50 protein-coding genes and 2 pseudogenes (1 of these 52 only partly in view) are annotated in these 57381 nt (G+C 65.3%); 30 read left to right on the forward strand and 22 right to left on the reverse strand.

Features of this window, described 5'->3' with window-relative positions; all coding sequences use genetic code 11:
* The 4 genes from AC1DDG_RS09325 to AC1DDG_RS09340 form a co-directional block, all read right to left on the reverse strand.
* The coding region (locus tag AC1DDG_RS09325; RefSeq protein ID WP_476875853.1) for a lyase family protein at nucleotides 1-401 on the reverse strand (401 nt) is incomplete at its 3' end.
* 301 nt (nucleotides 402-702) lie between these two features.
* Nucleotides 703-1413 (reverse strand): FadR/GntR family transcriptional regulator, encoded by a 711-nt coding sequence (locus AC1DDG_RS09330; protein ID WP_476875854.1) that lies wholly within the window; start codon nucleotides 1411-1413, stop codon nucleotides 703-705.
* 66 nt (nucleotides 1414-1479) lie between these two features.
* Nucleotides 1480-1926, reverse strand: coding sequence for an SRPBCC family protein (locus AC1DDG_RS09335; protein WP_476875855.1), 447 nt, complete (start codon nucleotides 1924-1926; stop codon nucleotides 1480-1482).
* Nucleotides 1927-1997: 71 nt separating this feature from the next.
* On the reverse strand, nucleotides 1998-3794 hold the full coding sequence (locus AC1DDG_RS09340) for a RecQ family ATP-dependent DNA helicase (protein ID WP_476875856.1): 1797 nt from the start codon (nucleotides 3792-3794) through the stop codon (nucleotides 1998-2000).
* 248 nt (nucleotides 3795-4042) lie between these two features.
* Between AC1DDG_RS09340 and AC1DDG_RS09345 the strand changes: the two genes are divergently transcribed.
* From AC1DDG_RS09345 to AC1DDG_RS09365, 5 genes are all read left to right on the forward strand, one after another.
* Nucleotides 4043-4378, forward strand: coding sequence for a cupin domain-containing protein (locus AC1DDG_RS09345; RefSeq protein WP_476875857.1), 336 nt, complete (start codon nucleotides 4043-4045; stop codon nucleotides 4376-4378).
* A gap of 419 nt (nucleotides 4379-4797) precedes the next feature.
* Entirely contained in the window at nucleotides 4798-5883 is a 1086-nt protein-coding gene (locus AC1DDG_RS09350; protein ID WP_476875858.1) for a TM2 domain-containing protein, read from the forward strand.
* Between the two features lie 220 nt (nucleotides 5884-6103).
* Nucleotides 6104-7495, forward strand: coding sequence for a hypothetical protein (locus AC1DDG_RS09355; RefSeq protein ID WP_476875859.1), 1392 nt, complete (start codon nucleotides 6104-6106; stop codon nucleotides 7493-7495).
* A gap of 78 nt (nucleotides 7496-7573) precedes the next feature.
* Complete coding sequence (locus AC1DDG_RS09360; RefSeq protein ID WP_476875860.1) at nucleotides 7574-8635, forward strand: hypothetical protein; 1062 nt, start codon at nucleotides 7574-7576, stop codon at nucleotides 8633-8635.
* A complete protein-coding gene (locus tag AC1DDG_RS09365; RefSeq protein ID WP_476875861.1) occupies nucleotides 8622-11723 on the forward strand; it encodes an FAD-binding and (Fe-S)-binding domain-containing protein in 3102 nt (1033 codons plus the stop codon). The genes AC1DDG_RS09360 and AC1DDG_RS09365 overlap by 14 nt, the downstream gene beginning before the upstream one ends.
* Before the next feature lie 194 nt (nucleotides 11724-11917).
* Here AC1DDG_RS09365 and AC1DDG_RS09370 read toward each other — a convergent pair whose 3' ends face one another.
* The 4 genes from AC1DDG_RS09370 to AC1DDG_RS09385 all read right to left on the reverse strand — a co-directional run bounded on the left by AC1DDG_RS09370 (nucleotide 11918) and on the right by AC1DDG_RS09385 (nucleotide 15764).
* The gene (locus AC1DDG_RS09370; protein WP_476875862.1) at nucleotides 11918-12613 is read right to left on the reverse strand and encodes a hypothetical protein; all 696 of its coding nucleotides are present in this window, start codon (nucleotides 12611-12613) and stop codon (nucleotides 11918-11920) included.
* A gap of 47 nt (nucleotides 12614-12660) precedes the next feature.
* Nucleotides 12661-13092 (reverse strand): DUF3592 domain-containing protein, encoded by a 432-nt coding sequence (locus AC1DDG_RS09375; protein WP_476875863.1) that lies wholly within the window; start codon nucleotides 13090-13092, stop codon nucleotides 12661-12663.
* Between the two features lie 120 nt (nucleotides 13093-13212).
* The gene (locus AC1DDG_RS09380) at nucleotides 13213-14538 is read right to left on the reverse strand and encodes a hypothetical protein (RefSeq protein ID WP_476875864.1); all 1326 of its coding nucleotides are present in this window, start codon (nucleotides 14536-14538) and stop codon (nucleotides 13213-13215) included.
* 161 nt (nucleotides 14539-14699) lie between these two features.
* The gene (locus tag AC1DDG_RS09385; RefSeq protein ID WP_476875865.1) at nucleotides 14700-15764 is read right to left on the reverse strand and encodes a glycerophosphodiester phosphodiesterase family protein; all 1065 of its coding nucleotides are present in this window, start codon (nucleotides 15762-15764) and stop codon (nucleotides 14700-14702) included.
* Nucleotides 15765-16160: 396 nt separating this feature from the next.
* On the opposite strand from AC1DDG_RS09385, the gene AC1DDG_RS09390 reads away from it, so the two are divergent.
* The 6 genes from AC1DDG_RS09390 to AC1DDG_RS09415 all read left to right on the forward strand — a co-directional run bounded on the left by AC1DDG_RS09390 (nucleotide 16161) and on the right by AC1DDG_RS09415 (nucleotide 19868).
* Nucleotides 16161-16835 carry a haloacid dehalogenase type II gene (locus tag AC1DDG_RS09390; RefSeq protein WP_476875866.1) on the forward strand — a complete coding sequence of 225 codons (675 nt, stop codon included), beginning with the start codon at nucleotides 16161-16163 and terminating at the stop codon, nucleotides 16833-16835.
* A 10-nt stretch (nucleotides 16836-16845) separates the two neighbouring features.
* Nucleotides 16846-17562 (forward strand): SDR family oxidoreductase, encoded by a 717-nt coding sequence (locus tag AC1DDG_RS09395; RefSeq protein WP_476875867.1) that lies wholly within the window; start codon nucleotides 16846-16848, stop codon nucleotides 17560-17562.
* A gap of 99 nt (nucleotides 17563-17661) precedes the next feature.
* A complete protein-coding gene (locus AC1DDG_RS09400; protein WP_476875868.1) occupies nucleotides 17662-18768 on the forward strand; it encodes an alanine racemase in 1107 nt (368 codons plus the stop codon).
* Nucleotides 18769-18824: 56 nt separating this feature from the next.
* A complete protein-coding gene (locus AC1DDG_RS09405) occupies nucleotides 18825-19205 on the forward strand; it encodes a RidA family protein (protein WP_476875869.1) in 381 nt (126 codons plus the stop codon).
* 161 nt (nucleotides 19206-19366) lie between these two features.
* Nucleotides 19367-19648, forward strand: coding sequence for an ester cyclase (locus AC1DDG_RS09410; protein WP_476875870.1), 282 nt, complete (start codon nucleotides 19367-19369; stop codon nucleotides 19646-19648).
* Nucleotides 19530-19868 (forward strand): ester cyclase, encoded by a 339-nt coding sequence (locus tag AC1DDG_RS09415; RefSeq protein ID WP_476875954.1) that lies wholly within the window; start codon nucleotides 19530-19532, stop codon nucleotides 19866-19868. The genes AC1DDG_RS09410 and AC1DDG_RS09415 overlap by 119 nt, the downstream gene beginning before the upstream one ends.
* Before the next feature lie 4 nt (nucleotides 19869-19872).
* Here AC1DDG_RS09415 and AC1DDG_RS09420 read toward each other — a convergent pair whose 3' ends face one another.
* Nucleotides 19873-20955, reverse strand: coding sequence for a hypothetical protein (locus AC1DDG_RS09420; RefSeq protein ID WP_476875871.1), 1083 nt, complete (start codon nucleotides 20953-20955; stop codon nucleotides 19873-19875).
* 252 nt (nucleotides 20956-21207) lie between these two features.
* On the opposite strand from AC1DDG_RS09420, the gene AC1DDG_RS09425 reads away from it, so the two are divergent.
* Entirely contained in the window at nucleotides 21208-22572 is a 1365-nt protein-coding gene (locus AC1DDG_RS09425) for an MFS transporter (RefSeq protein WP_476875872.1), read from the forward strand.
* A gap of 64 nt (nucleotides 22573-22636) precedes the next feature.
* Here the strand turns inward: AC1DDG_RS09425 and AC1DDG_RS09430 are convergent, their stop codons facing one another.
* From AC1DDG_RS09430 to AC1DDG_RS09440, 3 genes and pseudogenes are all read right to left on the reverse strand, one after another.
* A complete protein-coding gene (locus tag AC1DDG_RS09430; protein ID WP_476875873.1) occupies nucleotides 22637-23221 on the reverse strand; it encodes a histidine phosphatase family protein in 585 nt (194 codons plus the stop codon).
* Between the two features lie 117 nt (nucleotides 23222-23338).
* Nucleotides 23339-23662, reverse strand: coding sequence for a hypothetical protein (locus AC1DDG_RS09435; RefSeq protein ID WP_476875874.1), 324 nt, complete (start codon nucleotides 23660-23662; stop codon nucleotides 23339-23341).
* 322 nt (nucleotides 23663-23984) lie between these two features.
* Nucleotides 23985-24850 (reverse strand): annotated as a pseudogene (locus AC1DDG_RS09440) (PhzF family phenazine biosynthesis protein).
* Between the two features lie 108 nt (nucleotides 24851-24958).
* Between AC1DDG_RS09440 and AC1DDG_RS09445 the strand changes: the two are divergent.
* Complete coding sequence (locus tag AC1DDG_RS09445) at nucleotides 24959-25303, forward strand: hypothetical protein (RefSeq protein WP_476875875.1); 345 nt, start codon at nucleotides 24959-24961, stop codon at nucleotides 25301-25303.
* A gap of 25 nt (nucleotides 25304-25328) precedes the next feature.
* On the opposite strand, the pseudogene AC1DDG_RS09450 reads toward AC1DDG_RS09445, so the two are convergent.
* Together AC1DDG_RS09450 and AC1DDG_RS09455 are read right to left on the reverse strand one after the other, a co-directional pair.
* Nucleotides 25329-25454: pseudogene (locus AC1DDG_RS09450) on the reverse strand (VOC family protein); the annotation flags it as partial.
* A 78-nt stretch (nucleotides 25455-25532) separates the two neighbouring features.
* The gene (locus AC1DDG_RS09455; RefSeq protein WP_476875876.1) at nucleotides 25533-26345 is read right to left on the reverse strand and encodes an AraC family transcriptional regulator; all 813 of its coding nucleotides are present in this window, start codon (nucleotides 26343-26345) and stop codon (nucleotides 25533-25535) included.
* Nucleotides 26346-26419: 74 nt separating this feature from the next.
* On the opposite strand from AC1DDG_RS09455, the gene AC1DDG_RS09460 reads away from it, so the two are divergent.
* The gene (locus AC1DDG_RS09460) at nucleotides 26420-26932 is read left to right on the forward strand and encodes a VOC family protein (protein WP_476875877.1); all 513 of its coding nucleotides are present in this window, start codon (nucleotides 26420-26422) and stop codon (nucleotides 26930-26932) included.
* Nucleotides 26933-26950: 18 nt separating this feature from the next.
* On the opposite strand, the gene AC1DDG_RS09465 is transcribed toward AC1DDG_RS09460, so the two are convergent.
* Nucleotides 26951-27424 (reverse strand): MFS transporter, encoded by a 474-nt coding sequence (locus AC1DDG_RS09465; protein ID WP_476875878.1) that lies wholly within the window; start codon nucleotides 27422-27424, stop codon nucleotides 26951-26953.
* 232 nt (nucleotides 27425-27656) lie between these two features.
* Here AC1DDG_RS09465 and AC1DDG_RS09470 point away from each other — a divergent pair, with 232 nt between their 5' ends.
* Together AC1DDG_RS09470 and AC1DDG_RS09475 are read left to right on the forward strand one after the other, a co-directional pair.
* A complete protein-coding gene (locus tag AC1DDG_RS09470; protein ID WP_230117413.1) occupies nucleotides 27657-28241 on the forward strand; it encodes a hypothetical protein in 585 nt (194 codons plus the stop codon).
* A 225-nt stretch (nucleotides 28242-28466) separates the two neighbouring features.
* Entirely contained in the window at nucleotides 28467-29981 is a 1515-nt protein-coding gene (locus tag AC1DDG_RS09475; protein WP_476875879.1) for an MFS transporter, read from the forward strand.
* Nucleotides 29982-30037: 56 nt separating this feature from the next.
* Here AC1DDG_RS09475 and AC1DDG_RS09480 read toward each other — a convergent pair whose 3' ends face one another.
* Nucleotides 30038-31288, reverse strand: a complete 1251-nt coding sequence (locus tag AC1DDG_RS09480) for an MFS transporter (protein WP_476875880.1) — start codon at nucleotides 31286-31288, stop codon at nucleotides 30038-30040.
* Nucleotides 31289-31667: 379 nt separating this feature from the next.
* Between AC1DDG_RS09480 and AC1DDG_RS09485 the strand changes: the two genes are divergently transcribed.
* The 3 genes from AC1DDG_RS09485 (at nucleotide 31668) to AC1DDG_RS09495 (ending at nucleotide 35620) form a co-directional block, all read left to right on the forward strand.
* Nucleotides 31668-32561 (forward strand): VOC family protein, encoded by an 894-nt coding sequence (locus tag AC1DDG_RS09485; RefSeq protein ID WP_230117410.1) that lies wholly within the window; start codon nucleotides 31668-31670, stop codon nucleotides 32559-32561.
* Between the two features lie 230 nt (nucleotides 32562-32791).
* Complete coding sequence (locus AC1DDG_RS09490) at nucleotides 32792-34114, forward strand: MFS transporter (RefSeq protein ID WP_230117409.1); 1323 nt, start codon at nucleotides 32792-32794, stop codon at nucleotides 34112-34114.
* A 198-nt stretch (nucleotides 34115-34312) separates the two neighbouring features.
* Nucleotides 34313-35620, forward strand: coding sequence for an NtaA/DmoA family FMN-dependent monooxygenase (locus AC1DDG_RS09495; protein ID WP_476875881.1), 1308 nt, complete (start codon nucleotides 34313-34315; stop codon nucleotides 35618-35620).
* Nucleotides 35621-35631: 11 nt separating this feature from the next.
* On the opposite strand, the gene AC1DDG_RS09500 is transcribed toward AC1DDG_RS09495, so the two are convergent.
* Entirely contained in the window at nucleotides 35632-36582 is a 951-nt protein-coding gene (locus tag AC1DDG_RS09500; protein ID WP_230117407.1) for a LysR family transcriptional regulator, read from the reverse strand.
* Between the two features lie 149 nt (nucleotides 36583-36731).
* On the opposite strand from AC1DDG_RS09500, the gene AC1DDG_RS09505 reads away from it, so the two are divergent.
* The gene (locus AC1DDG_RS09505) at nucleotides 36732-38324 is read left to right on the forward strand and encodes an FAD-binding oxidoreductase (RefSeq protein ID WP_476875882.1); all 1593 of its coding nucleotides are present in this window, start codon (nucleotides 36732-36734) and stop codon (nucleotides 38322-38324) included.
* Nucleotides 38325-38451: 127 nt separating this feature from the next.
* Here the strand turns inward: AC1DDG_RS09505 and AC1DDG_RS09510 are convergent, their stop codons facing one another.
* Nucleotides 38452-39957: an aldehyde dehydrogenase family protein gene (locus AC1DDG_RS09510; protein WP_476875883.1), complete on the reverse strand. Its 1506-nt coding sequence runs from the start codon at nucleotides 39955-39957 to the stop codon at nucleotides 38452-38454.
* Nucleotides 39958-40094: 137 nt separating this feature from the next.
* On the opposite strand from AC1DDG_RS09510, the gene AC1DDG_RS09515 reads away from it, so the two are divergent.
* From AC1DDG_RS09515 to AC1DDG_RS09530, 4 genes are all read left to right on the forward strand, one after another.
* Nucleotides 40095-41108: an ABC transporter substrate-binding protein gene (locus tag AC1DDG_RS09515; protein ID WP_476875884.1), complete on the forward strand. Its 1014-nt coding sequence runs from the start codon at nucleotides 40095-40097 to the stop codon at nucleotides 41106-41108.
* Between the two features lie 37 nt (nucleotides 41109-41145).
* A complete protein-coding gene (locus AC1DDG_RS09520) occupies nucleotides 41146-41925 on the forward strand; it encodes an ABC transporter permease (RefSeq protein WP_476875885.1) in 780 nt (259 codons plus the stop codon).
* Nucleotides 41926-41992: 67 nt separating this feature from the next.
* Nucleotides 41993-42769, forward strand: a complete 777-nt coding sequence (locus AC1DDG_RS09525) for an ABC transporter permease (RefSeq protein WP_476875886.1) — start codon at nucleotides 41993-41995, stop codon at nucleotides 42767-42769.
* A gap of 35 nt (nucleotides 42770-42804) precedes the next feature.
* Nucleotides 42805-43611 carry an ABC transporter ATP-binding protein gene (locus AC1DDG_RS09530; protein ID WP_476875887.1) on the forward strand — a complete coding sequence of 269 codons (807 nt, stop codon included), beginning with the start codon at nucleotides 42805-42807 and terminating at the stop codon, nucleotides 43609-43611.
* 110 nt (nucleotides 43612-43721) lie between these two features.
* Here the strand turns inward: AC1DDG_RS09530 and AC1DDG_RS09535 are convergent, their stop codons facing one another.
* Nucleotides 43722-44429, reverse strand: coding sequence for a GntR family transcriptional regulator (locus tag AC1DDG_RS09535; RefSeq protein ID WP_230117400.1), 708 nt, complete (start codon nucleotides 44427-44429; stop codon nucleotides 43722-43724).
* 221 nt (nucleotides 44430-44650) lie between these two features.
* Between AC1DDG_RS09535 and AC1DDG_RS09540 the strand changes: the two genes are divergently transcribed.
* Together AC1DDG_RS09540 and AC1DDG_RS09545 are read left to right on the forward strand one after the other, a co-directional pair.
* Complete coding sequence (locus tag AC1DDG_RS09540) at nucleotides 44651-46642, forward strand: flavin-containing monooxygenase (protein WP_476875888.1); 1992 nt, start codon at nucleotides 44651-44653, stop codon at nucleotides 46640-46642.
* Nucleotides 46639-48135: a carboxylesterase family protein gene (locus AC1DDG_RS09545; protein ID WP_476875889.1), complete on the forward strand. Its 1497-nt coding sequence runs from the start codon at nucleotides 46639-46641 to the stop codon at nucleotides 48133-48135. Before AC1DDG_RS09540 ends, AC1DDG_RS09545 begins: the two co-directional genes overlap by 4 nt.
* Nucleotides 48136-48239: 104 nt before the next feature.
* On the opposite strand, the gene AC1DDG_RS09550 is transcribed toward AC1DDG_RS09545, so the two are convergent.
* The gene (locus AC1DDG_RS09550; protein WP_476875890.1) at nucleotides 48240-49331 is read right to left on the reverse strand and encodes a Zn-dependent alcohol dehydrogenase; all 1092 of its coding nucleotides are present in this window, start codon (nucleotides 49329-49331) and stop codon (nucleotides 48240-48242) included.
* A gap of 195 nt (nucleotides 49332-49526) precedes the next feature.
* Between AC1DDG_RS09550 and AC1DDG_RS09555 the strand changes: the two genes are divergently transcribed.
* The 4 genes from AC1DDG_RS09555 to AC1DDG_RS09570 all read left to right on the forward strand — a co-directional run bounded on the left by AC1DDG_RS09555 (nucleotide 49527) and on the right by AC1DDG_RS09570 (nucleotide 54880).
* Entirely contained in the window at nucleotides 49527-50615 is a 1089-nt protein-coding gene (locus AC1DDG_RS09555; protein WP_476875891.1) for a zinc-binding dehydrogenase, read from the forward strand.
* A 133-nt stretch (nucleotides 50616-50748) separates the two neighbouring features.
* On the forward strand, nucleotides 50749-52257 hold the full coding sequence (locus tag AC1DDG_RS09560) for a 4-hydroxyphenylacetate 3-hydroxylase N-terminal domain-containing protein (protein ID WP_476875892.1): 1509 nt from the start codon (nucleotides 50749-50751) through the stop codon (nucleotides 52255-52257).
* A gap of 8 nt (nucleotides 52258-52265) precedes the next feature.
* Entirely contained in the window at nucleotides 52266-53732 is a 1467-nt protein-coding gene (locus AC1DDG_RS09565; protein WP_476875893.1) for an MmgE/PrpD family protein, read from the forward strand.
* On the forward strand, nucleotides 53729-54880 hold the full coding sequence (locus AC1DDG_RS09570) for a flavin reductase (protein ID WP_476875894.1): 1152 nt from the start codon (nucleotides 53729-53731) through the stop codon (nucleotides 54878-54880). The genes AC1DDG_RS09565 and AC1DDG_RS09570 overlap by 4 nt, the downstream gene beginning before the upstream one ends.
* Nucleotides 54881-55064: 184 nt before the next feature.
* Here the strand turns inward: AC1DDG_RS09570 and AC1DDG_RS09575 are convergent, their stop codons facing one another.
* Nucleotides 55065-56705: an FAD-dependent monooxygenase gene (locus AC1DDG_RS09575; RefSeq protein WP_476875895.1), complete on the reverse strand. Its 1641-nt coding sequence runs from the start codon at nucleotides 56703-56705 to the stop codon at nucleotides 55065-55067.
* A 51-nt stretch (nucleotides 56706-56756) separates the two neighbouring features.
* Nucleotides 56757-57381, reverse strand: partial view of a fumarylacetoacetate hydrolase family protein gene (locus tag AC1DDG_RS09580; protein WP_476875896.1) — the 3' portion only. It continues 227 nt past the right edge of the window; 625 of the gene's 852 nt are visible here — the last part of the coding sequence; its start codon lies off the right edge, out of view; the stop codon is at nucleotides 56757-56759.

Genomic DNA, 57381 nt, shown 5'->3' on the forward strand with positions numbered 1-57381 from the left:
GCGTAGTCGCCCTTGGGGTGGCCGAGGATTTCCAGGGCCCGGTTGGCGATGACCTCGTTGGCGTTCATGTTCGAGGAGGTCCCGGCGCCGCCCTGGATGACGTCGACGACGAACTGGTCGTTCAGGAGCCCGTTGAGCACGTCGGTGCACGCGGCCTCGATCGCGGCGGCGCGCTCGGGGTCCAGGAGCCCGAGTTCGAGGTTGGTGCGGGCCGCGGCGAGTTTCACGGCGGCCAGGCCGCGGACCAGGTGCATGTTCGTGGACAGCGGCTGGCCGGTGATGGGGAAGTTCTCCACGGCCCGGAGCGTGTGCACACCCCAGTACGCGGCGGCCGGAACGTCCCGGTCGCCCAGGAGATCATGCTCGGAACGGACGTCCGGAGCGGTATTGGTGATGGTCATGATGGGTCCTCACGGCTTCATTGACGGGTTTGGACAGAAATTATTGGTCTGCGGTGGAAATCAGTGGTCTGCGGGGCCTGGGTGATGGCCGCCGCCCAGGACATCGAACAGTGGTGCGCCGCATCATGGAGTAGCCGGGCATTCGCCACCGTCAGCAGCTGTTCAGGCAGCAACGTCCCGGCAAGGTGGCCCGGCAAAGTAGGCCCAGGCAGGGCGGTTCAAGAACGTAGTTCAAGCAAGGCGGTTCAGACAACAGTGGTTGAGGCAACGCGGAGGCAGAAGGATTCAGCCGTCTCGATGGTTATTTCTCGCCGCCGGGGACGATGCTGACCAGAGCGCACTCCACCCCGTGGAGGTGCCTTGTCATTGCCCGGGACGCTTCCTGTGCGGATCCCCGCTCAATGGCGTTGAAGATGCGCGTGTGTTCGGAGTCAGATGCCTTGCGCCGGTCAGCTACCAGGTTGAGGGTGTTCGACTGGTCCGCCATGGCCTCGCGGATGTCTGACAACACGCCCGCAAAGACGCCGTTGCCGCTGCACCGGGCTATGGTGGCGTGGAACTCGGCGTTCAGAAGCACCCAGTGCTGGAGGTCGTCCTCGTCCGCCATCGCATCAAGGATTTCGCGCAGTGCCTCCACATCCTCGGGAGTCCGGCGTTCGGCAGCCAGGGCAGCGGCCGGCACCTCGATGTGGGGGCGCGCCTCCACGAGGTCACGTGCCGAATACTTGCCGAGCTTGAGGTCCTGGGCAACGCGGTCGGCGATGACGAACGTGCCTTTTCCCGTGTACGTTGCCGTCAGCCCGAGTGCGTTGCACGAACGAAGTGCTTCACGGACCATGGACCGGCTCACGCCGTACTGCTGTGCCAGGGATGCCTCGGAATCCAGCCTGGCGCCGACGGGGATCTTGCCGCCTTCGATGGCGTTTCGGAGGGAGGTGAACACGGCTTCGGCGGCGCCGACCCGGATCACCTTGTCTTGTCCAACTGTCCAGCTGTCCAACAGGTTGCTCATGCAAGAAATATGGCACGGGTCACGTCTCCCTGTCAACGTGTGACGGCGCGCCCTGTCGTCGATTTCCTAGGCCCTGGCCAGCATCCGGAGTTTATCGAAGCTCTCGGTCCAGCCGTCCCGGTGCAGGGTAAGGCGCTCCTCCGTCGCGAACCCAGTCTGCGAGAGCGTGAGAAGCATGGCGTTACCTGCGGTCTCAAGGGACAGTGTGACGACGGTTTCACGGTCGTCCGGAGTGGGTTCTTCCCAATGGAACGTATAGACGAGTCGATTCGGCGGGTCGATCTCGAAAAACTCGCCGGCCAGGTGGAACAGATCGCCGTCCGGCGGTTGCATCGACAGGCGGTAAGCGCCGCCCTCGCGGAGGTTGACTTTCGCTTCAGGCGTCGTGAAGCCGCGCGGCCCCCACCATTTCACCAGTTCCGGCGGTTCGGTCAGCAGGCTGAAGATGCGCTCACGGGGCGCATCGAGAGTACATTCCAAGGTCAGAACCAGTCCGCCTGGCTGTTCAGTCATGTTCCGACTCTGGCACCGGACGGTCCCGGGAGTAAGTGGCCTTCCCCTTCCTGATTCGGCGGGGCTGGCTGTCACTTCGCGAGTGTCAGCAGCTTGCCCTCCTGGACGGCCTGCCGGGACAGCGTCTTGTAGCCTTCCTGCTCGAACAGCACGGTGATCACGTCCTCCTCGTGCCGCATCACCAGGCCCGGCCCCCACTCCTTGTGAACAACAGAGGCCTGGAGCGGGAACGGTTCCCCGCCCGCGGCGGCCGCGGCGCCGTCGTCGTAATCCTCCTCGTAGGCGGAGCCGTCGGCGCAGTTGTCGCAGTTGCCGCAGGGCTCGGGGAGGTCCTCGCCGAAGTAGCCCAGCAGGAACTGGCGCCGGCAGGAGTCAGTCTCGGCATAGCCGCGCATCATCTCGATGCGCGAGCGGTCCACGCGCTGGCGCGCTTCGGCGAGTTCGACGGCGCGCTCCACCACCGCGGGCAGCTTGGCGCCGGATTCCAGCCGGATGCCGCGCTTGCCGGTCTTCACGGCGCGCGTCTCCTGCAGCTGGTTCAGCAATCCGGTGAGCTTCCGCGGGGAAAAGCCGGTCTGCTCGGCAAGGGCTTTCTGCTTCAACGGTCCGTCAGCGGCGCGCAGGACAACAAGAACAGCCAAGAGCGATTCCTCGTCCGGAGTGTGCGTGCCGAAGAATTTGCGCAGGCCCAAGTCTTCGAGCCGGTAGTGCAGGACGGCGGCGGCCGGTTCGCCGTCGCGCCCCGAGCGGCCGATCTCCTGGTAGTAGCTGTCCAGGGAATCGGGGATGTCGGCGTGGATGACGAAGCGGACGTTGGGCTTGTCGATGCCCATGCCGAACGCGGTGGTGGCCACCACGAGGTCGAGCCCGTCGTCGAGGAACTGCTCGTGGGCGCGGTCCCGCTCACTCTGTTTCCGCCCGGCGTGGTAGGCCTCTGCGCGCAGCCCGCGCTCGGTGAGCTCAGCGGCGTACGCCTCGGTGTCCTTGCGGGTGGCGGCGTAGAGCAGGCCCGGACCCTTGAGTTCAGCCACCTGCTCCACCACGGCGCGGCGCTTGTCCCGGTCCTCAAGGTGGCGGACCACGTCGAGCCGGATGTTGGGCCGGTCGAAGCCGTGGACCAGGACCAGCGCGTCCTTCATGCGCAGGCGCTGCTGGATTTCGTCGCGGACCGGGGGAGAGGCGGTGGCGGTGAGGCCGACGACGGGCGGGTTGCCCAGCTGCCCACGGACCTCGCCGAGTCGGAGGTAGTCGGGGCGGAAATCGTGGCCCCAGGACGAGACGCAGTGGGCCTCGTCCACCACGAACAGCGAGACGTTCAGGGCGGCGAGGCGCTCCACGGTTTCGGTCTTGGCCAGCTGCTCGGGGGCGAGGAAGAGGAAGACGGCGTCGCCGCGTTCGGCGGCTTCCCAGGCGCCGTTCACTTCGGAATCGCTGCGGCCCGAGTTGATGGCGACGGCGGCGTCCCCGCCGAGGTCCTCGAGCAGGCCGTCCAGCTGGTCCTCCTGCAGCGCGATCAGCGGGGAAACGACGACGGCGGGACCGCCTGCGGGGGCATCCGGGCTTCCGCTGTGGCCGGCTCGGTTTTGGTGCAGGTGCAGCGCGGCCACCTGGTAGATGGCCGACTTTCCGTAGCCGGTGGGCATCACGGCGAGGACGTCGCGGCCGGCGGCGAGCGCGCGCATCCCGGCGAGCTGGCCTTCGCGGAGGTGGGGGAGTCCGAAGGTTCCGGCAGCGAGCTGGCGGAGGCCGGCGTCGTAATCGGTGGTGTTTTCGGTGGGGGTGGCGTTGGTGTCACTGGCGTGGGTGTCACTGGCGGCAGCGGCGGCGAGGGCCTCGGTCATGGTGGCAGCTCCGTGGGTGCGATCCATTGGCCGGGTGTCTTCAGCCGTGGAATCTACCCTAGTCCCAGGTTCGCCGGGCGTCATGTCGGTCCCAGCTCCGGCCGGCACCTCCCTGCCGGCCGCAGTTCATCGGTTCAAGGGTCAGCGGTCAGAGGGGCCGTGGGCTTCGGACTGGGGCGGGGAACCGCCTGTGGGCGTGAACTCTTACGGTGGCCTGGGCGGGCCTGGAGCGATTGCCCATTTCCCTGCGCCCCGCCGGTGGGTACGGTTGCCCCATGCAGAAGATTTCGATTGACGCACTGGCCACGCAGCAGCTCCAGGCTGCAGTTTCGGCCGGCAGCGGGCGGGCTGCCGACACCGTGTTCGGCGGGCACGAGAAGGTGATGCGCCAAACGGTCATGGCGCTCAAGGCGGGGACGAGTCTCAGTGAGCACCAGAACCCCGGCGAGGCAACCATTTTTGTCCTCCGCGGCTCGCTTTGGCTGCGGTCCGGCGGCGAATCCTGGCAGGGCAAAACAGGTGATTTGCTGATCATTCCGGACGGGCTGCACAGCCTGGACGCGGAGGAAGATTCAGCCTTTTTGATGACGGTGGCGAAGATCAGGCAGTAGGCACTGGTGACGTTGGCCGCACCGGCGTGGACAGTGCTGTTTGGACTGTCCGGGCACGTGTAATATCCCTTCAGGGGGCGGAGACGCCGGAGCGTCAAACTGGGGGACATCAGCGCATGTGCAAGCGATAAAGCCGTGTGAAATCAGCCGTGAAAACACTCAAGTGGGATCACTCGTGTCACTTCCGGTGAACTCACTCCTGTGACTCACTGCGCCGTCCTGACTCAATGCGACGTCCGGAACCAGCCAGCCCTCAAAAGCTGAGAGTCCGGACGGTCCCCAGCGCTACCTGCAACCTCCCCTTCCCGCCGAGCCGATGGTCCGCCAAACGGCTCAGCAGCCACCCGCGGCACTCGCCGCAAACCCATCACCCCGCCCAAATCGGTGACCCCTGCCGTCGCCAGCCCGAAAGGACAGCCATGAGCCAGCCCGGCCAGACCCCGCCTCCACCTCCGCCGGCGCCCGACTACACCACCTATGGTGCGCCGGGGTTTTTTGAAGGCCAGCAGAGCCCCGGCGGGTTTGGGCAGGGGCAGTACGCGGGCAAGCAGTATGCTCCGCAGTTCGGGGCGGCTCCGGAGAAGTTCTTCGTCACCACCTGGCTGCTGTCCCTGTTCCTCGGCGGCCTGGGCGTGGACCGCTTCTACCTTGGCAAGATCGGCACAGGCATTGCCAAGCTGCTGACTGCCGGCGGCTTGGGCTTCTGGACCCTCATTGACCTGATCCTCATCCTGGCGGGGAAGCAGCGGGACAAGGCCGGCCGGCCGTTGGCTGGCTATGCGCAGCACAGGGTGGTGGCGATTGCCGTCTCCGCGGTGCTCGTGGTGGGCGGCAGCCTCGTGGGTGCCGTCATCGGGGCCGGCGCGGCACTGGCCATCAACAGCGCCGGCACGTCGCCGATCGTCTCGGCTGCGCCTCTCACGGACGAGTCCGCGGCTCCGTCTCCTTCCGCGTCGGCTGGGGCATCCGAGGAAGCTGTTGCCGGCGATGACCGTCCCCGTCTGATTGCGCAGTCCTTCGCGGGAACCGGCGACGACGTCAAGACTGTGGACCTGAAGGGGATACCGGCGCTGGTGACCTTCACCTGCAAGGCGTGCTCGGGCAACACGGTTCTGGAGACGAACGGGGCCGAAATCATGCTCGTGAACACCGTCGGCGGCTACACCGGCTCCCACCTTGTGGACACCAGCACCGGTTCCGCAACCTCCGAGTTCGCCATCAGCGCCGACGCAGCCTGGACCCTGAAGGTGGAGGATGTGGACGCCGTCCCCACGGCCACCGGCAAGGCAAGCGGGCACGGTGACAAAGTCATCTACTGGGACGCGCCCACCGACAAAGCTGCCATTACCAACAAGGGCGAAGGTCAGTTTCTGGTGGAGGGCTTCGGGGCCGACGCTCCGGAACTGCCGGTCGACGAGGATGGCACCTACAGCGGCACGGTCCAGCTGACGCCCGGCTTCGTGCAGATCAAGTCCGAGGGTGACTGGACGATTACGGCGAAGTAGCGCCTCCGAGCGGCCTCCGCCAGGGTGGATGCCCTGACCTTAACGACGAATGGCCCCGACAGACCTCTGAGTCTGCCGGGGCCATTTTGCATGTCGGAGTCGCAGGCCATCGCCTTTATCGACCGTCAGCAGGCACATTCAACCTGCCAAAACCGCTCTTTCCCTTTATCCGTTACGAGCGCAAAATTAGCCACAACGGCTCCTAAGGTCGGCGAAAACCATGAGCAGAGAACTTTCGAATGCAGCTGCTTCGATACCTGTGGCAATTTCAGAAACCTTCCTCGATCGACACCGGCTGCGAAAAGCCAGGGCCTTACTCCTAGGCATGTTGCTGTCACTTGCCGTGCTATTCGTCCCTGCCGGACCAGGGTTCGTCGTGGGCCGGGCGGACGCAGCACGTGAGACGGCGGGCGCAATCGCCGCACCAGCGCAGCCCCTTCAAGACGCGTGCAAAAAGGCCCAGGAGCTCACGAGCAACAAGAGACCCGCGGATGCGCTGGCGCTTATCGACAAGATTCGCGGGCCAGCGCCTCAACAGGCCCAGACCATGAGCACGGCGTGCGAGGAACAACGGCTCAACGCCATCCTGAAGGCCCAGCAGATGGCAGACGAGCCCCAGAAACCCGAGACCAACCCTGCGAAGCAGGCGGCCAATGACTGGGACCGCTTTGTGAAGAACGTTGCTACCCCGTTGTCAGGTGCGGGGCTGGCGTTGCTTGGCCTTGTGGTTTTCTTTCTGCTCATCGGGAGGCTTCTCGCCTTTGTCCCGAAGATGCCTTTTTTCAAAGTTACTTCTGTGCTGCGGGCAGTGCTGCTATTTGCCGGTCTGGGACTGATATTCGGGGGTTCCTATTGGATAGTTTCCGTGCTGGCGGCGCTGAAAGCAGAGAGTTTAGACGCAGGCACCTTCTGGGCGCTCGCCGGCGTGTGCCTGGTCCCTTTCGCCGGTGCAGCGTCCCTGGCCTTCTATCTCAGCAGCAGGCTTCGCATCTCGCTGGAGGTTCGCGGCGACGACGACGAGCCAAGCAAAGCTGACGCCTCTTATGTTGCCGCACTCCTCGACGAACTTGGCGCCGCACCTCCGCGCGGAATCGAGGTCCCTCAGGGCACAGATGTGTCGGCACTGGGAGACAGCGCCCTCACCGTCGCACTCAGCAACAAGGTTCTGGCGGCGGCCCAAAAGATACTGACTTCAATATTTGGTGTCACGCCGTGGAACGTGGTGGTTTCGCCTGCCAACGAGAATTCGATAACGGTTGCCATGACGCGCAACAGTTGGGCGGTGGCCGCGGCCACCATAGACCGGACGGCACTTGGCCTGCCGGGGAAGGCGGGGGGAGGAGCGGCGCCGGCCGGAAAGGGATCGCAGGCGAAACCGGGCTCTGGAACAGCGTCGGAGCTGCACAAAATGGCTGCCGCCTTCGTGCTCGTCACGCTGGCAGGCAAGCACCACGGATTCGAGGGATTGTGCGGTGCGACGGACTGGCGGAGTCTCGGTTTGCATGACATAGCGACCACGGAGGAATGGGCAGCAGGGGATCCTGGGAGGACGCTCTTGGGTAAGGCCATTGATTTGGACCCGGAGAACATGCTGGCAGAAATAGCGCTGTAAAACCGAATGTACCGGCACGCTACTGACTCACAAACATTCAAGAAGTATGCGGATTGGCTGTCTCACAAGGCCAAAGCGATGAGAAACGACATGGACGCCGAGACCAAGTCGGCGGCGGGCTACACGTGTCTGCTGTACCGGATTGAAATGACCTTCCTGAGCGCAGTTCTCAACTTGCCCGTGACGGACGAATTCAAGGCGCTACGTTCACAAGCCCGGGCACGTGCCCATGATCTGCTGAACTCGCTCGAGCCCGGCAGGCGCGTTCGCGTCCCCGGACCACTGGCTCACGGCATGCGCCTGCATGCTGCACTCGCTTACCACGACCTTTTCGGAGCCGGCAGCGGCGTAGCATCCGACGCGGAAGCCGACGCGGGCGCCAAAGCCTGGGAGAAAATAGCAAGCCCGTCCACTGGCCACCCGCTCCCGTACTTCGTCACTTGGTACAACGAGGCATGCGCCTCACTCGCGCCCGGCGCGGCTTACGCTGCCGCCTGCAGCATTGCCAGGAAGGGCGGACTGGCTAGCGAAGCCGAAGTCACGGAGAAGCTGAGGTATGCCTTTACGATCCCGGGACTCAAGGTATGGGCGCGGCAGGATCCCGAGCTGAAGGACCTCCGTTCCAGCCCGGCCTTTCTTCAGTTTCTGGGCGTGACGGCCCGGCAGGACTTCTGGAAGCTGGAGGCATTCGCGCCCTATGAGAAGCAGCTCCGGGAAGCAGGCCTAGCAAAGCCCGGTGACCTGCACCAGAAGGAAGTGGGGCAGAGTGACATCAGCGCCTACCTTCAGGTAAGCCCCTTGGTCCTCAAACGGCTGTGCAGGCTGGCGGCGCTTGTGCGCCGGGCGGAAGCCGTGCCAGGCAGCGGAGATGCCTGGCACATCTACCCGTTCCGGGTGGAAGTGGTGGGCGCGCTGGTGCACGCAGGGATTGAATCGCCGAAGACCATCCAGGATCCATGGATAGCGGAGAATGCCTCGGACGCGGCTGGCTCCGGCGACCCGGGCCCGTTCATCACAGGGCTAAGGGAAGGCATCAAACAGCGGGTCCTGATGGCACCGGACGCCAGCCAGCTGAAGGCGTGGCTGCGCCAGCTGAAGGAGACACCTGAGGACTACGCTGGCCAATATGAAGCAGACTGACGCTACCGCCGCTACGGACGTCGCCGCCGTCGTACCTTCCGCTGAAGAGTCCGGCACGGTGCATAACGCCGCACAGCAGAAGGTGCTGGAAAGGTTGTCCGCAGCGGGGATCAGCGCCGACAGTTCGCCGCGCCGCCTGGCCGAGTACGCGTACGACGCCTCCAACTACCGGGTGCCGCCGCTGGCCGTGGTGTTCCCGCGGTCCGTGGAGGACGTGGAGGCAGCGCTCGCGGTGTGCCGGGAGACCGGGACCCCGCTCATCAGCCGCGGCGGCGGAACGTCGATGGCGGGCAACGCGATCGGGCCCGGCGTGGTGCTGGACTTCTCCCGGCACATGCACCGGATCCACGGGATCGACGAGGCGGCGGGCACCGTGGCCGTGGATCCCGGCGTGGTGCTCGCCGTGCTTTCGCGCGAGGTGGAGAAAGCCACCGGCAACCGGTTCACCTTCGCCCCGGACCCGTCGTCGAAGAACCGCGCCACCGTGGGCGGCTCGCTGGGCAACGACGCGTGCGGGAACCACTCCGTCCGCTACGGCCGCACATCGGACCACGTGGTGGAGCTCGACGTCGTCACTTCCGACGGCGCCCGGCTCACCGCCACCGCCACGGGCCTGCGCGCCACGGACGCGGCGGACAAAGTTGCGGCGACGCGCGCCGCCGCCCTGACCGACTCGCTTCAGGAGCTGGCGCACAACAATATGGCCGACTTCCGCGTGGAGCTGGGCCGGATCCAGCGGCAGGTCTCGGGTTACCACCTGGACAATCTGCTGCCGGAGAAGGGCTTCAACGTGGCCCGTGCCCTGGTGGGCTCCGAGGGCACGTGCGTGATCGTCACCGGAGCCCGGATGAAGCTGGTGCCCAAGCCGGCCAGTGCCCTGCTGGTGTGCCTCGGCTACGCGGACGTGGTGGACGCGGCGCGGGACATCGAAACCATCCTCGAATTCTCCCCGGCCGCTGTGGAAGGCATTGACGAGGCGATCGTGGACACCATGCGCTTCCGCCGCGGCGAGGGCGCGGTGCTGGGGCTGCCGGAGGGCAAGGCCTGGCTGTACGTGGACCTCGACGGCGACGACCCCGCCGAAGTCGCGGCCGAGGCCAACAGGCTGCTCGAGCGGCTGCGGCAGAACGGGCGCCTCGTGGCGGGCCGGCCCGTTCCCGACCCAACCCAGCGGGCATCGCTGTGGCGCGTGCGCGAGGACGGCGCCGGGCTGTCGTCCCGTCTTTCCACAGGCGGTGAGTCCTGGCCCGGGTGGGAGGATTCCGCCGTCGCGCCGGAGAACCTGGCCGACTATCTGGCGGACTTTCGCGGACTGCTGGACAGCTACGGCCTGCAGGGCGTCATGTACGGGCACTTCGGCGCCGGTTGCATGCACATCCGCATCACGTACGACCTGCGCGCGGCGGAGGGCCGGGACGTGTTCCGTCGGTTCTCGGCCGACGCGGCGCGGCTGGTGGTGCGGCACGGCGGCTCGCTCTCCGGCGAGCACGGCGACGGCCGGGCCCGGTCGCAGTTGCTGCCGCTCATGTATTCGCCGCGGATGCTGGAGGCGTTTGCCGCCTACCGCAGCCTGTGGGACCCGGCGGGCATCCTGAACCCGGGGTCACTCACGGACCCGGACCCGATGGATGAGAACCTGTCGCTGGACGGCGTGCCGGAGCGGGAGTGGCGTACCAGCTTCGACCTCCGGCCGCTGCACTCCGGCGGCGGGTCGGCTGCGGAGACGGACAACCCGGCGCACGCCGGTGGTAGCGGGATCGACCCGTGGGTCCACGCCGTCCAGGGTTGCATCGGCGTGGGCCGCTGCCGCACGGACGCCGGCGGCGTGATGTGCCCCAGCTACCGAGCCACCCGCGACGAGAAGGACTCCACCCGCGGCCGTTCCCGGGTGCTGCAGGACATGGTCCGCGGGGCGCGCACCGTGGAGGAGGGCTGGAAGTCCGAGGAGGTCCGCGAGGTCCTGGACCTCTGCCTGTCCTGCAAGGCGTGCTCCAGCGACTGCCCCACGGGCGTGGACATGGCCAGCTACAAGTCGGAATTCTTCGACCACTACTACCGGGGCCGGATGCGTCCGATCTCGCACTTCTCCCTGGGCTGGCTGCCTCGCTGGCTGAAGATCACCGGCCGCACGGCGCCGCTGGTCAACGCCGTACTGGCCACGCCGCTGGCGAAGGTGGCAGCCACGCTGGGCGGGATGACCACCGAACGTTCCATGCCACGGTTCGCCGGCGGCAGCGAATGGCGCAAGCAGGTTGCCGCGGCCGGCGTGGTGATGCCGGGCAGGAACGGCAGGAGGCACGACGGCGGGACTCGCCTGAGTGCCGGCGGTGCCGGTGCAGTCAATACAGACGACGGCGTGGTGCTGTTCGTGGACACGTTCACCAGGGGTTTCCGCCCCGAGGTCGCAGGCGCAGCTGCCCGCGTGCTTACCGCCGCGGGGGAGCGGACCGAGTGCTCGGCCGACGCGTGCTGTGGTCTGACCTGGATCTCCACCGGCCAGCTCGACACCGCAAAGAAGCTGCTGGGCAAGGCCGCCGAAGTGCTCGACGACGGCACGGACCGCCCCATTGTGGTGGTGGAGCCCAGCTGTGCGGCCGCGCTGCGCAAGGATCTGCCGGAGTTGGTCCACACGGACCAGGCCAAACGGGTGGCGGCACGGGTGCGGAGCTTCGCTTCGCATGTGGACCAGCTGGCACGGGCCGGCTGGTCGCCGGCGCCGTCCGAACCGCTGCCGGAGCAGGTGGTGCTGCAGACGCACTGCCACGAGTACTCGGTTTTTGGTGCCGGAACACAGCGCGCCGCGCTGACCGCCGTCGGCATCACCGACGTGGTGGACGCCACCGGGTGCTGCGGCGTGGCAGGCAACTTCGGCTTCGAGAAGGAGCACTTCGAAGTGAGCATGCTGGTGGCCGAGCAGGCGCTGGCGCCGGCACTGCGCGAGACCAGCGGGGAGTCCGTGGTGCTGACGGACGGCTTCTCCTGCGCCATGCAGGTCAAGCACCTGGACACCGAGCGGCCCGGACGCCACCTCGCCCAGCTGCTCGACCCCGGCACGCTGGTTGAGCCTGTCGAAACCCCCGCTGGTTGAGCCGGTAGAAACCGCTGCTGGTTGAGCTGTCGAAACCCCCGCTGGTTGAGCTTGTCGAAACCAGGCGCCGCACTGCTGGTTGAGCTTGTCGAAACCCCGCTGGTTGAGCTTGTCGAAACCGCATAGGCGACGCCCCTGGGCTGGTCGCCGGGTCCCTTACGGAGCTCGCGGGCACTCCTCCCGCTGCGTCGCGGTTAGGCGGCGGGGTGGACGTGGACGATGATGACCTGGACGTCCTTGGCCCCGTCGTAGCGGAGGTCGTAGTTCACCTCAAGGCCAGTGGTGAAGCCCGACGTGATGGAAAAGTCACTCTTACTGGCTGGGTCGCTCTCAGTGGAGCTGATCCAGCCTTCGGCAGATTCCTTGGCGATGCCGTAGCGCTGCACGCCGTCACGGATGAGCTCGTAGAACTCCTCCCTGGATCCCGCTGTGAGGAAATACGTGACCTCGCTGAAGTCCGCCCGGGTTTCCCCGGAAAGGAAGCGGATCCTGTCCGTCTTTCCGGTGACCTCCCCAGCCGGACCCACGATCGTGAGATCGATCTTACCGGCGCCCTTGGTATTGACCTCGGGCCCGAAATTTTCGCTGACGCCCACGTTGACGGCAGCTTTCTCCAGAGTCCCAGAACTCATGTCCAGCCGGGCGGTCCGGCTCGCCTTGATCTGCTCGACGCCTGCATCATCGAGCATGGAGAAGGCGCCGGGGGCGAGGGCAGCCGTCGTTGTGGACGTCACCGGCCCGCTGGTCACGGTGCAGCCGGTCAGGAGCAGGCTGAACGCCAGCAGAGCGGCCGCGACGGGTGCTCTCCCTCGGAGGCCACCAGCCAGATGCTGTCGGCGCCTGAACTTACGCAGTGCGACTACGGCTGCTGCCGCCAGGATTTTGTTCACGATGTTGCTCCACGAGTTCGCTGTGCTTACGGGTGGCGGAAGGCGGATCAGCCCAGCGGGAAGACGCCGATGAACCAGAACAGGGCGACGGCAAAGACGGCGAAGAACAGACTCAGGCAGCCCAGCGCGGTTCTTGTCTGGGAGGAGACATGGAAAGACTCGTTGGGGTCGGCCGGGTTGTAGGCGACCTCCACCAGCGATCCGGGCACCGGCTGCTCCGCAAACGAGACCTCAGATTCTCCTCCGAACGGCCTACCGTGCTCGTCGGTGAACTGGTACGTGGGCCAGAAGCGCCGGTTGGGCGTCATGTTGCCGGTACCGCCGCTCCAGCCGGCGCGGCTGCCGGTCACGGTGGCCTGCACGCGCGGCCAATCGGCTGCCATCTGCTCGTGCTGTCTGTTCTTCCTGACCGCGTGGATGACGGAGTAAATGACGCCGGCAACGAACAGCGCCCAGATGACGTACAGCACGATTTTCAAGTGATCCCCCAAGGCTCACAAAGCAGTATGTCAGCTTGCCCTGCCTTCGGCAGCCTGCCGCGCCAACGGATGCCCGAGCCTGGCCACGGCACAAAGGCCTGGACAGGCCAAGCCGGGATGTCAGGGTTCTGGTCTGGCGGCGAAAGGCGGCGCGGTCTCAAACCATGCTCTGCCATGCCGGTATCGGAATGCGGATCGGGTATAGCCGGCTGGTCGGAGATCGATGATGTCCTGCGCCCCTGCCTCGGGGCGTAGTGGTTTGTCCCACCACGGGCCGAAGATTGCCGGATCGGCTTCACGCACAGGGGTGACTCCTGGGAAGTCCGCGTCGATGCGGCCGCCGTGCTTCCGGACGGGAATACCGGCAAAGGTGTGCCCGGCAAGGCCGTACAGGAGCAACCGTCTGGCATCCGGGTCTGCAGGTTCCGGCAGATCGGAGCCTGCATCCCACAGCCAGGTTTCCTCAGCGAGTGCGGTGAACTCCGTGGGAGTCAGCTCGTTGATCCGGTCGAGGCCATGTATTGGGCAGTAGTCCGCGGCAGGCACTCCTTCGTTCCACATGAGATCGTTCTCCCCATCGGGGAAGGCCCGGCGGAACTCCGCCAAACAGTTGCAGCCGGGCGCTTCAGCGGCCTCCATCGGCACCTGCCCGGCATCGTTTCTTGCGTATGGCCACCATGACGCCACGCCGCGGCCGGAGGGTATTTCCCAGACCAAGCTCCGTCCCACCCGGCCATAGGCGTACGTCCGCCACACCTGACTGACCGCTTCGGCGATGGCGACGATGCTCGCCGCGGTTCCCGCCGCCGCAAAAAAGCTAGACGACGACGCTTCCCCCAGTTCCTCGTAGGTATGGCCAAGCTCCGTGGGCAACACCCCGAAGGCCAGTGCCCAGCCGCCGCACGCCGCAGCCAGAAACAGCGGAAGCCTCAGCAGGCCACGTAGAAGCGCCCGGTTTCCTGCCCGTACGGCGTTAGGGCCCACCGCCGTCGTGCGTCCCGTGAGGGAAGCCTGCGCGAGACGACAGACCGCACGCAACTGATGCCACGGCCGAGCAGCCGCACTGACGGCCCACAGGGCGGCTGCGGCAGCGCCCAGCCACCACACGACCGCTGACGCATAGCCGTCCAGGGTGTGCGGAATGGCAGCAGCCAGCAACACCAAGGGTGCAGCCACCAGTGCGTATCTGCGGAGCAGGAATCCGACGACAGAAAAACTCAAGGCGAGGAGAATGCTCGCCATCCCGAACATGTCGATGGCGCGGTAGGCGCCGGCCCAGGCAGGATCATCAAGGGTTTCCCACCCGCGGTCCACTATGAAGGCCCCGGCCGTCGTCAGCACGCCGATAAGCCACGCGAAAGTACCTTCCCGACGGACATGGGCTCGCCGCGGAAGTGCCGCCCACGCCTCAACACTGGGCCGCACGATGGCGCTGGTCAGTGTCACCTGCCCCTCCTCATCAATAGACACGGAGACGATCATGCCACGCCTGAGGGGTCTGCGATCCTCAGCGCGCCCAGCCGTTGATGTGGCGGCGTTGAGGAGACAAGTTGGCGGGCCGCCCCCGAAAGGGGACGACCCGCCGTCGTGCGTTGTGGCTGTAAAAGCTATGCGACAGGCGCGTATGCCTTCGGCAGCTTCAGCCCGCGCTGGTCCATGAGCGCACGCAGGCGGGTGGGGTAGTCGGTGATGATGCCGTCCACGCCGAGGTCCATGAGGCGTGCCATGTCCGCGGTGGTGTTGACGGTCCACGGGATGACGGGCAGGCCGAACTCGTGCGCGTCGGCGATCATCTGCGGGGTGACAGAGCGGAACGTGGGGGAGATGACGTCGTAGCCCTGCGCCTTGGCTGCCTTGGCCAGGGAGCCGTCGTAGTCGTCGATGTCGATGCCGCCGAGCTCGGGCGCGGCGCCGGGCTTGCCCACCTGCAGCCACGCGTCGCCGCTGGAGAGGGCCACGAGGGGAAGCTGCGGGGCGATCTTCTTGGTGTAGTTCAGCGTGGACCAGTCGAACGACTGCACGGTGGTGCGGCCGGACATGCCCGCCATGTAGATCTCGGTGACCACGGCCTTGGTGAGCGCCACCGAGCCTTCGCCGCCGGCCTTGCCGTCCTCCACCTTGGTCTCTACGTTGAAGCGGACCTTCTTGGCGCCGTAGTCGCGCACCAGCTGGAAGACGTCCTTGAGTTCGGCGATCCGGTTGCCCTCGATCACCTGCTGCTCCGGGTAGCCGGCCAGCTGCATGAAACCGCAGTTCAGCGTCTTGATCTGGGCCAGCGACAGCTCGGCGACGCGGTCGCCGACGTACGGGAACTCGGCATCGCCCGGGGTGGCCGGCGCGGTGTCCACGCACTTGTCCGCCTGGATGGTGTCGTCGTGCCAGACGATCACCTTGCCGTCGTCGGTCAGGTGGGTGTCCAGCTCCAGCGTGCTCACACCCAGCTTCAGCGAGTTGGCGAACGCGGCCAAGGATTCCTCGGTCCACTCGCCGCGGCCCCCGCGGTGGGCCTGCAGGTCAAAGGAGCCGTTGCGCCCGGTGGTCTTGATGGGGGCGGCGGTGTCTACGGCGTTCGACGACGGCGTGCCGGCGTCGGCGTTCGGGGCGGCGACGGCGGGGCTCGCCAGCGAGGTGAAGAGGGCGACGGCGGCCGCTGCGGTCAGGACTGTGCGCATGGTGATGGTTCCTCCTGGAAGACGGTGGCCGGCGCTGAGCCGCCGACCCGTCCACAGTATGGAAGCCAAGTGGACACCTGAGTGCGGTGAGTTGGACCGCAGGTTAACAAGTGCGCTGACCACATTTTCCCGCTGAGGAGGTGACGAGCGTGCACCCGCCCAGACCGGGGTGTCCGGTCTGGGCGGGTGAGGGGCAGGTGCCGCGACATGGGACCACGAGCTACGCGGGGTCAAAATAAACAAAAATCTCCTTGCTATAACGAATGATTCTCATTTAGGCTTAGAGCAGTAACTGCTGACAATCAACAATTTGGCTCTTTGGGTCCCTGGCAGGAGGCCATTCCTCCCTTCCGCTATCACGTCCGAGTCAAAAACTTCCAAAGAACGGACCACATTTTGACCACCACCAGCTTCCGGCCGGAGTACGTTTCCTTCGATTGCTACGGCACGCTCATCAACTACCAGACCGAGGCGGCCACGCGGCCCCTCCTCGCAGGCCGGGTGCCTGAAGAACAGATGTCTGCCTTCATGCGCGATTGGCGCCACTTCCGGTACGACCAGGTGTGCGGTGACTACTACCCTTACGAGCAGGTTCTTCAGGACGCCTGGGACCGAGTCTGCAGGAAGTGGAACCTCGAGCGCACCGAAGATGCCGGAAAGCAGTTCGGCGCCACTGTTCGGAGCTGGGGAGCTCACGACGGCGTCATTGAGCCGTTGAAGACCATGGGCGAGAACTACAAGCTGGTCATTCTCTCCAACGCTGACGACGCCTTCCTGGACGTCAGCGTGCCCCGGCTTGGCGCCCCTTTCCACGCCGTGTACACGGCCGAGCAGGCAGGTTTCTACAAGCCGCGCTATGGTGCGTTTGAGTACATGCTGCAGCAGCTCAACGCTTCCCCGGAGGATTTCGTGCACGTGTCCTCGCACACCCGTTATGACCTGATGCCGGCCGACGACTTGGGCTTCACCAACAAGGTCATGCTGGACCGCGGCTACGATCCCCACAGCCCCGCCTACAACTACACCACCGTCAATTCCCTTGACGAGCTCAACAAGCTCCTCGGGCTCTAAGGAAAGCATTATGAGTTCCGAGCAGAAAGGCAGAGTGGCTCTCGTTACGGGAGGCAATCGCGGCATTGGGCTGGAGGTTGCCAGGCAGCTCGCCGGGCGCGGCCAACATGTCATTCTGGGCGCAAGAGACAGTGCAGCCGGTGAAAGTTCAGCGGCCCGGCTCGGGGAACATGGATACTCCAGCTCCGCCGTCGAACTTGACGTAACCGACGTGAGTTCGGTCCAGCGGGCTGTCCTCTCGGTCATCAAGGAGTTCGGCCGGATCGATGTGCTGGTCAATAACGCCGGGATTGCCATTGACGGGCCCGATCACCGCCCCTCAGAGCCTGATTTCGACAAGGTCAGAGCGACGTTGGACACTAACCTGTTCGGGTCCTGGGCCTGCGCCGATGCTGTGCTGCCCCACATGCGGGCTGCGGGCTACGGGCGGATCGTGAACCTGACCAGCAACATGGCCTCCCTGGGACTGACTGCCGATGCGGAATCTCCCGCGTACCGGATCTCGAAGGCAGCGCTGAACATGCTCACTGTTGTCCTCGCAGCAGAGGTCCGCGGTGAAGGGATCCTGGTCAACGCCGCCTCGCCCGGCTACACGCGGACCGACATGAGTCCGAAGGCAACCCAAACAGTAGAACGCGGCGCGGACACTCCCGTCTGGCTGGCTACCTTGCCAGCAGACGGTCCTTCAGGCGGCTATTTTTACGAGCGCTCACCCCTGCCATGGTGATCACCCACCCCTTGCGGAAATACAAGGCATCGGAGGCAACAAGTGAAACCAAGCACTGAATCCCCCGTGAAAGCCGAGCCACGTGCCGGCGGGGACGCAATGAGCAACACACCCCCGGCACCGCCCAGCGGGATAGAGACGCCGGCGGTCTATATTGACCTCGACGTCGTCGACGCCAATATCAAACGCATGCAGGACTCCCTGGCCAACGGCGGCGTCAGCCTGCGCCCGCACATGAAATCCCACAAGTCAGTGAACCTGGGCCGCCGTCAGCTGGACGCCGGCGCAGCGGGCATTACCGTGTCCAGTGTTGGCGAGGCGGAGGTCTTCGCAGAAGCCGGGTTTGACGACATTTTCATCGCTTACACAATCTGGGCCGGTAACGCTCGTCGGGCCCAGCGGATCCGGCGCCTGCACGAGCAGGTACGCTCATTCTCCATCGGGGTCGACTCGGTCGCCGGAGCACAACAGCTCGCTCTCGCCACCCAGGGCTCACCGCAGCCGCTGCGGGTGCTGGTGGAGATCGACAGCGGAGCCCGCCGAGCCGGAGTACCACCACAGGAAGCCGGGGACCTTGCCGCGGAGTGCCTCCTGCTGGGTCTCGATGTTGCAGGCATATTCACGTACGCCGGACACGCCGGCAAGTCCAGGGATGCGCGCCCCGAAGGGGCGGCCGACGAGGTGCGTGCTGCCGAACAGGCCATCGCGTCCCTCTCCGCCAAGGGCATACCTGTGGGGATTGTGAGCGCCGGTTCGACGCCGACAGCCAGCTTCTCGTCCCGTGCTCCGATTACAGAACTGCGGCCCGGTGAATACATCTTCAACGATGCCGACAACGTGCGGCTCGGGACCTGCGGGAGTCTCGCCGATGTGGGCCTCCTCGTCGCAACAACAGTGGTGAGTACTGCCGTCCAGGGCCAAGTGATCATTGACGCCGGAACGAAGGTCCTCGGCAGGGAAGGCAACCCCGAGAAGGGTTTCGGGCACGTTCCGTCGATTCCGGGCAGTTTGCTGCGCCTGCTGAATGAGCACCATGGCTATCTTTCGATACCCGACGGCGTTGCGCGCCCTTCCGTGGGTGACGTACTGACGGTGGTTCCCAATCACGCGTGCCCGGTAGCGAACCTCTTCGACGAGTATGTGGTGACGCAAGGCGGATCCGAGATAGGTCGGTGGCCCGTGGATGCCCGCGGCCACCTGTCATAGGCGCAACAGAACCATCCCTTCGTTTGCCCCAACCCCAAAGAAGATCGGAACAGAAAATGCCTAAAGTCATCCCTGCCATTGAAGGTGTGCAGCCCGGAGGGGATTCCTACTCCCAAGTGGTCGAGGCCAACGGGCTTGTTTTTCTTGCCGGCCAGGTAGGAAGTGTCGGAGGCCGCCCGGAAACGTACCCGGCCGATTTCGAAGCAGAAGTCCGGGCCACGTTCGCGAGCGTGGAAAAGCTCCTCACCAACGTCGGGCTCGGGCTCGACGACGTCGTGCGGTGCGTCATCTACCTCACAGACTTCACCGACTTCGCCACCATGGACCAGATCTTCCGCGAAATCTTTCACACCAATCCGCCGGTCAGAGCCACCGTCGGTGTCGCAAGCCTGGCCCGTGACTGCAAGTTCGAAGTGGAGGTCACCGCAACCCGGTAGGCATCTGGACGCAGAATTGGACGTTGTCGCTGGTGGAGCGGCAGGCGGCGTAGAAGCACTCCTCTTTCAGGTTCCCGGCGGCCATTGACTGGCGTCTCGGACGGCCTACGATGAGGCGCATCAGGACATTTCAAGGAGGAGATGTGTGATGTCGATCAGCGATGTTGGCTGCGGAAGTTGAATTCACTGGCACCAAAACCGGGCCGCTGATGATGGGCGGCCAGGAGATCCCGGCGACGGGCAGAGCCGTAACCGGCACCGGAACGTACTTCGCCTCGGTGAAAGACGGGAAGATCGTCTCGTTCAGCGCCCATCCGGATGTCGCTGCCCTGTTGGGTCAGTTGGGCCTACTGCCCGAGACCCAACTGCACCGGGGGAGCTCTAGACGGTGTCCGGTATTTCGTGGATGCGATCCGGACGGCGTTCCCGGATATCAAGGTTAAGACCATCGAGGCGTCAGTGGCCGGCGGAGACATGGAGGCATGCCACATAGTACTCACGGGCACGCACAATGGCGAGATGGCCGCCATGGCGGCAACGGGCAAGAGTGTCGAATTCGGCACGACTGACATTATTCGCGTCGAGGACGGGAAGGTGGCTGAGCATTGGGGAACCACAGACAACTTGAGGCTCATGCAGCAGGTCGGCGCAATCCCTGAATAGTCCCTTACGGTGTGTCCGCGGCCTGACTGTCTTCTGCACCAGTCTCCGTTGCGGAACGAGCAGGACTCCAGGAACTGAGGAGGGCGAGGCCTGCGGCTTCCGCTGCGCTCAGCACCACAGCACCCAGCCACAGCGAAACCGGCCAGCGGATGGCATCAGTCACCGCGAAGGCGACGAGCTGGCCCGTCCACAGCAGCGCCGCGGTTCCTGCGGTGACCGCGGGCAGCCGCCGGCGAAGCCAGACTTCTGGAACCCGGGCAAGGAGCAGGTCAGCGACAACGGCGGCCACAGTGGCTCCCACTGCTCCGGCGATCGCAAAGGGGTGCAGGCCCACCATCACCACGGGCAGCCACGCCGCAGCGGCCACCAGCATGGTGACGACCCCGCGGGCAGGGCGCCTCGCCGCGGAGAGCGTGAAGAGGAACGGAGCGATGATCAGTGCCGTGGTCAGCAGGTAACTTGCCAGGGTGACGACCACCGGCATCTCCGACTGGTTGCGTCCGGGGCTGCCGAACGGTGTCGGGGTGAAGAGGGCCGTTGGCCCCGGCCGAACGAAGACGGAGACGTAAATCAGGAAGAACGCCCCCAGCCCGGTCATCAGTACGACGGCGAACAGCGCCGCCGGGGTCCACGCCACGTTCCCGGCGGGGCTGGCCGCCCGGGCGCTCCGGACGCCGGTGCCCAGGATGAGGAAGAGGCTGAAGCCCAGCAGCAGGTGGGTGGGGCTGACCAGGGCATCCAGCGAGACCTCGATGCCCAGGAGTTCGTGCCACAGCAGGTCCAGGCTGCCGGCGACAGCGAAGAGGACGAGCCCCACGACGGTTCCCCGGTAGCCGGCAGGAACAGCCTGCGCGAGGGGCTGCCCCGGTATCCGGTTCCGCCAGATCACGACGGCGGTCCAGGCCGCCGTCGCCAGCATGCCGGAGTAGAGGGCTGCGTGCCACGGCGTGAAGAACGTCTCCAGGCTGGGCAGGTTCAGGTGCGCCCAGCCGTCCAGGAAGACGGCCAGCAGCAGCCACAGCCCCAGGAGTTCTGTGACGAGGTCGCGGAGTGCGCCCGCTCGTGTGGTGTGCGCCGTATCGAGCATCGTTGCCCACTTCCAGAAGCCATCAGGTGAGGGGATGGTACTGCTGCCCCGGTCGGCTCACAAGGCAAGAATGTTCAAGGCCGGCGTCGAGGACTCACAGCCGCATACGCTCACGGAGCCTTCAAACGGAGATGAATCACCAGAATCTAATGCGGTTCAGAACTGGTCGGATCACCACCGGCAATGAGGGTCCGCGGGCGCGCCCGTTCGAAGAGTTCGTTGCGGAACCCTCGTGTGGGGAAGACTGTTGCCGTGAGCAACTCTTCCCGCACCGGCCTCGCCGTGGCCGGCCTCAGCCTGGGCACATCGCTGAACCCCCTGAACTCGTCAATGATCGCCGTCGCCCTGGTGGTGCTGCGTGAGGATTTCAGGCTCGACGTCGCCACGGTCACCTGGGTGATCACCGCTTTCTACATCACCTCGGCCGCGGGCCAGCCGCTGATGGGCAGGCTCGCCGACAGGTTCGGGCCACGGAAGCTCTTCATGCTCGGCATGGCGCTGGTGGCGGTGACCTGCGCGCTGGCACCCTTCTCGCCCAACTTCGTGTTCGTCTGCATTGCCCGCGCCCTGATGGCGCTGGGGACGGCGACGGCGTACCCGAGCGCCGTCGTCATGGTCGGTGCCCTGGCGAGGCAGGCGAACTCAACCTCCACCCGGCCGCTGGGCCGCATTCAGATGGCCAACACATCCGGGGCAGCGGTGGGCCCGGTGGTGGGCGGGCTGCTGGTGAGCCTGGTGGGCTGGCAGGCGCTGTTCCTGATCAACGTGCCGCTGGCGCTGGCCGCCCTGCTTATCGTCCGGAAGGTCGCACCCGCGGACGAGCCGCGGGAGCAGGGCAGCGTTGCCACCCTGGTGCGCGACTCGGACATCCCCGGCATCCTCGCGTTCGTCGGCGCCATGGTGCTGCTGCTCATGGGGCTCCTGAATGCATTGCCCGGGTTCCGCTGGTGGCTGCTGGGCGGCGCCATGGCATTGGCGGTGCTGTTCGCCTGGCGCGAGCTGAGCTTCGGCAGGCCGTTTCTGGACCTGCGGCTGCTCGGCAGGAACCGTCCGCTGCTGCTGGTGTACCTGGGCTTCACGGTGTTCAGCGGCGTCTACTACTTCGCATTCTTCGGCCTGCCCCAGCTGCTGCAGGAGGCCGCCGGCTACAACCCCGGCCTGGTGGGCGTGCTGATGCTGCCGCTCGCAGCCATGTCGGTAGTCATCACCCCGCTCGCGGTGCGCGCCATCGACCGGTTCGGTGTGCGGCGGGTGCTGATCGCCGGCGTCGTACTTCTGGCGGTTGCGGCAGCGGCACTCTGGCTGCTGACGGCGTCGTTCGCAGTCCTGCTGGTGCTCGTGCTGACGGCCTTGATGGGCGTGCCGTACGGCTCAGTCAGCATCGCCTCCAACCAGGGGCTCTACCTCTCCGCCGCGCCGGAGGACAGGGGAGTGGCCGCCGGGATCTTCCAGACCTGCCGGTACGTCGGCGCCATCAGCGCCACCGTGATGATCGGCATCTTCTACGGCACCGGGGTGAACCAGGAGAACTGGGGCCGCATCGTGCTGGTCATGCTGGCGCTGAGCGCAGTGACGTTCGTGGTGTCGCTGCTGTGGCGGGAGCGGAAGCCGGCGTAGGGAGACCGAAGGTGGCTTAACGCCAGCCGGGTCGTGCCCGGTCACTGCAGCCGCGCAAAGCCGGTCAGGTACCGGCAGCCACCATCACCGGCTCGCCGTTCAGATACTCAAGCTGCCAGCCGTCAACGGCGTGGTGGTGGGCCAGGTTGAGCACGGCGTTGTCGATGCTTGGCAGGGTGCGGCCGATGGCGCGGCTGAGGCTCACCCGGATGAGCGTGCCGTGGGCGACCACCAGGACGCGGCGGCCGCGGAACTCCTCAGCCAGCGCTTTCAGGGAGGCCAGCCCGCGGCTGGCTGCCTCGTCCTCGCTTTCTGCACCGCGGAAACCAGCGGGGATGCGAAGTCCGTCCAGTTCGGGACCGTCCTGCAGGCCCTCCGCGGGTCCGAAGCTGCGCTCGGTGAGCTCCGGCACCCGCCGGGCTACGCTGAGCCCGAGCCCGGCGGCGATCAGGTCGGCAGTTTCCGCGGCACGGCTTAGGGGCGAAGACACGATCGCATCCCACTCGTAGCCGGACAGGGCGGCGACGGCGTCGCGCGCCTGGCCGCGGCCGACGTCGTTCAGCGGAATGTCAGTGGATCCCTGCAGCCGGCGCTGTGCATTCCAGTCGGTCTGGCCATGGCGGACGAGGGCGAAGGTCGTAAGGGTCATGGTTTCCATTCTGCCTTCACGGCGGCAGGCTTCCCGCCATCTTCCGCCAGCCGGCAGGCCGACGGCGGCAGTTACCCAGTGCGAGCATGGAACCAGGGTCCTGCGGCCGGGTTCCGGCTACTGGGCGGAGCGCCGGTTCCGCGCCTGGCGCACCAGCCGGCTGAAGGCAAAGACGAAGACGGCCTCGATCAGCACCATCAGTCCAAGCAACGGCCACTGCCCCTGGGCGGTGAACACAATCGCGCCGGTGAGGACCAGCACGGTTCCAAGGACCAGGGCGTACACGGCGAACCCGAAGGCCACCTTTGCACTGCGAACGCCGGTGCGGAAGCCAAAGCCCAGTGGCTGGCCTCCGGGTAGTCCCGCGACGCGGTCGGGGCCCGCGGGTTTGAGCCGGTCGAACTCTTCCCACGGGTCCCGGTCCTGATGCTGATCGGTCATGCTTCCATTATCCCGCGCAGCCGGAGGCCCCGGGTCGGCCGGGGCTGGGCCCAGACCTTGGTCGACCAGGGACGCGGATGTGTCCACGTGCGTTACGTTTATGCCGCCAGCCCGCTCTGGACCTCCGCTTCGTCCTGCGGAGCCCGGGTGGCGGCCAGCCGTTTCGCCAGGTACTTGGCTTCCCGGCACACGCCGGGAAGGGTTTCCGATGCTGCCGCGAGCGACTGCTGCAGGGGAGGGGAGTCTCTCGGTCTGCCGGCTAAACTGGCAGCAGCCTGGTCCAGGGGCACTGCAGTCCCGCGTGGATTAGCTCAAGGCCGGCTCATACGATTCGAGAGATCTCGACGGCTTCACCGCTCACGAAAATCCCGCCGGACGGAGGAATGTCGACAGTGAGCACGCTTGCGCGGCCGACATGGCTGCCCTGGTGCAGTACGACGCGGCTGGGCGGCTTCACGAGTGAAAGCATTTGTAGGTATCCGCCGAAGGCAGCGGCAGCCGAACCGGTCGCCGGATCTTCGGTGATGGTGCCCACCGGAAGAGGTTGCGCGAGTCGTACTCGCCCGGTCCAATCTCGCAGAGCGTCGTGACGGTGCCGGCCCAGTTCGGGGCATCCATCAGCGTGCGCATGGGATCTGGGTCGAAAACGAATGAGTCAAAGGTCTGTCGTTCTGCGAAGACGAGAATGGGATGCCAGTTTCCGGCAAAAGCGATCATCGGAGGGTACGCAGGGTGCAGTTCGTCCCGGCCCAAGCCGAGCAAGCCGAGCAGGGTGGTCAGAACACCGTCGGGGAACTCGGCTACTCGCGGCTCAACGCTTGTGAAGCATGCCGTCACCGCTGCGCCCTTGCCTGCAGTCTCGATCGTGACAGGTCCCACCGCCGTGTCGAAGATAAAGGTCCCCGTGCCGTCACGCCCTGACAGCGCGACGGCCAAAGCAATAGTGGCATGGCCGCAAAACGGCACCTCGGCAATCGGGGAGAAGTACCGGACACGGTTTCGGCGAAAGTCTCCGTCAACCGTCGGCTCGGTGACAAAGACCGTTTCCGCATATCCGATGTCGGCCGCGATGGCCTGCATCCGGGCGTCGCCGAGGCGGGTTGCATCCAGGACAACTCCCGCCGGATTTCCGCCGTCGGGGGTGGTGGTAAAGGCGGCATAACGCAGTACTTCCGTGGTCGGTTCCATTCCGCCATCGTCGCGCAGCGTCCGGCCCCTGACCGTCAACGCTGGCCCGGCATGGCCAGCTCGGTCAGGGGGTTGTTCCCCGGGGTCCGGGGGAGGGACGATGATTCCATGCTTCCCGAGGAGCGGTTCCACGCGCTGGCGGACGAATTCAGGGCCAGCCCAGGGGTAATGGTGCCGGGTGAACCGGGACGCCGAGGGTTCGGTTCGTCCGCACTGAAGGTCAACGGCTCGATTTTCGCGATGATTGCCGGAAGCCGGCTTGTCGTGAAGCTGCCACATGATCGCGTCACCGCGCTGATCGGGTCCGGGGCCGGTGAACCGTTCGACGCCGGCAAGGGCCGGGCGATGAAGGAGTGGCTTACCGTCACTGCCGACGATGAGGAGTCATGGCTGTCCCTGACCCGTGAAGCCCTGATCTTCGTGGGGTCTGCGCACCATTCCAGCCTTGGATAACCCGGACCCCAGCTGCGGACAGCGGTCAGCCGATCCGCTCGGCGAGGGAAACGATGATCCCCTCTGGACCGCGTACGTAGGCCATGCGCCAGACGTGCTCGTACTGACCGATGTCGCCTACAAGCCCGTAGCCGTACGCGGCCAGTCCGTCGGGCGGCCGCAGCATGGCGTTCTTGAAGTCAACGATGTGCGGCATGGGCCCTACTGGTCAGACGTGTTGGGAGAAATGCTAACGCGACGACGTGCTCCGCGCTTGGTCCAGGACGACGGATCGCCGGTACGTGCTGGGCGTGAATCCCAGGGTCTTTTGGAAGTCGTTCGTCAGATGGGCATGATCGGCATAGCCGAGTTCGGCGGCTATCGTCGCGAGGTCCGCCGACGGGTCGTTCCGTGACCGGTCGGCGGCCTCTTGGAGGCGGCGTCTTCGGATGAGCGCGGACGGGCTCAGGCCAATGTACTTCCTCGCCACCCGTTGAAGGGTTCTCGGCGAGACGAACAGACGTGCCGCAACGTCTTCAATACGGGTTACGTCGGTGCATCGTCCGGTAATGTCCATCATCGCGTTGGCAAGAACGCCCTCCTCGGACACCTCTGGACTCTGCGCTTTTAGCCAGCCAGTGAAAGCCTCCACCGCGCGTTGTCGACGTTCCCGTGGTTCGGTCCTGCTCATCGCCTCCGACACGGAGGCATGCAGATCCTCGAGCGGCAGTGGCACCGTGGCATCCCGCAGGCTCCCCGGATCATCCGTGAAACGCGGAACGAGTGCGGGACGCAGGAGTGCACCAACCGCCCAGCCTCGGCCCGTGAGATCGCGATGCGTTCGACGGGTAGTTGGGCCTGCGAACTCAACGAGATCCTTCTGAACCACAAGGTTGGACGTCGGGAACGCGATCACGTGCTGGCGTGACGTGTGCCCTGGCTCAATGTCCCATTCGGGGATCCAAAACCACTGCACCAGGTTCGTGATGGACTCGGGCGCGGGCACACGGTGAAACGTGGGAAGCCGGGCAGGGTAGAGGATTCCCTTGAACGAACCCACCATGGGAGGACACTCCTTCATCCAGGCTGTCGCAATTCTCCAAGCCGCTGAGCGGACCTGTGCGTACCGTGAGATCTATGACTGATACTACAAGCCCCGAACTGACCGCGGCCGCCGATGGCCAGCACACGAAATCCGGTATCCCGCACGGCTTCACGAGCCTCACGCCGTTCCTTGCGATCACCTCTGCCAAGGAGGCGATCACCTTCTACCAGGACGTTTTCGGCGCGCGCACCGTAAATGTCACCGAGATCGGCGGGATCGTCGTCCACGCCGAACTTGACTTCGGTCAGGGGCGGCTCCAAATTGGTGAGCCCAACCCCGACTATCACCTCGTCCCGGCACCGAACGGCGACGAGGATTGCTACTCCGTTGGCTTCTACTGCGCCGATGCGGACGCTCTCGTTGCACGCGCCGAGCGGTCAGGGGCCACCGTTCGGGAGCCGCTGTCCACCTTTGTCTCAGTAGACCGGTACGCCAGCATCCGGGATCCCTACGGTGTGCGCTGGTCCATCATGACCCGCGTCGAGGACCTCTCCGAAGAGGAAAGCACACAGCGCGTCGCCGACTGGGCCTCCAAGCAAGGCTGAACCCATGCATCTCACGGACTAGGCATCCGAGACCCTCACGCCGCCGGCGTGCGGACGGTCAGCCGGCTGCGCCGGGTGACCGCGATTACCGCGAGCAGACCGGTCAGCAGCACGATGATGCCGCCGGCTGCCACCGACCAGCGCCCCGAGTTCCGTGGCGATCCACCCCATGAGCGGCGCCCCAACGGCAGTGCCGCCCTGGAGGACGGCCAGGTAGAGGGCCAGCACCCGCCCCCGAAACTGCGGCTCCACGGAGAGCTGAATGCTGGTGTTGCAACTGTTCAGGAACGTGATGGAGGCGAGGCCCACCGGGATCAGAACTACGGCGTAGAGCCAGAACGACGGCGACACGCTGCCTACCAGCGTGAAGAACCCGAGTGCGTGGGCCCCGCCGAGCAGGAGACGCAGCCGGTGGCCGGAACGACGGGGCCGCGAGTAGGGCGCCGGCCAAGGTCGCGACGGCCATGATGGAGCCCAGTAGCCCGAATTCACGCGGTCCCATTCCGAACTCCGCGGTGGACATCAGCGCGTTGGTGATGCGGAAATTCATGCCGAACGCGCCAAGGAATAGTGCCTAGTCAGTGAGAGCTCGCCACTTCAGCAGCCTGCACCCAGTGACTGCCGCGGCATACGCCGGGGTGACTGGGATAGGCTCGCTTCGGACCGGAACAAGCATTGATTCCAACTGTAAGGGGCGGGGAATTCCTTGGATCTACTGGGGGGCATGAGCCGCGACGAACTCCGCATCTTTTCTTGGGTTGCGGCCACCGTCTTCGCGCTTGTGGCGGGCGTCTGGCGTCCGCGCAGGCTTCATTGGACTGCGCTTGGTTCCGTCCTGCTCTTCGCGGCCCTCAACGCGGGTGCCGGGATCTACGTCCTGAACCATTTCGGTGATTCGCGCTGGTCTGCAGGGGGAGAGCCACCGCTGAGCGCTCCGTCGTTTTCCGGGACGCCTGTCGTGGGGCAGTTTCTGGGCCCCCTAGACTCCGCTCTGAACGGAGTGGTCGGCGGGGTGAACGAGTTCCTGGCATTCAAGCAGGCACTTCCCGTAGCGCTGGACTTCCTTGCCGCGTCCGGCTGGGCCTTGCTGGTGTCGTTCCCGCTTGCGATTCTCGCCGCCAGCGTCAGTTACGCCGTGGCTAGGCGCCGAACGGCGGACTTCGAAAAATACCGTGCCACCGTTGACCAGCTCAAAGATGAGCTTGAGCAGATCAAGCGGCAGATCTCATCAGGGAATTCCGTCGGCACGGCACTTCCTGCTGAAGATGAGGTCACTGATGTGCCGCCCGGACTGACGCACAGAGGATGATACAGGTGGGTGCTGGAGTTGGCGTTAGTCCAATCAGTCCCAGTTAGTTGGCAACCCCGATTACAGCATCAGCTGCTGGCCGCATGTTCGTCCTCGTGGCTTTCCTTGCCGGGGCAGGAGGACGGTGGGAAAATGGGCGGATGACAGGCGACCTCCAATGGAGGAAGAAATGCCAGCAGAACTTCCCGGGCTCAGAACCCAGAATGTTGGGGCGGTGACGGCATTATGACCGAGCAGCCGTTGAAGGCGCGTCGCCTGCGTGTGTCAGACATCAACGTCGTCGACCCTCGCACTCTGCGGAAGGCGCTCGGCGGAACCATCGTGGGCAACACCATGGAGTGGTACGACGTCGGCGTCTTCGGATATCTGATCACCACCATGGGTCCGGTGTTCCTGCCCGAGGCGGACAGGGCCGTGCAGAACCTGTTTCTGCTGGGAACCTTCGGCGCCACGTTCATCGCCCGCCCTGTGGGAGGCGTCTTCTTCGGCTGGCTCGGCGACAAGATCGGCCGCCAGAAGGTCTTGGCCATGACCCTGATGCTGATGGCCGGGGCGACGTTCGTCGTCGGCCTGCTTCCCGGGTACGCGGTGGTGGGCATCTGGGCCGCGGTACTGCTGGTGGTCACCAAGCTGATCCAGGGCTTTTCCACCGGCGGCGAGTACTCCGGCGCCACCACGTTCGTGTGCGAGCACGCGCCGGACCACCGCCGCGGCTTCTTCGTCAGTTTCCTGGACATGGGCAGCTACCTCGGCTTCGCGCTGGGGGCCGGGATGGTGTCCGCCCTCCAGCTGGTCCTGGGCCAGGAACAGATGGAGACATGGGGCTGGCGCATTCCGTTCCTCGCCGCTGGTCCGCTGGGCATCGTCGCCATCTACTTCCGCCTGAAGATCGAAGAGTCGCCCGCCTTCAAGGCCACCCAGGAGGCGGAAGCCGTGGCCGCCGCCCACCACGAGACCGGAGACGAGCTCCGCCCGGTGGGACCGGTGGGGATCTTCAAGGACCACTGGCGCAGCATCGTGCTGGCCATGATCCTCGTGGCCGCCGGCAACACCGTGGGCTATGCACTCACGTCCTACATGCCCACGTACCTCACGACCAACAAGGGCTACGACGAGATCCACGGGACGCTGCTGACCGTTCCGGTGTTGGTGGTCATGTCCCTGTGCATCCCCCTGACGGGACGTCTCTCGGACAGGATCGGCCGCCGCCCCGTGCTCTGGATCGGGGCCGTCAGCACGGTGGTCCTGGCGCTTCCTGCGTTCCTTCTGATCTCGATTGGAACCGTTCCGGCCACGCTCGCCGGCTTGGCCATGGTCGCGTTTCCGGTGGCGTTCTTCGTTGCCATTCTCGCATCGGCGCTGCCGGCACTGTTTCCCACGGCGCACCGCTACTCTGCCATGGGCATCGCCTACAACTTCGCCGTGGCGATCTTCGGCGGCACCGCCCCGTTCATCATCGCCGCGCTCATCCAGGCGACGGGCAACGACCTGATGCCGGCGTTCTACCTTATGGCGACGTCGGCCATCGCGGCTGTCGCCATCTACTTCCTGCCGGAATCCGCCCATCGGCACCTGCCGGGTTCCATGCCCAGCGTGGACTCGGAAGCAGCCGCCCGCGAGCTGGTGGCGACGCAGGACCACAACCCCCTGCTGGAGATGGATACGCTCCCGTTCGACAGCAGCTACGAGGCCGCGGGGGCGTCTCACGCGGGGCAACAGGGGAGGCCGACGGCGGGCTGACGCCGTCATGGACGTCCGCCGCCCCTTTAGTTCTGGGGGATTAAGTTCTGGGGCAATTAGTGCCTGGGCAGTGCGTCCTGGGCTGCCGGTTCCGTGCTTTGGTGCCCTGCCCGGCCGGCCTCTCGGCTGCCTGGCGGATAGGCGTGCCTGCGGCCCGCCAGAATCATCACCAGGGCAGCAGCCACCGGAACGGCGGCCGCTACCGGCACCAGGAGCGGCCCGGCCGTGGTGAGGGCTGCCGCGCCGTAGACCGCCCCGATGGTGATGCCCACCTGGATGGTCAGCACGGTGAGGCCGTTCGCGGCGTCCTTGTAGTCGCGGCCGGCCCGGAGGATGGCGGACTGGTTGTAGATGCCGATCGCGCCGAGGCCGGCACCCCAGACGGCCATGAGCACGATGGCGCCGGGAAGGGTGACCCCGAGCACGGGGAGCAGGAGCATCGAAACGGCGACGGCCGCCGTCGTGATCAGCAGCGAACGGCGCGGCCGTGAATCCACGGTGAGGCCTGCAATCCAGATGCCGACCAGGCCGGAGGCGCCGAGCACCGTGAGGGAGAGGGTGATGGCGTAGTCCGGCAGGCCTGCTTCGCGGATGAACGGGGCGATGTAGGTGAAGAGGGCGAAGTGCGCCATGAGCAGCAGCGGCCAGGCGACGGCCACGATCTTGACGCCGGGCTGGCCGATCGCCTTGCGAAGGGAGGGGCGCGGGGCGTCGGGGATGCGGCGGACTGTGGGGAGAAGCCAGAGCGCCAGGGCGGCCAGGAGGATGCCGGTCCCGGCGAGGATCAGGAAGGATGCACGCCAGCCGAGGAGTCCGCCGAGGGCGGTGCCCACCGGGGCTCCGATGGCCAGGCCCAGGCTGTTGCCGGTGAACACGACGGCGATCGCCTTGCCCACCTTGTGGGCCGGCACGATCCGGGCGACGAACGGCGCCATGGTGGACCAGAGCACGCCGTGGGCCAGGCCGCCCACCAGCCGGGCGGCCAGGGCCGCGCCGAAGTCGGACACCAGGCCGACGAGGACGTTGCTGATGGCGAAGGTCAAAACCAGCACCACGAGCAGCACATTCCGGGGAACCCGCGCGAGCAGCATGGTGGCCGGAATGACGGCGACCACGATGATGGCTGCGTAGCCGGCGGTCAGATAGCCGGCCACAGGTTCGGAGACGTTCAGGCCGGCGCTGATCTGGGGCAGCAGGCCGGAGGGCAGGAGTTCGGTGGTGATGGCGGTGAAGCCGATGGCGGCCAGGACCAGCAGGGCGCCGAAGGGCAATCGGTCACGTGCGGTAGCGGAGGTCGGGGAAGACACGGGTGGTTCCATTCAAGGAGAGGGGAGGAGGGCGGCGCCGGTTGCCGGAGTCCTTCATCAAAGTTACCCGATTTATTCAGCGGGAGGCAGGGTCTGTCAGTCCCTGTCTCGGCGGGAATACCACTCTTGGGCAGGCGCTGTTTATGCTCCGCCGTCCATCAGGCGCATGAACATGGTCCGGTGCAGGATGTTCGGTCAGCACGCTCCGCGGCGGTCGTCCGCCGCAAGGGTTCCGCCGCGCGGCCCCGTCGGCGGACCCCGCACCGGAAGCGATTATACTTTTTCGATAGATAATCGATTCTAAGTACGATAGTATTTTGTAATGCAGGTCCGTTGATGACGCGATCTGAAAGTGCCGCGTAACGAGTAGGAGACAAGGATGTCTTGGGGATTGATCAGCGCCATGGGCCACGTAAGTATTCAGACGACCGAACTCAGTAAATCCGTCTTTGATGCAACTCAGATCCTCGGACTCCGCGAAACGGAGCGGACGTCCGATGCCGTGTATCTCGCTGCCGCTAATGTCCACCACGAACTCGTCTACGTCGAGTCGGATGTCGATGGCGTTGATGGTTTAGGCCTTGTAGCAGCGAATGGCGACGCACTGCGTGAGATCCGCCGGCGCGTGGAGGATGAGAACTTCACTATCGTCAGCAATAATCCCCGCGGTGTTGGTATCGAGGATGGCTTCTCCTTTATTGGGCCCGAAGGCTTCGTGTTCGAAATCTACGTGGGCATGCAGGAGAACGTTTCCCTCCAGCAGTCCTTCGGCCCAGACCGCTACGGGCATGTCAACTTTCACCCCAGGGACGTTGGCGGCATGATGCGGTTCCTGCATCGGGTCCTGGACTTCCGGCTCTCGGACGTCATCGGCGACGACTTTGCCTACTTCATGCGTTGCAACCCTGATCACCACGGCATCGCCCTGGTCCGCGGCGAAGGAACGCTGCACCACCATGCGTGGCAGACGCAAAGCATTGCTGACCTCGGCAAACTCGGTGACAGGCTGAACAAACTCGGCCGGGAGCTGATCTGGGGCCCGGTCCGTCACGGGGCCGGCCACAATATCGCCGCCTACTTCGTGGAAACCTCGGGCGCCGTCGTCGAGCTTTACACGGATCTGGAGCAGATCTACGACGACTCCCGTCCTCCGGTGGTGTGGGGCGAGGACGAGAACTGGTACAACATGTGGGGCGAATACCGCCCCTTGGAGTTCCGCAAGTTCGGGCTTGCTCCGGTGGACCGCCGGTCCCTCAGCAGCCTGCACCACTGACGGATTCCGCGTTCCCATGTCCCAGACCCTTTCCCGGCGCAGATTAAACACTTTCGCCAAAGTTATGTTTAATCGATTGGCCTTCTTCTGTGATCTGCGTCATGCTTGGAAGTGCGAATGAAGGGGTTGCCTCGGGACGTGACCAACAACGCCGTCGGTCACCAAACTCTCACAGCTTTCGAAAAGAGATCACGTTGAACCCGAAAACAGCCCAGAGAAATAAGGGGCCGGTGAATCTGCCCTCGAGCAGGAAGCCAGCAGCGGCCGACTCGCTGAACACCAAGGACATGCGCCGCATCCTCGGCTCCAGTCTCATCGGCAGCATCATCGAGTACTACGACTTCATTCTTTACGCCACCGCTGCATCCCTGGTTTTTGATCGAGTTTTCTTTGCCAACCTCGGTCCGGGTCTTTCCCTGTTTGCCTCCTTTGCGACCCTTGCGGCAGGATACGTTGCCCGGCCCGTAGGCGGCATCATCTTCGGCCACTTCGGCGACCGCCTCGGCCGGAAGCAAATGCTGGTGCTGTCGATGCTCATGATGGGCGGCGCCACCGTCGTTATAGGTTTCCTGCCCACGACGGCACAAATAGGGGTTGCGGCGCCAATTATGCTGGTGCTCCTGCGGATCATCCAGGGCATTGCTGTCGGCGGGGAATGGGGCGGCGCCACTTTGATGGCCTTGGAGCACGCCCCTGCGAACAAGCGCGGCCTCGCGGCAGCGTTCGCCAATGCCGGCGGACCGGCCGGTGGGCTGCTGGCCACCCTGGTCGTGTCCGCTGTATCCGCCCTGACCGGCGACCAGTTCCTGGTCTGGGGCTGGCGGATACCCTTCCTGCTCAGCGCCCTGCTGATCCTGGTTGGCATGATCATCCGCCTCAGGGTGGCAGAGACGCCCGTCTTCCAGAAGCTCGACGCCGAGGCCGCCAAGATAAAGCACCCGCCTCTGTTCGAGGTGCTCCGCCACCATCCGCGCGTCGTTCTGGTCACCCTCGTGGCGACCCTGGGGTTCTACGCCTGCCAGGGACTGCTGACTGTCTGGGGTGTCTCCATGGCGGTGGCAAGCGGCGTTGACCGCTCCGGCGTCCTGAACTGGAAGGGAGTCGCCGCCGTGGTGACGGTGGCCGTTTGCTTCTATTCAGCACGGCTCAGTGACCGGATCGGCCGGCGCGCTGTCCTCACCGGCGCGGGCGTGGCAGCCGTCCTTCTGGCATTTCCGCTGATCATGTTGCTGACGAATGGGACCCTCTGGGGCTTTGCGGTGGCAGTGGTTGTCGGCAACGGATTGGTTCAGGGGGCACTCGCTGGACCCATCGGCGCTTTCATCTCCGAACAGTTCCCCACCGGCGTCCGTTATACGGGAGCGTCCCTGTCTTACCAGGGAGCCTCGATGATTGGCGCGGGCTTTACCCCGATGATCGCCACGGGCCTGGTTCTCGCAGCCGGCGGCGGCGTATGGATGGTGGCCGCGTTCTGGATCGTCATCCTGGCGGCGGGCCTCGTGGCAGTGCGCCTGACGCGTGAGGGCTCGCGCCTCAAACTCGACACAGTCTAGGCATACCCGCACGCGGCACCCTCGGCTGATGCGCCCTGGCGGGCGGTGTCAGTTCGACGGCGGGTTGTCCGCGGGTAGCATTGTCAATTTTATTGAACTCATAGCGCTGAAACTTCTCATTTACGCGACAACTCATGACTGCCATGCTGGAGGCAGCGAGGCGCTCGGATAGGCGCACATCACGAAAGGAACCAGGCAATGAAGCCTAAGAATCACATGGTGCTCACCACCTTCATGCTGCCCGCGGGCTACCACAAGGACAGCTGGCGGATGGAAGGAAGCCGGGCCGAAGAACTGGGCAACCTTGATTTCGTGGCAGACCTGACCGCCATGGCCGAGGCCGCAAAACTTGACGCCGTATTCTTCGGCGACATCGTCCATGCCAACACGGTGATGCGGGGCGACATCAAGATGAACGGGTTCTATGAACCTATGACCGTGCTCGCGGCTCTGGCCGCCAGGACGAAGAACATCGGCCTGATCGGGACCATGTCCACGTCATTCTCCGAGCCTTACAATCTTGCCCGGCAGCTGTGCGGACTGGACCACATGTCCAACGGCAGGGCCGGCTGGAACATCGTCACGTCGTCGGACGGTTTCAGCAACTACGGTGTGGAGGACGTTCCCGACCCCGCCGTGCGTTACCGGCGGGCCACCGAGTTCGTTGACGTTGTGCAGCGCCTCTGGGACAGCTGGTCCGATGATGCCATCATCGTGGACAGGGCCTCCGGCGAGTACGTGGACCGGAGCAAGCTCAAGGCCATCCGGCACAAGGGTGAGTTCTTTGAAGTCGAGGGCCCTATCAACATGCCACGGTCACCGCAGGGACGTCCCGTGCTGGTCCAGGCGGGATCCTCGGGACCAGGAATGGACCTGGGTTCCTCCGTGGCTGACGGCATCTACACCGCCCAGCCGTTCAAGGAACCGTCCATCGAGTTCTATACCAAGTTCAAGAACATGGTGGCCGAGAAGGGAAGGAACCCCGACGACGTCAAAATCATCCCGGGCATCCTGCCGATTCTGGGCGACACCGAGAAGGAAGCACACGACCTCGCGAACGAGCTGGCCGGCTACGTGCACCTGGGCAACGGCCGCAAGCAGGTGGGCGCCGACCTCAAGATGGACCTTTCCGAGCTGGAGTTCGATGAATCGATCCCGGTCGAGTGGTTCTCCGACGACCCCCGGATGGGTAGCCGCTACCAGATCTACCGCAAGAAGAGTGTTGACATGGGCATGACCTTGCGCGAGCTGATCGTGGATCTGGCCCGCTCCACCGGACACCAGTGGATGGCCGGCACTCCCTCCCAGGTGGCTGACCGCATGGTGGACTGGTTCGAGTCCAAGGCCTGCGACGGGTTCAACCTCAATGCTCCCTTCAACCCGGGCGGATTCAAGCTCATCTGCGACAAGCTGGTGCCGGAACTCCAGGACCGGGGCTACTTCCGGTCCGAGTATGAGGGCACCACGCTCCGTGACAACCTTGGACTCTCACACCCGTCTGCGTAGGGCCACTCGGCTTAGGCCTGCTCAGCAGCGGAGCCGGCGGAACCAAACCGTTCGACGGCGACATCCACCCACGCCTGGGCGCGGGCATTCAGCCGCATGCTCCGCGTCCAGGCCAGCGAAACGGTGGCCGGGGTGCGGGTGTTGACACGGGGCTCCGCAACCCTTTTGAGGACAACCTTCAGCTCCTCGTACGGCGCGTCCAGCATGGGCTGCTGGAAGAGCACAGCAACGCCGCGGCCGCTCGCCACCAGGGACCGGACCGTGGCGTAGCTGCGCGAGCGGTGCCGGATGTCCGGAGTGAGCCCGGCATCCCGGTACATGTCCAGGATGCGCGTGGAAATGGGCGGGGCGTCGAAGAAAATGAGCGGAATGGCTGCCACGTCCCTGAGCGAGACCACCTCTGCCTCACGCAGCGGATGGTCAGCCGGAAGCAGGATGTAGGGCTCCACGGACAGCAGCGGGGCCGTCTTAAGAGCAGGGGAAATGTCCATGTCGTAGACGAAGGCGGCGTCGATGGAACCGTTGAGCAGGCGCTCCTGAAGATCCTCGTGGTAGCCCTCGATGAAATCCACCTCCACGTGTGGGCATTGGCCTGCAAAGTCGGCCAGCATCGGGGGGATGATGGTGGGCCCCAGTGGCATGAAGCACCCGACGGTCAGCGGGCCGCGGATGTCCGTCCTGTCCCTCTTGGAGAGCGACGCGATCTCGTCCGCGAGATCAAGAAGCTGGCGTGCCTGACGGAACACGACGATGCCTGTCGACGTCAGCGTGAGTCCCTTTGACTTGCGCTTGATGCACAGCTGCGCTCCGACGATCCGCTCGAGTTCCGCGATGGACATGGAGATGGCCGACGGCGCCATGTGCAGCCGCCGTGCCGCCTCGCTCATGGTTCCGGTTTCGGCCGCCACCACGAAGTGAAGGACCTGGCGGAGGGTGATCGAGGGGTTGAGGCTGATATTCACATTGTCAATTCTACTGACAACGTTGAGCAGAAAGAGACGATTTACTTGAGAAGCTCTGCTTGTCATCATGAAAGAAATGGCTCCGACCGCCGGCGCCACAGTTATCGCCGCAGCAGCGGCACCCCCTCCCGAAAGTGACGTGAACGTAGATGGACGCCCAAGCCAGATTCCTCGACCAGGCAGAAGCCATTGTCGGCGCCGACAATGTTGTCCGTGCCACGCCCAAAGAGGGCTACATCGATCCGTACCCCCTGAACACCGGCCGGGCGAAGTGGCCGGGCGTGCGTCCCGGGAGCGTGGAGGAGGTCCAGGCGACCGTCCGGCTCGCCAACGACACCGGCGTTCCGCTGTGGTCCTTCTCCAAGGGCAAGAACCTGGGCTACGGGGGACCGGAACCGCGCACACGGGGAATGGTGGCGCTCGATCTGAGCCGCCTCGACAAGATCATCGAGGTGAACGACCAGCTTAACTACGCCGTCATCGAGCCCGGAGTCAGCTTCTTCGACCTTTTCGAACACATCCAGGAGAAGGACCTGAAGCTGTGGATGTCAGTTCCCGCCCTCGGGTGGGGGTCGGTCCTGGGCAACGCGCTGGACCGCGGCTACGGCATGACGCCCATGGGGGACCATGTGCAGTCCATTTGCGGCATGGAGGTGGTTTTGCCGGACGGCGAACTGGTGCGGACCGGAATGTGGGCCATGGAGGGAACGGAACTCGGGCCCATCTTCAAAGGCGGCTTCGGCCCGACCCTGGACAGCATCTTCACCCAGTCCAATCTCGGCATTGTCACCAAGATCGGACTCTGGCTGATGCCCTGGCCGGATGTTTACATCAACGGCGACGTTGTGGTGGAGCGCGAGGAGGACATGCCCAGGTTGGTGGACATCCTGACCCAGCTCCGGCGCGAGGACGTCATCCAGAACAACGCCCTCTGCGGCAACGTGGTGCGGGCGGCCACCATGAACGGTCCGCGCTCGCGCTGGTATGAGGGCGAGGGGTCCATTCCGGACGACCGCCTGGAGGAAATGCGCCAGGAGATGGGCATTGGCCAGTGGAACGCCAAGTTCGCCATCTACGGCGACAAAGGGCTCGCCCAGCGAAGGCTTGAGATCATTCGGGAGCGCTTCGCCGGACTTGAAGGGTTCACCGTCAAAGCCCGTCTCTATGAAGGTGCGGAAGGCGTGCAGGTCGCTTATGACGACATTGCCGACATGGACCGCACGCAGATGGCCGGAGTGCCCACGCTCAAGCCGCTGTCCACGGTGGCATGGGCGGCGGAAAACGGCGGGCATATTGATGCGGCCCCCATCATTCCCGCCCGCGGGGAGGAAGTGTGGGCGTTCTACCGGGAAGCCAAAGAACTGTACCGCCGGTTCGGCTTCGACCTGTACATCGGTTACCACCTGTACCCGCGCCACATGGTGCACGTGACCATGATTTTCTTCGAAAACGACAACCAGGAGCAGCTGGCGCGCGCACGGGCGCTCTACTCAGCCTTGCTGGCGGCTGCCCGCAGCCATGGTTACGCGCCCTACCGCAGCCATGTGGACTACATGGACGTCATCGCCGACGGTTTCGACTACAACAACAACGCCATCCGCCGGCTCCAGGAGACGCTGAAGGACGCGCTGGATCCCAACGGCATCCTGTCGCCCGGAAAACAGGGGGTCTGGCCGCGGCGTTACCGCGAGGTCGGAGCGGAGGCGCCCGACGGCGTCGCGGAGTCGGCTGTCCCGCTGTAGAGCGGCTGTCCCCGGCTTTCCCTTAACGGCGAAAGGGGCCGGACGCTGGTTGAACAAACCAGCGTCCGGCCCCTTCCGCCTGCCTCTTCCGCCTGTCCCTTTTCGCCTGCCCTTTTTCGCCTGCCGACTAGGCGCCGCTGATATTGATCGCGACGGACTTGACCTCGGTGTAGGCCTCCACGCCCTCGCGGCCGTTCTCCTTGCCCCAGCCGGACTGCTTGAACCCGCCGAACGGCATATTCGCATCCATGCCGCCCGCGGCGTTGACCCGCACGTTGCCCGCCTTGATCCTGCGTGCGAACTGGTGGGCCCTGGAAATGTCCTTCGTCCAGATGGTGGAGGAGAGTCCATAGACCGTGTCATTCGCGCGCGCCACTATGTCTGCAACACTGTCCGAATCGCGGAAGGTTGCCGCAGAGAGCACGGGCCCGAAGATCTCCTCCCGGACCACCCTCATGTCATGAGTGGTGTTGCGGAGGATGGTGGGCTGGATGAAGAAGCCATCCCCGGGAACTGCGGCGCCGCCCGTGACCAGCTCCGCGCCCTCCTCGCGGCCGCTCTGGATATAGCCGAGGATCCTTTCGCGCTGCTGGGCGGAAATCACCGGACCGATCTGGGTCTGCGGGTCGGTCCCGGCGCCGATCCGCAGCGCCGTTGCCCTTTGCGAGATTCCTGCGATCACCTCATCCGCCACCGCCTCGTGGACGTACAGGCGGGAGCCCGCAGCGCACACCTGGCCGGCGTTTCCGAAGATGCTCATCGCCGCCCCGTCGATCGCCCGCTCGAGGTCCGCGTCCGGGTAGATGACCACAGGGGATTTGCCGCCGAGCTCCAATGAGACGCGCTTCAGGTTCCCCGCGCAGGAGGCCAGCAGGTGCTTGCCCACGGCTGTCGATCCGGTGAAGGAGATCTTGTCCACGAGCGGGTGGTCCGCGATCCGCTGGCCGGCGACGGCGCCGAGGCCCTGGACAATGTTCAGCACGCCCGGCGGGAAGCCGACCTCCAGGGCCAGTTCACCCAACCGGACCGCTGTGAGGGGCGTGAGTTCCGCGGGCTTGAGCACCACGGTGCAGCCTGCTGCCAGAGCGGGCGCCAATTTGGCGGCGGTGATGGCCAACGGGCTGTTCCACGGAACGATCAAACCCACGACGCCGATGGCTTCCCTGAGCGTGTAGGCGTGCCATTCCCCGGGCAGGGAGACGTTGCGCGTCTCGCCATTGAGCTTTGTCGCCCAGCCGGCGTTGTAGCGGAACGACTCCGCGGCTCCGCCGATTTCGAATGCCCGGGCAATGCCAAGGGGCTTGCCCGTGTTCAGCGTTTCGAGCAGGGCCAGCTCGTCACCGGCGGCGTCGATGGCCTCTCCGAGCTTCCAGATCAGACGGCTCCGCTGCGCCGGCGACATTGCCGGCCACGGACCCGAGTCGAAGGCCCGGCGGGCAGCCTGGACTGCACGGTCCACGTCATCGGCGCTGGCGGAAGCGGAATCCACGAGGTGCTCTCCGCAGGAGGGATCGATGATGGACAGCGGCTCGGCTCCGCCTTCCACCCACTCTCCGTCGATCAGCAGGCGCAGCGGCCCGCCCAGCAGGTCCGGCCGGGCAGTGGTGGGGAGGGTCTGGGTAAGGGGCGTCATTGGCTTCCTTCCGGGAGGCTGCTTACTGCGGAATCGGGTTATGCAATCTGTGATGGTTGCCACATCACGTTGTCCAAGATACATTGTTATAGGAATTATGCATTTATTCGCGTCAGTACTCAATGAGGAGATTCTGGATGGAAAAGCACAAACGCCGCTCACTTTTGGCGAAAGTCCTGACACCGGCTGTTGCCGGTCTTACCCTGCTGTCCCTCGCCGCCTGTGGGGCCCCAAGCACTGCTAGCGGTGCCGCCGGCGCCTCGGAAGGCAAGACGTCCATCAAGGTGGTCGTGGCGCCCATCCAGTTCGAAACGGCGTACATCGCCAAGGAAAAGGGCTTCTTCGATGAAGCCGGCCTGAGCGTCGAAATCGTCCCCGGTGCCGATCCCTCGGCCAACCTGGCCCAGACCGTCAGCGGGCAGGCGGACATCACCACGGCATCCTGGGGCGTCATGACCACAGCCACGGCGAAGGGCATGCCGGTGAAGGTGATCTCCGGAAACGGCGTCGTTGATCCCAACGTCGACAATTCCGGAATACTGATCCCCAAGGACAGCGGCATCAAGACCGTCGCTGATCTGAAGGGCAAGAACGTGGCCGTCGTCGGCGTGAACACCGGTGGCGACATCCCGATGCTCCAGGCGGCAGCAGCGGCAGGAATCGACCCCAAGTCGATTACGGAAATCGCCGTTCCCTACGCGGGCATGCAGGCAGCTCTGGAGCAGGGAACGGTTGATGCAGCGTTCGCGGCGGATACCTTCTACCACCAACTCGTCGACGCGGGCTTCAAGAGCATCGCCAGCCCGGTGCGCGAATTCCAGGGCAACATGCCCGTCACCGTCTGGGCTGCCACCGACGCGTGGCTCAAAAGCAACCCCGGTACGGCCAAGAAGTTCAATGACGCAATGGCCAAGGCAGCTAAGTTCTACGCGGACCCGGCAAACGTCAAGGCGATCGTGGACATCACCGCACGGATCAAGCAGGTGGACGCCGCGAAGGTCAATCCCAAGTCCTACGTGCCGGTTAATACTTCCATCAACCTGGTGACCGGACAGGCCGGCATCGACGCCATGAAAGAGCTCGGGTTCGTCAGTAAGCCGTTGACCGCCGAGGCCATGCTCTGGGCCGACGCGCCGCGCTTCACCAAGTAACGCTGCACGGGCTCAGGAACATGACGGAGAGATCGATATGAAGACAAGCACAAAGTCGCTGGACTGGGGTTTGACCACCCAGCGGCTGTTGGCAGTGGCTGCACTCCTGGCCATCTGGCAGGTGATCATCTGGAGCGGCACGCTTCCTTCGATGACGCCAGGAGTCGCCGCCCTTGCGGCCTCCATCGGCGCGTCGCTGGCCTCGGCAACGTTCTGGTCAGCGTTGGCGCAGACCATGACCGCAGCCGTCAGCGGTTGGCTAATCGCAGTGGCAGTTGGAACGGTACTCGGCCTGCTGATCGGCTCCGTCCGCGCGCTGGACCGCTCGACGTCGATCCTGATCGACTTCGGGCGTTCCTTCCCGGTGCTGGCGCTGATGCCGGTGGTCATCATGCTCCTGGGTGCCACAGCCCAGATGGAGACCGTCGTCGTCGCCCTGTCCTGCCTCTGGCCCGTGCTGGTGCAGACAATCTATGGCGCCCGGCGCATGGAATCTGCGGTGGTGGATACAGTGCGGATCTTCCAGATTCCCGCGTTGCTCCGGTTCCGCCGGGTCCTGCTCCCGAGCGCCACCCCCTTCATTGCCACCGGAATCCGGATCTCGGCCTCGATCTCCATCCTCGTGGCCGTCGGCGTCGAGGTGCTCAGTCAGACGCCGGGAATCGGCCGGCAGATCACCCTGGCCCAGCAGGCACAGCGATGGGATTCGGCGTTCGCATACCTCTTCTTCGCCGGGTTGGTGGGTTGGAGTATCGCCAGCCTGCTCAACTTCGCCGAGGGCCGGATCCTCAAATGGAACAGGCAGAACAATGACTGATACAGCCCTTCGTTCGGCACCAAAGCCGGGAACTGGGACCAGGGCAAGGAGACCGGAAGCGGAGCGCGTGCGCAGCCGTCCCGCCCAGATGGCCCTGAACGTACTGCAACGGGCGTGGCTGATCGTCGTCGTGTTCGCCATTTGGTGGATCGCGTCGGCGGACAGCACCAACGTTTTCATCCCTTCCCTCGAGTCGATCCTGACCAGCCTGGGCCGGGACCTCTTCAACGGCGTGATCGCCGAGGGAGCCGCCTACAGCCTGGGGAACCTTGCTGCCGGCCTCCTGATCGCGGTGGCCGTCGGAATTATCGGGGGACTGATCCTCGGTGAGACGAAACGGCTGCGGGAAATTGTGGATCCGGTCATCCACTTCTTCCGGTCCGTTCCCCAGGCCGCGCTGGTTCCGCTGATCATCGGCGCGTTCGGAATCGGACAGGGGCCCAAGATCTACACGATCGCGTTTGCCTGCATGTGGCCGGTGCTGCTGAACACCATTGACGGTGTTCTGGGCGTCGAACCGACCATCCGGAAGTTCTCCAGGGTCTACCGGATCCCGCGCGGGCTGCATTTCCGCAAGGTGGTCCTCCCGGCCGCGCTGCCGCAGATCGTGGCCGGCGTCCGCGTGGCGCTTCCGATCGGAATCACGGTCATGGTGGTGAGCGAACTTTTCGCCGCCAACAAGGGCCTGGGTTTTTATATCCTCAATTCCTCCGCGACCTTCATGGTGCCCGAGACGTGGGCGGGCGCGCTGCTCGTTGGCGTCATCGGATACAGCCTCTCCCTCCTGTTCGTCGTCCTTGAACGCAGGATCCTGAGCTGGTACTTCAAGTCAGGCGCAAAATGACACCCCCGATCCAACAGAAAATTGAAGGAGCTTCCATGGCCATTCAGGCAGCGCCCGAAGAGGTGCAGGTGGCGACGAAGCCGCTGCTCCAGGTCCAAGGGCTGACGATGAGTTACGGCTTCGGTGACTCCGAGAACAAGATCCTGAACGATCTGAACCTCGATGTAAACGACGGGGAATTCGTCTCCATCGTCGGTCCGTCCGGCGTCGGCAAGACCACCCTGCTGCGGTGCCTCTCGGGCCTGATCCAACCCCGGAGCGGCACCGTGAGCGTCGGCGGGGAAGTCATCAACGGCCCCCACCGGGACCTTGCCGTGGTCTTCCAGGACTACAGCCGCTCGCTCATGCCCTGGATGACCACACTGGAGAATGTTGCCTTTCCATTGCAAGGCCGCGGCGTGGGCAAAAAAGAACGGAATGAAACCGCGGAGAAGAACCTTGCGGCCGTGGGCCTGGCGGGCCAGGGCCACAAGTATCCGTGGGAAATGTCGGGGGGCATGCAGCAGCGCGTGGCCATCGCCCGGGCCCTGGCCTATAACGCCAAGGTCCTGCTGATGGACGAACCGTTCGCCTCAGTGGACGCCCAGACCAGGTTCGACCTCGAGGACCTCGTGATCGACCTCCAGGCGACCCTGGGCGTAACCATCATCCTGGTCACGCACGACATCGATGAAGCGCTGTACCTGGCGGACAAGGTGATCGTCTTGGCGGAGAAGCCCGCCACCGTGGTGGACGTGATCGAGACCGGCTTCGGTGACCACCGCGACCAGGTCGAGACCAAGGCGGACCCCCGCTTTGCGGATGCACGGGCACGCATCCTGCACCGCCTGCGGGACCACTAGGCCCGACGCGGCCCAACTGACAAAGCCCTCCGGGTTCCCTTACTGGGATCCCGGAGGGCTTTCTGCGCCTGCGCCTGGGGCTGGGCTCCCGGGCTAGTACAGCTAGGCGGCTAGGCTTTGGCCTTCTCGCGGACGCTCTCGGCGGTGCCCTCCTCGATCGCGGACTTCAGGATGGCGTGCAGCGTCGTCTCGTAGTGGTTCCGGATGAGCCGGGAGGCAAGCTCGGCATTCCTGTCCAAAGCCGCGGCGAGGATTTCCCGGTGCTCCTGGGCGATGTCGCGGCCCGTGGCGCGGGTGGCGTGGCCCGCCCAGCGGCCGTACAGCTGGGACAGGTCGGACAGTGTCGAAGCGAGGTCGATCAGCACAGGGACACCGCAGGCCTCGAGTAGCTTGGCATGGAAGGCCTGGTGGGCGTGGTTCCAGGCATCCGTCAGCTCGCCGCTCTCGTCGCGGTAAAGGGTCCGCTCCAGCGTGTGGTGGGCTGCGATCAGCTCGGATTCCCACGCCAGATCTCCGCGCTGGACCGCCAGTCCGATCCCGAACTCCTCCGAGACACAGCGCAGTTCGTTGATGTCCTTGATCTCGGCCAGCGAGAGCGTCGGCACGAAGAAGCCACGGTTCGGCTTGAGGGTCACCAGACGGTCCCCCACGAGACGCGTCAGCGCCTCACGGATGACCGTACTGCTGGTCTTGTAATGCTTAGTGAGCGCAACCAGCTGGAGCTTGTCTCCTGCGGCCCAGCGGCCGGCCAGAATGTCATCCCGGAGCGAGTCCCGGATCTGGGTGCTGAGGGTCTCAGATTCGATACTTTTCGACATGTGCATTATTCTACCCGCCGCAGGATAATGTTTTCTTTATTGACTTATGCAATATCGATACTAGACTTGAAGCAGCCCCACGGAGAGACCTCAAGCACAGCAGGTGTCAGGGCGCGGTGGCACGAGACTCCCGCAACGCCGTCGTTGGGGAAAGGCCTCCATGTGCAGGCCGTGCCATCGAAGCCCCCGTAAAGATTCCGTCACCACCAAGGAGAACCGCCGTGACCAACTCCACCACCGAAGCAGTCCAAGCCCGCGAGGAGTGCTCTGTCGACGACCTCTACTGGAGGGACCGGTACGAGCCCATCACGGAAGACGACCAGTTCCTGCGCCAGGTCGTCGACACCTCCGACCTTCCGGCGCTGATGGTGGCGCTTGCGGCAGTAACGGGAGACTTCTCCATCCTGCGCGAGGACCTGCGTCCCCCACAGCCGCCGGCGGAGATCGTCGGCAAGCCGCACGGCGGCATGAGCCCGGAACAGCAGGCACAGGCCCGCGGACTCGCATTCGAGGCGCTTAAGCGGGTGCGCGAGGAGCAGCTGACCAGCGTCGGGATGCTGACCGAGGCTCAGGCCGATGACATCGTGACCTGGATCACCAACGCGGCCAACCCCGAGTACCACCCCATGCTGATGCATGACATGGCCCTGGTGGAGGGCAAGAGCGGCAAGCCGACGTGGGACTTCGATGAGATCGCCGTGGGGCGGGACTTCAGCGTGGCCGTCATCGGTTCCGGGGTCTCCGGCATGGCGGCTGCCTACCGGCTGAAACAGGCCGGGATTCCCTACACCGTGTTCGAGAAGGGGCACACCGTCGGGGGCACCTGGTGGAAGAACACCTACCCGGGTGTGCGCCTCGATACACCGAACTACGCCTACAGTTTCTCCTTCGCCCAGCGTGACGACTGGCCCCAGCAGTTCTCGCAGGGATCGGAGATCTTCGAATACACCCGGCAGGTCGCCGAGCGTGGCGGCATCCTAGGTGAGATCGAGTTCAACACCGAGGTCACTTCCGCCAGCTACGACCAGGCCACAGGACTGTGGAACGTGGACATCATCGACGCCGCCGGCCAGCCGGTCAGCCGGCAGTTCAATGCCGTGCTCTCCGCCGTCGGTCAGCTGGACCGCCCCAAGTACCCGGACGTTCCGGGACGCGAGGACTTTGCCGGCATCCAGATGCACTCGGCCGAGTGGGACAACAGCGTCGACGTGACCGGCAAGCGCGTGGCCGTCATCGGCACCGGCGCCAGCGCCTACCAGATTGTCCCTGCGATCGTGGACCAGGTCTCATCGCTGACCGTCTTCCAGCGCAGCTCACCCTGGATGCTGCCCACCCAGGGCTACTACGCGGACATGCCTGACTCGGTCCAGTGGCTGGTCCGCAAGCTCCCGCACTACGGACAGTGGCTGCGGTTCTGGCAGCACTGGCTCGGCGTCGAAGGCCGGCAGCACACCACCGTGGCGGAACCGGGCTGGGACAAGCCTGGCAGTGTGTCCGCCGTCAACGCGAAGTGGCGCCAAGGGCTGACCGACATTCTGGCCAAGCAGTACCAGGACCGCCCGGACCTGCTCGCCAAGGTCACCCCGGACTACATCGTGGGCGGCAAGCGCATGCTCCGGGACAACGGCGTCTGGGCCGAGTCGCTGAAGAAGCCGCAGTCCGCGCTGGTCACCGAGGGCATCGAACGCATGACCCCGGCGGGCATCGTCACCAAGGACGGGGTGCTCCACGAGGTGGACATCATCGTCTACGCCACAGGCTTCCAGGCCTCGCAGTTCCTTGAGCCACTGAAGATCACCGGCCTCAACGGCACCGACCTGCATGACTACTGGGGCGGCGATGCCAAGGCCTTCGCGGGCCTCACAGTTCCGAACTTCCCGAACCTGTTCATCATCACCGGCCCCAACACCGGCCACGTGGTTAACGGCAGCCTGTACTCGATGATCGAATACGGCGTCGAATACATCCTCGAGTCGCTGCGTCTCATCATTGAAAACGACCTCAAGGCCCTGGATCTGAAGCAGGAAGTCCTTGACGCGTTCGTCGCGGGCCTCGATGCGGCCAACGCCACCAAGGCCTGGGGCCATCCCAGCGTGCACACCTGGTACAAGAACAAGTTCGGCCGTGTCTCCCAGATCTGGCCCCACCCGGTACTGGACTTCTGGAAGATCACCCGCACCGTGAACCTCGACGACTACAACCAGCTGGCATGAGCGCCGCTGCAACGGAACCGCTGGCGGGGCTCCGCGCCGGGGAGGCCTTGTACGTCGCGGAAACGGACGACGGCGTCGTCTGCGTCCGCGGCGTCCGGTACGGCGAGCGGCTGGATCCCTCAGACCGCTTCTCCGCGCTGGGTGATCCGTCACCCGAGCGGCCTCAGGCCCCTGCGACGGTGTTCCCGCAGGGTCCAGGATCCCTGGACTGGTTGCTCGGCCCCGCACTGTCCCGGATGCCGCAGAGCGAAGATTCCTTCCTGCTGGACATCTGGGCGCCTGAAGGTGCGAAGGACCTCCCGGTCCTGGTCTTCCTGCCCGGGGGAGCCTTCATCAGCGGCGCCGGGAATGTCCGCTGGTACGACGGCGCCCGGCTCGCCCAGGAGGGCGGCGCCGTGGTGGTCACCGTCAACTACCGGCTGGGTGCGCTCGGACTGCTCGACGGCGCCGGCGGCACTGCGGACCTTGGTCCGCGCAACCTTGCCGCCGGGGACATCCTGCAGGCGTTGACATGGATTCACCGGAACATCGCCGCGTTCGGCGGCAATCCCTCGGCCACCACCCTGGCGGGGCATTCGGCAGGGGCGTGGTACGCCTACGTGCTCAGTTTCGCCGAGCAGGCGCGCGGACTGTTCAACCGGACCGCCCTGTTCAGCCTGCCCTGGCAGCCTCCTTTGAATGCCGCGGAGTTCGACGAGCGGTCCAAGATTTTCGCCGCCGCCCTCGGCGCCGTGGACGGTGTGGGGGACGGTTCGCCGGAATCCGCGGCTACAGCCGGGGAGATCCTGGCCGCCCAGGCGGCGGTGTCCAAAGCCTATGCGGGCAGGGGACTGGGCCTGATGCCGGCCGCCGACGGGGAGCTGATTCCGTCATGGGCCATGGACTTCGAGGCCGCGGCGGCCGCAATGCATGTGGACGCGCTGCTGTTGAGCAGCACCGATGATGAAGCCGCCGCGTTCCTGTACGCCCTGCCCGTCCAGGCCGTCGGACCGGAACAGCTTGCCGGCTTCGTCGGTGCGCACTTCGAAGCCGCCGCCGAGGCACTGTCTTTCATTGAGGAACGGCATCCCGGGGCGACGAACCACGCGAAGCTGGTGGAGGCCATGAGCCTGCACCAGTTCCGGCTCGCCGCCACCGAGCTTGCAGGCCAGGCGGACCGGGCCGGAATCCCGGCCACGCTGCTGCGGTTCTCCGTGCGCAGCAGGCTCGACGGCGCCGGCGCCCCGCACTGCTTCGAACTTCCGTTCCTCTTCGGGAACCGCGCGGACTGGCAGGATGCGCCCATGCTCGAGGGGTTCCCCGGGGACGTCTTCGACTCGGTGTCGGACCGCGTGCGAGCGCTGCTGCTCGGCTTCGTCGCCGACGGCGTGGCGCGGACGCCCGAAGGCCACGCCGTGCCGTCTTTCGATCCGAGGAGCCCGGCACTGTATGCGGCGACCGAAACCGGCGGTGAGGCGGCCGGCGTCGAGCCTGAACTGCGGCCGCGGCGCTAAGTCCGCCGCACCTGCCGGAAACACCAATCGGCCGGAAACACCAGTGGAGCCGTCCGAAAGGGCGGCTCCACTGGTGTTAAGGGGTCTGTGCGGATCCGAGGGACTCAGAAGTGGGTGATCACCGAGCGGGCCACTGAACCACCGCGCAGCAGGTCGTAACCCTCATTGATCTGGTCCAGCGAGATATGCCGGGAGACCAGTTCATCCAGCTTGAAGCGGCCCTGCAAGTACAGTTCCGCGTACATGGGGATGTCGATCTTGAGGTTGGTGGAGCCCATGGCCACGCCACGGATGCCCTTCTGCTTGCCCATCAGGTCGCCGAAGGGAGTCACTTCCAGGCGGGTTTCGGGTTTCTGGACACCGATCAGGAACGCGGTGCCGCCGATGTCCAGCATCGCGACGGCGTCCATCGCTGTCTGTTTCAGGCCGATCACCTCGAAGGCGCAGGTGACTCCGCCGCCGGAGAGGTCCTTGACGGCCAGCACGGAGTCCCCGTCCCCGGCATTGACGATGTCCGTGGCACCGAAGACCTTGGCGAGTTCGAGCTTGCCCGGCTGCAGGTCGATTGCGATGATCCTGCGCGCGCCGGCCAGGGCGGCACCCTGGATGACGTTGAGGCCCACCCCGCCGCAGCCGATGACGGCAACTGTATCTCCGGGACGGATGCGCGCCGAATTGATGGCCGCCCCGGCCCCGGTCACCACCCCACAGCCCAGCAGAGCGGCGCGGTCGAACGGGATGTCCCTGCTGACAGAGACCACCGTATTCTCGTGGACGAGCACCTGCTCGGCGAAACCGCCGACGCCGATGAACTGCGTCAGCGCGTCGCCGTTGCGGCTCAGCCGCGGGCCCTGGCCAGGGGTCCGCTGGGTTTCCTGTGGATGGCGGCACTGGTAGGGGCGGCCGGTCAGGCATCCCCGGCAATGGCCGCAGCTGTGGATCGGCGAGGACACCACGTGATCGCCGACGCGGAACTCCGTGACGTCCGGGCCTACTTCGGCCACCACCCCGGCGATCTCGTGGCCGAGCAATGCGGGCATGGGGAATCCCACGTTGGTCTCGGCCACATGCATATCGCTATGGCACAAGCCGCTGGCGCGGACGTCGATAAGCACCTCACGGCCCATCGGATCGGCGATGTCGATGTCCTGGACTTGGAACGGCTGACCTACGCCGTCGAGCACTGCTGCTTTCATGACCGTTTGTTCCCCTCAATGAATGAGCCGGGATGACCGGCATGGACGTGACTCATGCCACAAATATAAATATAGTGGGTAATGAAGTGCAAAATAATTAGATTATCGATTATTAGTTACATTTTAACGGGCGCCGGTCCATGCACATCCGGTAAGTGCATCACCGGGCAAGCTCGCCACCAGACAAGGGAGTCAATGATGAAAGCTGCAGTCGTCAACGAAATCAACGGCCGTTTTGATGTGGAAGAGATCAGCATCGGGGATCCGGTGGGCCGCGAGGTCCTCGTGGAGGTCAAGGCTGCCGGCTTGTGCCATTCGGATCTGCTCGTCGCCTCGATCGACCGCGGGCGCCCGCTTCCCATGGTTGTTGGACATGAAATGGCCGGCATCGTGGCCGCCGTCGGTCCTGACGTCCGGGACCTCGCCGTCGGGGACCATGTGGTTGGCTCCGAAGTGAAGTTCTGCGGGCATTGCGAGGAATGCCTGGCCGGCCACAGCTACCGCTGCGTCAATCCCGGCGAGGTCTCCCGGCCGCTCGCTGCCGGATCCAAGCTGCGCAGGGGCGGCGGGGATGTGCACGCCTTTGGCGTCGCCGCCTTTGCCGAGTACACCATCTGCCACGCCAACACCCTGGTGCGGATCCCCAAGGAACTGCCCTTCCCCCAGGCTGCCGTGCTCAGCTGTGCGACCATCACCGGTGTGGGGGCGGCACTTAATACGGCGAAGGTCCAGCCCGGCGACACTGTTGCCGTCATCGGGCTGGGCGGCATCGGCCTCAATATCCTGTCCGGCGCCAGGATCGCCGGGGCCACCACCATCATCGGCGTCGATGTGCATCCGGCCAAGCTCGAACTGGCCGCACGCTTCGGCGCCACCCACGTGGTGAACTCCAGCGAAGAGGATGCTGTGGCCAAGGTGCGGGGGATCAGCGGCCGCGGCGTGCATCACTCCTTCGAGGCAATCGGGCTGGGGGTAACCCAGGCCCAGGCCATCGAGATGACCCGGGTGGGCGGCGGCGCCTACTTCATCGGCATCCCGCAGGGCGCGCCCCTGGAGGTGGACGTGCTGCGCTCACTCATCGCCTCGCAGCGGCGAATCCAGGGCGTCTACATGGGATCGAGCAACATCCGCCGGGACATTCCGATGTACGCCGAGCTCTACCTGCAGGGTCGCCTGAACCTCGATGACCTGGTGGCCCAGAAAATTCCGCTCGAGGGGATCAATGACGCCTATCGCCTGCAGGAGTCCGGTGCGATCGCCCGCAGCGTCATCACGTCGTTCTGACCGGAGCGGGCCAGCAGGGCATTGCCAAGTTCACCCTTTTTATATAAAATCAATCAAAGAATGCATTTTCATCTCACAATGTTGTGAAAGTTCCCAGGTGCCAGCACTGGTGCCAGCCAAGAAGGAGTTCAAAGTGACAGCACGCACCGGAGCAGAGTACAAGCGGGGCCTGGATGACGGCCGCGAGGTATGGCTGGGCTCGGAACGCATCTCGGTCCTGGAACACCCGGCCTTCAAGGGTTCCGTCGAAGGCATGGCCGGCTACTTCGACTACCAGCACAAGTACGCGGCGGACTGCCTGACCACCCATCCGGAGACCGGCGAGGCCATGAATGTGAGCCTCTCGCTGCCCAGGAGCGCGGAGGACATCGCACTCCGGCATCGCGCTTTCGACCGCCTGGCCCGGTACTCCAACGGCATGCTGGGCCGCACGCCGGACTACGTCAATGTGGTCCTGGCCGGGCATGTGTCCCGCAAGGACATCTTCGACCGCTCCGGGGATCCGGTGTACCACCAGCGGCTGGCGGCCTACCACCGCGAAGTGATCGAAAAGGACCTCGCGCTGACCCACACCATCGTGCATGCCGCGATCGACAAGAGCGTCGGCGAACTGCAGGGCATGAACGAGGAACTCACCCTGCGCGTGGTGGAGCGGACCGAGCAGGGCCTGATCGTCAAGGGCGCCAAGATGCTCGCCACCCTCGGGCCGATCGCCGATGAGCTGTACGTCTACCCCGCAGTACCCATCCAGAAGGGCTTCGAGGAGTACGCCATTTCCTTTGCCATACCGGTGGCCACGCCGGGCGTCGTCGCCGTCTGCCGGGACCACTACGGCGTGGACGCCGATGTAGCGGACAAGCCGTTCTCTGCCCGATTCGACGAGCAGGACGCCGTCATCATCTTCGACGACGTCCTGGTGCCCTGGGACCGCGTGTTCATCGACGGTAACCTGGACGTCTACAACTCCATCAACGCCGGCACCGCGTCAGGCAACACGCAGCAGCAGACGGCCATCCGCGCCGCCGTGAAGCTGGAGTTCGCCTACGACCTGTGCACGCAGATCGCCAAGGTGACCGGCACCGAGAACAAGCCCGACGTCGGCGCGATGCTCGGCGAGATCTACACTTACCTGCGCCTCACCCGCGCGGCCATCCACTCCGCGGAAATGCGGGCCTCGGACTGGGGCGGCGGAGCGTTCTTCTGCCATGACGACATCAGCTCGCTGCGGGCCATCATGCCCGGCTGGATGATCCGGATCAACGAAATCATCAAATCCATGGGCTCGCACAACCTGCTGGCAACCCCCACGGGCGGTGCCTTCAACGATCCGCGCCTGGGCCCGCTGCTGAAGAAGTACCTGCCCGGCGCGAACGGCATCAGCGCCCAGGAACGCGCCCGCATCATGCGCACCGCCTGGGACTTCGCCGGCTCGGCACTGGGCAGCCGGATCGAGCTCTACGAACGTTTCTATCTTGGCAGCATCGGCCGCGCCCGCGCCCTGGACCACCGCAAGGCCCAGGCCGCCGGGGAGACCGGCGCCTACAAGGCGATGTTCGAGGAAATCGACGGCATCCCCGCTGCGGACGACGGCTTTCCTGCCGCGTCCGCCAGTGACCGGATCGCCGTTGGGGCGCGGGGCTAGGTTCCGCCATGACAGCGCAAATAGCAGAGGCCGCCGGCCGCGGAAACGGCCTCGAAAACGGCACTGAAAACATGGCGGGCACAGTGGCCCGGCACGTCGCAGAGACCAGCTTCGAGGCCCTCGACGCCGGCACCGTGGCCCGGGCCAAGATCCGGATCATCGACTCGCTGGGCAACATCGCCGCAGGCCACCGCGCCCAGGGCAACGGCGCCGTCCTGGACCTCGCCCGCCGCTGGGGCGGCGCGCCGGAGTCACGGGTGCTGGTCCACGGCATCCGCCTCCCTGCGCACAATGCGGCGATGGTCAACGCCGTGATGATGCGGTCCTACGACTTCGAGCCGATCGGTGCCGAATACGAGGACCAGACGCAGTCCGCCGCCCACATCAGCGGGACCACGGTACCGGTGGCCCTGGCCGTCGCCGAGCAGCAGCGCTCCTCGGGCCGGGACCTGCTCACCGCACTGATCCTGGGAGACGACCTCACCTCCCGCCTCGCCGCGGCGTCGGGCTTTGACGTCTACAGCGGCCAGGACAACACCGGCACCGTCAACGGCCTCGGCGGCACCGCCGTCGCCGCCAAACTGATGGGGCTGGACGCGGACCAGGTCCGGAACGCGCTGGGAATCGCGGTGAACCAACTGTCCGGAACCGTGGCCAACATCTTCGACCAGACCCTCGCGTTCAAACTGCCCATCGCCTTCGCCGCCCGCAACTCCATTGTGTCCGCGGAGCTGGCGCAGGCCGGGTTCACCGGGCCGGCGGACGCCATCGCGGGTCCGCACGGGTTCCTGGACATGTACTGCTCGTCACCGGCACCCGAGAAGGTGACCCGCGGGCTCGGCCGGGCCTTCTATGCAGACTGTGTGATCAAGCCGTGGTCCTCGTGCCGGGCCAGCCACCCCTCACTGGACGCCTGCGTGCGGCTGGCCACCGAGAACCGGCTCAACGAGGATGAGATCGAGGAGATCCTCATCCATGTGACCCCCCGGACCCTGAAGGGTTTCGTGGGCCAGCCGTTCGTGATCGGGGAATGCCCGGAGGTTTCCGGTGCCTTCAGCATCCGCTTCACGGCCGCCACGGCCCTGATGTACAGGACGGTCCGGCCGGAACACCTCACGCTGGAGCATATGCAGGATCCGCGGCTGCTGCGGTTGCTGGACAAGATCCGGCTGGTTGATTCGCTGCCGCCGGCGGAATCGCTCACCGCCGAAGTGGAGCTGCGGCTCCGGGACGGTTCCGTGCTCAGGACCAGGACGGACGTGCCCAAGGGGGACATCTACGCCAGCCCGATGAGCGGGACGGAGATCTTGGACAAGTACTACGCCAATGCCGAGTTCGGCGGCAGGATCCCGCGCAGGAATGCCGAGGAAGCGGTCCGGCTCGTCCAGCACCTTGAGGACCTGGACAGCCTGGCGCCCCTCATCAAACTCTTCACACCCGACTTCTCAGCACTAAATCCCAGGAGGATGAAATGAATACACCCCAGGTTGTACCCACCGCGGAGATCACCGTCGATCCCGCCGCTTTCCGTCACGTCGTGGGCCATTTCGCCAGCGGCGTCACGGTGATCACCACGGTTGTGGACGGCGAGCTGTACGGAACGACGGCGTCGGCCGTGTCGTCGCTGTCCATGGAGCCTCCCATGATGCTCGCCTGCCTTAACCGCTCCAGCTCCACGCACGACGCCGTGCTGAAAGCCGGAGTGTTCGGCATCAACATCCTGGCCGAGGACCAGAGCGACCTCGCCATGAAGTTCGGACGCAAGGGCGGAGACAAGTTCGACGGCGTCTCGGTCACCATGTCGGCCGAGGGCGTTCCCATGCTGGACGGCGCCCTCGCCACCATCGTCTGCCGGGTTGCGGAAACCCCCACCGGTGGCACGCACACCGTGTTCCTTGGCCAGGTTACGGATGCCAAGGCCACCGCAGGGGAGCCGCTGGCGTACTTCCGCGGCGCCTTCGGTCGACTGGAACGGGTCAAGGAGCTCGCGGCCTACGACGCCGTGCGTGACTGGGTGCTGGGCCGGCGCACCCCGCTGCACCAGGCACTGGATCCGGTGGAGATCGCTGAACAGGCCAAGTCCGATCCGCACAACGTCCACAACGCCCTGGTTAAGTTGACGGCCGAATCCCTGGTCATCCGCGGGGACAGGGGCGAATTCCTGCCCGCGCCCATCACCCGCCAGCTGACGGACAGTGTCTACGACGGCCGCCTCACTATCGAACTCGGCGTCCTCGCCAGCCACTTCGGGAAGTTCACGGACGAGGACATCGCGGAATTGAGCCGGCTCACCGACGAGCTCGCACTGCTGCGCCAAGGCGGCCAGGAAGCCCTGGACAAGTTCCTCAAGACCAACGCGAAGTACCACAACCGCCTGGTCAGCGTGGCGGGCTCCGCCCAGCTCACCGACGCCTTCCGCCGCCTCGGAATCGGCACGGTCTGGCGCGAGGCCCTCAACAGCGAGGAGTGGGCCCGGAAGATGGACCACAGCCACATCGTCGAGCTCACGGCGGCGCTGAAGGACCACGACTACGAGCGGGCGGCGGAAGCGCTCCGCCTGCACACGTCCTTCGGCAAGCAGTTGGCCAGCGACGTGATTGAACGCCACGGCGGCGAGGTGTAAGCAGCAGCTTCGAAGCCCGACGGCGGGGCCGCACCCAGGGATTCCGATCCCGGCGGGTGCGGCCCCGCCGTCGTTCTGTACCAGTTGTTCTGTACCCGGCTGCACTTTGTACAGGAACAGCCTGGGACAGCAAAAGAGCGGGGAGGCCACGTGGCCTCCCCGCTCCTTTGTGCCCGTCTATTTGTCAGCGTGCAGCCGGTGTTCCTGTTTCGGCGTGCCGCAGGAGGTGCAGCTCCGGCACATACGCGGCCAGCGCGTCAAAGGCCGTCTGCTCGGTGTCCGGGGTGATGGCTGCTGCGACGTAGCGGTCGGGGCGCACCACGAGGGTTACGCCGCTGCCGGCAACAGCCTTGAAAGCACCGCTGGTGTCGGTCACTGCGGTGGCGCCGCACAGCGCAAGGGGGGAGCCGCCGTCGTCGGTCTCGTCAGTGTCGTTCCCCTCAGTGCCGTTCCCTTCAGTGCCCAAGCGCCGGACTACAATGGCTGGGCCGCCGTCAGAGGGGAAATGCAGCAGTGCCCACCCCGTACCGAGGACGGCGTCCAGCGGGACGGCGTCGCCGGTGGGCAGGGTGACCTGCGGCTGGGACAGCGAGCGGCCCACCAGCGCGGCCGCTGCCTTCGGGACACCGGCGCCCGGGGCCACCACGCAGCCGTCGGTGAAGTGCGGCTGCTTGAGGAACTTCATGCCGGCGAGCCATGCCTTGGCGGCCGGAACGATGCCGGAAGCGGTGATGGCGGCGTCGCGGATGGCGGTGAGCGAGGGGTTGACGTTCATCACCACTGTGCCGATCCGGTGGGAAAGGCGCACCATGTCCACCGCGTGCGGACGCCGCTCGGCCTGGTAGGTGTTCACCAGTGCATCGGTTCCGGTGCCCTGGACGTTGGCGGCGATTTTCCAGGCGAGGTTGGCGACGTCACGGATGCCGGCGTTCAGGGCCTGGCCGGCGAACGGGGGCATCATGTGGGCTGCGTCCCCCGCGAGGAGCACGTGCCCCACGCGGTAGTTCAGGGCCACGCGCTGGTGGGCAACGTAGACGGCAGCGCGGCGGATGTCCGCCGCGACGATCGTCTGGAACGGCGCGATCAGCCTGATGATGGCCTCCGGGGCGGTCACCGCCGCGGCCTCCTCACCGGGGAGGAGCATGAACTCGTAGCGGCGGCGGCCGTTAACCCCGGGGACCACCACCACGGGACGTGTCCCGTTGCAGTGGAACTCGGAAAACCGCTCCGGCTCACCCGGGGTGTTGATGATGTCCACCACGATCCACTTCTGGACCTGGGTGGAACCTTCCATCGGGATGCCGAGCTGGGAGCGGACCGGGCTGCGGCCGCCGTCGCACGCCACCACCCATTTGGAGCGGACGATGTGCTTGCCGCCGTCGTCGATCAGCACCGTGTCCGCGTGCCCGGGGCCGTCCGTGATGCGAAACGCCTCAGTGTTGAAGCGGACGTCGATCAGCGGACGGGCCCGGGCGGCTTCCAGGAGCAGTGATTCCATCACGGGCTGGTCGAACTGCGACTTGCCGGGCTGGCCCAGCCGAGGGCTCGCGGGGTAGACCTCCGCCAGCAGCTGTTCCTTCCGGCCGAAGTAGCGGGCGCCCGTGTCCATGAGCATCTCTGGCGCCAGCCGGTCCAGAATGCCGATCTGCTGCATGACCCGCAGCGTCTCGTCGGTTGCGCTGATGGCCCGCGGTTCGTCGCTTGTCCCGGCATGGCGTTCAACGAGCATCACGTTGACGCCCTGGTCCGCCAGCAGGTTCGCCGCGGCCAGGCCGATGGGGCCCGCCCCGATGACAACCACGTCTGTTTCGATGATTTTGTCCATGCCGATCAAAGTTCCGTTCCTTGAGGAGTGCAGTCGGGGGAGCCGGGCAGGTCAGGAGACGAGTTCCACCGTGTTTTTCAGGGTGCCCAGGCCGGTGATTTCCACCTCGACCACGTCCCCTTCCGAGAGCAGTCCGGACGGTTCCATGAACAGGCCCACGCCGCCGGGGGTGCCGGTGACGATCACATCGCCGGCGGAGAGCTTGGTGAAGCCGGTGACGTAGGCGATCAGCTCCGGAATGGTGAAGTACAGATCGGCCACGGAGGCCTTCTGGCGGATGTCGCCGTTGACCCGGGTTTCCAGGGTGAGTGCGTTGACGTCGCCCAGGGCGGCAGCCGGGACGAGGTAGGGGCCGAAGCCGCCGGTGCCGGGGAAGTTCTTGCCGGGGATCCACTGGGAGGCCGCGAGCTGCCAGTCGCGGACGCTGAGGTCGTTGTAGGCGGCATAGCCGGCAACGTAGTCAAAGGCGTCGTCTTCGGCGACGTGGAACGCATCCTTGCCGATGACCAGGGCCATTTCGCCTTCGTAGTCGAACTTGGTGGTTGTGGCAGGCATCTGGGCCGGCTGCAGGTGGCCCATCTGGGAGTCGGCGAAGCGGGTGAAGATGGTGGGGGCCTTCTGCTCCGTCTTGCCGGACTCTTCCTGGTGGCTGCGGTAGTTCACGCCGATGCAGATG

The sequence above is a fragment of the Arthrobacter sp. 10L430 genome (genome assembly GCF_056395245.1).

Coding starts and splice junctions, on each gene's coding strand:
- AC1DDG_RS09515 (WP_476875884.1), top strand. CDS start 40,095: ATGGAAAAGCACAAACGCCGCTCACTTTTGGCGAAAGTCCTGACACCG.
- AC1DDG_RS09435 (WP_476875874.1), bottom strand. CDS start 23,662: ATGACCGATCAGCATCAGGACCGGGACCCGTGGGAAGAGTTCGACCGG.
- AC1DDG_RS09335 (WP_476875855.1), bottom strand. CDS start 1,926: ATGACTGAACAGCCAGGCGGACTGGTTCTGACCTTGGAATGTACTCTC.
- AC1DDG_RS09535 (WP_230117400.1), bottom strand. CDS start 44,429: ATGTCGAAAAGTATCGAATCTGAGACCCTCAGCACCCAGATCCGGGAC.
- AC1DDG_RS09570 (WP_476875894.1), top strand. CDS start 53,729: ATGAATACACCCCAGGTTGTACCCACCGCGGAGATCACCGTCGATCCC.
- AC1DDG_RS09405 (WP_476875869.1), top strand. CDS start 18,825: ATGCCTAAAGTCATCCCTGCCATTGAAGGTGTGCAGCCCGGAGGGGAT.
- AC1DDG_RS09395 (WP_476875867.1), top strand. CDS start 16,846: ATGAGTTCCGAGCAGAAAGGCAGAGTGGCTCTCGTTACGGGAGGCAAT.
- AC1DDG_RS09460 (WP_476875877.1), top strand. CDS start 26,420: ATGACTGATACTACAAGCCCCGAACTGACCGCGGCCGCCGATGGCCAG.
- AC1DDG_RS09445 (WP_476875875.1), top strand. CDS start 24,959: ATGCTTCCCGAGGAGCGGTTCCACGCGCTGGCGGACGAATTCAGGGCC.
- AC1DDG_RS09485 (WP_230117410.1), top strand. CDS start 31,668: ATGTCTTGGGGATTGATCAGCGCCATGGGCCACGTAAGTATTCAGACG.
- AC1DDG_RS09475 (WP_476875879.1), top strand. CDS start 28,467: ATGACCGAGCAGCCGTTGAAGGCGCGTCGCCTGCGTGTGTCAGACATC.
- AC1DDG_RS09360 (WP_476875860.1), top strand. CDS start 7,574: ATGAGAAACGACATGGACGCCGAGACCAAGTCGGCGGCGGGCTACACG.
- AC1DDG_RS09470 (WP_230117413.1), top strand. CDS start 27,657: ATGAGCCGCGACGAACTCCGCATCTTTTCTTGGGTTGCGGCCACCGTC.
- AC1DDG_RS09495 (WP_476875881.1), top strand. CDS start 34,313: ATGAAGCCTAAGAATCACATGGTGCTCACCACCTTCATGCTGCCCGCG.
- AC1DDG_RS09400 (WP_476875868.1), top strand. CDS start 17,662: ATGAGCAACACACCCCCGGCACCGCCCAGCGGGATAGAGACGCCGGCG.
- AC1DDG_RS09430 (WP_476875873.1), bottom strand. CDS start 23,221: ATGACCCTTACGACCTTCGCCCTCGTCCGCCATGGCCAGACCGACTGG.
- AC1DDG_RS09530 (WP_476875887.1), top strand. CDS start 42,805: ATGGCCATTCAGGCAGCGCCCGAAGAGGTGCAGGTGGCGACGAAGCCG.
- AC1DDG_RS09455 (WP_476875876.1), bottom strand. CDS start 26,345: ATGGTGGGTTCGTTCAAGGGAATCCTCTACCCTGCCCGGCTTCCCACG.
- AC1DDG_RS09345 (WP_476875857.1), top strand. CDS start 4,043: ATGCAGAAGATTTCGATTGACGCACTGGCCACGCAGCAGCTCCAGGCT.
- AC1DDG_RS09505 (WP_476875882.1), top strand. CDS start 36,732: ATGGACGCCCAAGCCAGATTCCTCGACCAGGCAGAAGCCATTGTCGGC.
- AC1DDG_RS09555 (WP_476875891.1), top strand. CDS start 49,527: ATGATGAAAGCTGCAGTCGTCAACGAAATCAACGGCCGTTTTGATGTG.
- AC1DDG_RS09510 (WP_476875883.1), bottom strand. CDS start 39,957: ATGACGCCCCTTACCCAGACCCTCCCCACCACTGCCCGGCCGGACCTG.
- AC1DDG_RS09385 (WP_476875865.1), bottom strand. CDS start 15,764: ATGCGCACAGTCCTGACCGCAGCGGCCGCCGTCGCCCTCTTCACCTCG.
- AC1DDG_RS09565 (WP_476875893.1), top strand. CDS start 52,266: ATGACAGCGCAAATAGCAGAGGCCGCCGGCCGCGGAAACGGCCTCGAA.
- AC1DDG_RS09575 (WP_476875895.1), bottom strand. CDS start 56,705: ATGGACAAAATCATCGAAACAGACGTGGTTGTCATCGGGGCGGGCCCC.
- AC1DDG_RS09550 (WP_476875890.1), bottom strand. CDS start 49,331: ATGAAAGCAGCAGTGCTCGACGGCGTAGGTCAGCCGTTCCAAGTCCAG.
- AC1DDG_RS09365 (WP_476875861.1), top strand. CDS start 8,622: ATGAAGCAGACTGACGCTACCGCCGCTACGGACGTCGCCGCCGTCGTA.
- AC1DDG_RS09410 (WP_476875870.1), top strand. CDS start 19,367: ATGTTGGCTGCGGAAGTTGAATTCACTGGCACCAAAACCGGGCCGCTG.
- AC1DDG_RS09355 (WP_476875859.1), top strand. CDS start 6,104: ATGAGCAGAGAACTTTCGAATGCAGCTGCTTCGATACCTGTGGCAATT.
- AC1DDG_RS09330 (WP_476875854.1), bottom strand. CDS start 1,413: ATGAGCAACCTGTTGGACAGCTGGACAGTTGGACAAGACAAGGTGATC.
- AC1DDG_RS09545 (WP_476875889.1), top strand. CDS start 46,639: ATGAGCGCCGCTGCAACGGAACCGCTGGCGGGGCTCCGCGCCGGGGAG.
- AC1DDG_RS09340 (WP_476875856.1), bottom strand. CDS start 3,794: ATGGATCGCACCCACGGAGCTGCCACCATGACCGAGGCCCTCGCCGCC.
- AC1DDG_RS09520 (WP_476875885.1), top strand. CDS start 41,146: ATGAAGACAAGCACAAAGTCGCTGGACTGGGGTTTGACCACCCAGCGG.
- AC1DDG_RS09420 (WP_476875871.1), bottom strand. CDS start 20,955: ATGCTCGATACGGCGCACACCACACGAGCGGGCGCACTCCGCGACCTC.
- AC1DDG_RS09350 (WP_476875858.1), top strand. CDS start 4,798: ATGAGCCAGCCCGGCCAGACCCCGCCTCCACCTCCGCCGGCGCCCGAC.